Origin of the sequence: Staphylococcus sp. LKG3-1 (genome assembly GCF_048568385.1) — a bacterium.
GTDB classification, from domain to species: Bacteria; Bacillota; Bacilli; order Staphylococcales; family Staphylococcaceae; genus Staphylococcus; species Staphylococcus saprophyticus.
The window spans coordinates 173,015-230,685 of record NZ_CP183796.1; the positions used below are offsets into that span (position 1 = coordinate 173,015).

The following is a 57,671-nucleotide window of genomic DNA, read 5'->3' on the forward strand; positions in this document are numbered from 1 at the left end:
AAAAGAAGTACGAAAAAAATTAAAAGATCATTATGCTGAAGATAAAGAAATATTAAATGTATTTAGTTATACGGGTGCATTTTCTGTTATAGCTGCCGAAAACGCAACAATGACAACAAGCGTAGATTTAGCAAACCGATCACGTGCACTTACAGAAGAAAATTTTGGCTTGAATGGTATTGATCCTAAGTCACAATATATTTATGTAATGGACACTTTTGATTATTTTAATTATGCGCGTCGTCATGACTTGTTTTACGATACGATTGTTATTGATCCACCAAGTTTTGCTAGAAACAAGAAAAAAACTTTTTCGGTATTAAAAGATTACGATAAATTAATTAAAGGTGCACTTGAAATATTAGGGCCTGACGGTACATTACTGTTATGCACAAATAATAGTACGTTTTCTTTGAAATCATTCAAAAATGTAATCAATCAAACATTAACAGAAGAAGAAGTAGATTATGAAATTGTAGATGTAATGGGCTTGCCAAAAGATTTCAAAACACATCCACACTATAAACCTTCTAAATATTTAAAGGCTGTTTTTGTAAAAATAAAGTAAAATTATGAAAAAAGGGTATTCTTTTTAATACGAAGTAATTTACTAAGGAGTGAATAAAATGGGTTTTAAAAATAAAATCACAAATAATGTTACACAAAAAGTTGGTAATAAAGTATTAAAAATTGAAGATATCAAACAAAAAAGTAATATACCTACCACAAATATAGAAATTGAAGAACGACGTAAACGTGCACAGGCACTAGTTAGAAAAAAATCTGTTTTATCATCAAGTATCAGTATTGTGCCAATACCTGGTTTAGATTTTGGTGTCGATATTAAATTGATGAGAGATATTATTGAAGATGTTAATAAAATTTATGGCTTAGATCATAAACAAGTGAATAACATGGGCGACGATATGAAAGAGCGTGTCTTAGCTGCCGCGGCGATTCAAGGTAGTCAATTTATCGGTAAAAAAATATCGAATGCGATATTAAAAGTTGTCGTTAGAGATGTTGCAAAACGTGTAGCTGCGAAACAAACGAAATGGTTCCCGGTTGTGGGGCAGGCTATTTCAGCATCAATTAGTTATTACTTTATGAAAAAAATTGGAGATGAACATATTCAAAAATGTGAAAAAGTTGTGAAAGAACTTGTTTAAAACTATAGCGTTTTCACAAATTAGCTAAAATTCTCTGAATATTGTCATGTCGTGGGTGCAACGAATTGAATTTATAATAATAATTTGGTAATGTTATTATATAAAACTATGCTAGGTTTTATAATAAACTAACGATTCTAACTATACGAAGGAGAAATCATTTTATGGAACAAAAATCATATGTAATTATCGACGAAACAGGTATTCACGCTCGTCCAGCGACAATGCTTGTTCAAACTGCCTCAAAATTTGATTCTGATATTCAATTAGAATATAACGGTAAAAAAGTTAACTTGAAATCAATCATGGGTGTTATGAGTTTAGGTGTAGGTAAAGATGCTGAAATTACAATCTACGCTGATGGTAGCGATGAAAAAGATGCAATTGAAGCAATCACTGACATTTTATCTAAAGAAGGATTAACTAAATAATTATGTCTAATTATATAAATGGTATAGCTGCATCTGACGGTGTAGCTATAGCTAAAGCATACTTATTAGTTGAACCAGATTTATCATTTGATAGCGAAAAAGTGTCAGATGTAGATGCTGAGATTGCAAAGTTCAATAATGCTATTCAAACATCCAAAGTTGAATTAACTAAAATTAGAAATAATGCTGAACAAAATTTAGGTGCTGATAAAGCAGCAATTTTTGATGCGCATTTACTTGTTTTAGATGATCCTGAATTAATTCAACCAATCGAAGAAAAAATTAAGAATGAACAAGTTAACGCACCAACTGCATTATCTGATGTAACTGGACAATTCATTACTATTTTTGAATCAATGGATAATGAATATATGAAAGAACGTGCTGCCGATATCCGCGATGTTTCAAAACGTGTGTTAGCACATATTTTAGGTGTAGAATTACCAAATCCTAGTATGATTGATGAAAGCGTTGTTATAATCGGTAACGATTTAACACCTTCAGATACTGCTCAATTAAATAAAGAATTTGTACAAGGATTTGTAACTAATATAGGTGGTAGAACTTCACATTCAGCAATTATGAGTCGCTCATTAGAAATTGCTGCAGTTGTAGGTACTAAATCTATTACTCAAGAAGTTAAACAAGGTGACATGATTATTGTTGACGGTTTAACAGGTGAAGTCATCATTGATCCTACTGAAGATGAAGTCATTGCTTATCAAAACAAGCGTGAACGTTTCTTTGAAGACAAGCAAGAATTACAAAAATTACGCGATGAAGAGACAACTACAATTGATGGTAGACACGCTGAACTTGCTGCCAATATCGGTACACCGAATGATTTAAAAGGTGTAATTGAAAATGGTGCAGAGGGCATTGGATTATACCGTACTGAATTTTTATATATGGGTAGAGACGAAATGCCAACTGAAGATGAGCAGTTCGAAGCTTATAAAAAAGTATTAGAAACGATGGAAGATAAACGCGTTGTTGTACGTACTTTAGATATTGGTGGAGATAAAGAACTACCTTATCTGAATTTACCTGAAGAAATGAATCCTTTCTTAGGTTACCGCGCTATCCGTTTATGCTTAGATCAACCTGATATTTTCAGACCGCAGTTGCGTGCATTATTACGTGCATCTGCTTTTGGTAAATTGAATATCATGTTCCCTATGGTAGCTACAATCCAAGAGTTCCGTGATGCTAAAGCATTGTTACTTGAAGAAAAAGATAACTTAACAAATGAAGGCATTGAAGTTTCTGATGATATCGAACTTGGTATTATGGTAGAAATTCCTTCTACTGCTGCTTTAGCAGATGTATTTGCTAAAGAAGTTGATTTCTTCAGTATAGGAACGAATGATTTAATTCAATATACAATGGCTGCTGATAGAATGTCAGAACGTGTTTCTTACTTGTATCAACCATATAATCCTTCAATATTACGTTTAGTAAAACAAGTAATAGAAGCTTCTCATAAAGAAGGTAAATGGACTGGTATGTGTGGAGAAATGGCTGGCGATGAAATTGCAATTCCATTGTTATTAGGCTTAGGATTAGATGAGTTCTCAATGAGTGCTACCTCAGTACTTAAAGCACGTCGTCAAATCAAAGGTTTAAGTCAAAATGAAATGGAAGAATTAGCTCAAAGAGCAATTGATTGTGCTACTTCTGAAGAAGTTCAAGATTTAGTAAATCAATACGCTAAATAAAATGAGTACTTATTAAAAAATAAAGATATGTCTTGGATATAAACATCTGAGATTAACTAAAAACGCCGATTTCTATTGTAATTAAATAGAAATTGGCGTTTTTTATGTTTGGAAAGTGAATTTAAAGGCTGGAGGGTTTGCATAGAGTGTTTAATATTAATAAATTTTATTTAGAAATGGCTAAAGAAACACGAATGATTAATTTTTAATTTTGTAAAAAGTTACAAAATACGTTACTTTATAATTAGTACTTAATTAACTTTACAACATAATTAAATTGTTAACTTTGAGAATGCATCGCTTATTTATTATTTAATGTGCTATTTATTTTATCCATGTCAATTTGGTGCATTGGTTCACCATTTAATAAAATAAAAGGTGTTGCAAATGCATCATAATCAATCATTTCATTTCTATATTGTGTATTACTGATATTTTTTTCACGATATGCGACATCATTGTCAGCTAAGTAGTTTTTGATGAAAGTACAAGGTGGACAATCATTTTGTGTGTATATGATAATCTCGTTCATAATCGGTTTATCCTTTCTTTATTCAATTTACTATAATATAAGAGACTTTAAAATATATTTCAAGTCTTTTAAATTGTATGAAATTAGACATTAATTTGTCACTTTATTTTGAGAGAAATAAATTTAAAAAATATGTACACCGGTTTATAATGGAAAGACGTTGTGATTTTTGTCACAAATAAATAAAAAAGGTGATATTATGGATTCAGTTGAATTAGCACGGTTTTTAACTGCGATGACACTCGCAGTGCATATAATTTTTGCAACAATTGGTGTGGGGATGCCAGTCATGTTCGCTATTGCCGAATTTATTGGTATTAAGAAAAATAATCCACTATACACAACATTAGCCAAAAGATGGTCCAAAGGTTATACGATAACAGTAGCTGTAGGTGTCGTGACAGGTACAATTATAGGTCTACAGTTGTCATTACTATGGCCAACATTTATGCAAATGGGTGGACATGTTATAGCATTACCATTATTTATGGAAACATTTGCTTTCTTCTTTGAAGCGATATTCTTGAGTATATATCTGTATACATGGGATCGTTTTAAAGGAAAATGGACGCACTTTTTAATTAGTATACCAGTTATCCTTGGTGGATCATTCTCGGCGTTCTTTATTACTGCCGTTAACTCATTTATGAATACACCTGCTGGATTTGAAATGAAAAATGGCAAAATGGTTAATGTAGAACCATTAGCAGCAATGTTTAATGATTCGTTTTTAATTAGATCATTCCATGTGGTTGCAACTGCACTTATGACAATGGCGTTTGTATTAGCGGCTATCGCTGCTTTCAAATTACTCAAAAATAAATTTAAAAAAGATACAGAATATCATAAAAAAGCACTAAAACTAACTATGATCTTAGGTGTTGTTTTTACATTAGGATCTATGTTAGCAGGTGACTTATCTGCTAAGTTCTTACATCAAGAGCAACCAGAGAAATTAGCAGCTTATGAATGGCACTTTGATACGGAATCACATGCAGATTTAGTTTTATTTGGTTCCTTAGATGAAAAAACGCAAGAAGTAAATGGCGCAATTAAAATTCCTGGTCTCCTTAGCTTTTTAGCTGATAATAATACTAATACAGAAGTTAAAGGTCTGGATGAATTTCCAAAAGATTTACAACCACCAATGATTGTACATTATTACTTTGATCTCATGGTTTCGATGGGGGTATTTTGTTTAGTCGTTTCCGGTGCATATGTACTTACACTTATATTTAAAAAACTGCGGAAATTTACACATTCAAAACCTATGTTATATGGTGCACTATTGACTGGTCCAGCGGCTATGCTAGCAATCGAGTTTGGTTGGTTCTTAACAGAGCAAGGTCGTCAGCCATGGATTGTTCGTGGTTATCTTAAAGTAGCAGATGCTGCGACACAAGCAGGAGGATTAACCCTAGTTACAATTCTATTCGGCTTGTTATACCTTGTGTTAATAGTTACCTCTGCTTATGTATTAATTCGTATGTTTAAAGAGAAACCAGCTTATAAAGAAGTTGAAGCACTAGCTTCAGAAAGAGGTGATGCATAATGATATTCGCATATATTGGCATTTCCGTACTTTGGATTTTCTTATTCTGTTACATCATTATTGCATCCATAGATTTTGGTGCAGGTTTCTTTACATTACATGCCAAAATTACAAAGCAGGATAAGAAAATAAATCATTTAATAGCACGTTATTTAAACCCAGTTTGGGAAGTGACAAATGTTTTCTTTGTATTCTTCTTTGTTGGTATGGTAGGTTTTTTCCCTGACACTGCAATGTATTTTGGAACAGTGTTACTATTGCCAGCCTCTATCGCTTTAATATTACTGTCTATTAGAGGTGCATTTTATGCCTTTGAAAATTATGGCCCAGATAGTAAATTAGTTTGGTTAGCAATGTATGGTATCGCTGGTTTATTAATACCAGCATCACTTGCTACGACATTAACGATTTCAGAAGGTGGATATATCACTGGAACAGAAAATAATTTGGATTTAAATTGGACAGAGTTATTATTAAGTCCATACTCTTGGTCAGTCGTATTCTTAGCGATTATCTCAGTTCTGTATATATCTTCAGGGTTCTTAACATATTATGCTTCGAAAGCAAAAGATAAACCAGCGTATAACTTATTAAGATATTGGTTCTTAATTTGGGGCCCACCAATGATAGCAATTTCATTATTTGTATTTTTATCATTGCGTTTACAAAATGAAGCACACTTCATCAATGCAGTATCTAATTATTGGTGGATATTCTTGTTAAGCTTTATTTGTTTTATTGGTGCAATGGTCTTAACATTAATGAAAAAAGGACATGGTTACGCATTTATATTAGTCATTTTACAAATGGGATTTGCATTTTTCGGATATGGTGCAAGTAAATTACCATATTTACTTTATCCGTTCATTCGTATAAATGAACACGTAGTAAATAGTAGTATGGCAATTGCGTTAATCATTGCCTTTATTTTAGGTTTACTTTTACTGATTCCATCGTTAATATTAATATTAAGATTATTTGTTTTCGACAAAAAATATGTGGAAGGCAAAAAATAGAAGATTTTCAAATGTGGTTATGATTGTTCTAAATAATACTTATGTGGTGTTGTTTAGAATGGTCATGCCACGATTTTTAAATTGGAGGACACACATGGATAAAGAGTATGTTGTAATTGGTTTAGGCCGATTTGGCGGTAGTATTGTAAGAGAATTAAATGCGCTTGATATGGATGTAATGGCAATTGATATGAATGAAGCACGTGTGAATGAATATAGTGATATTGCAACACATGCTGTAGTTGCTGACACTACAGACGAGGCAGTTATGAAGAGTCTGGGCATGAGAAATTTTGATCATGTGATCGTTGCAATTGGTGAAAATATTCAATCGAGTACCTTAACAACATTAATCTTAAAAGAATTAGGTGTGAAAAAAGTTACAGCCAAGGCTCAAAATGATTATCACGCTAAAATTTTAAATAAAATTGGTGCTGACACGGTAGTACACCCAGAAAGAGATATGGGGAGAAGAATCGCACATAATGTAGCGAGTGCCAGTGTTCTTGATTATTTAGAACTTGCAGATGAGCATTCTATAGTAGAAATTAAAGCGAGTGAAAAAATGGCTGGTCAAACTATAATTCAATTAGATATTCGTGCGCAATTTGGAATAAGTATCATAGCGATTAAAAGAGGTAGAGACATTTTAGTATCTCCAGATCCTAATATTAGTATTGAAATAGGAGATATTTTAATCATGATTGGACACGATAATGATTTAAATCGTTTTGAGAAAAAAGTAGTAAGATAACTTATTTAAAAATGAGGCAGTAATATTAATATTTTTGATTAAAAATAAACGTCAATTTCTATTGAGATAGTATAGAAATTGACGTTTTTTTGCATTTATGAAAGGTGGTAAATTAGCGAGAAACTATCTTATTTTGTTAATCACAATTTGTTGTTAAAGTTATTGTTACTATTGTACTTTTTTACATTAGTAATTAAAACATATAACCCAATGGTTAACATCAGTATTGGAAGAACTATTATTAAATATATAGATAATGCACCAAATAAATTAGTAATCATCGCTAGTATCAGAATGATGAGCATAATTAAGATGACTAAATTCAGACTCAAAGTTTTCGACATGATAATCCTCCTATATACATAAAGTGATTCATATACTCAATTTTATATAATTATGATTATTAAAGGTAGTAGAGAAGAAATAACAACTGATAAATTACATATGGTATGACAATAGATGTTAAAATGGCCCAAATAATTAATACGATAAGTATATAACTTATCTTTGTAAATCAAATACTTCTCTTTAAATTAATGTCACATCACAGCTAATATATCATAGCATAAATGCTGTTCGTATATTGTAAGTTGTATTAATGCTTGTTTTTACAGTTGTGTTGAATAATAAAATGAGTAAATATAAAGCAGCCTAATCCTTAATGAGGATTAGGCCGCTTACTGTGACAATGAAGATTTAAGTCCATTCCCGTACTTTTTTAAGATTCTGAATTTTGGTTTTGATTCGATTGATTTGGTTTTTCAACGGATTGATTGGCTTTATTTGAGCCATTTTTATTACTTGATTTTTCTACATTTTGTTGATTTTTTGATGGTGATTTTGTGTTGTTTTTCTTCGGTTTCGTATTTTTGTTACTTGGTTTTTTAGTGGATGTTTGATTATTATCTTCATTCACTTTCATGATAACTGGTAATATCATTGGTTTACGTGCAGTTTTTTCAAATAAATAGGGTTGTAATGTTTCGATAATTGAAGATTTGATTTGGTGCCATTGAATATCTTGATTCTGATTCAACTTACCAATTACATCCGTTTTGATTCTACGTTGTGCATCATAAATCAATTGACCAGATTCACGCATATATACGAAACCTCGTGAAATAATATCTGGTCCTGAAAGAAGTTTATTCGTTTTAAAGTCAATGCTTACTACTACTATGACTAAACCTTCTTCAGATAAAAGCTTTCTATCACGAATAACGACGTTACCAATATCACCAATACCACTACCATCAACTAAAACATTGCCAGAAGGAATTCTGCCGGCTTTTCTAGCTGAATCATGTGTTAATGCTAAAACATCACCAATATCAAAGATAAAGACATTGTCAGGATCAACACCACATTCGATACCTGATTGACCGTGTGCTTTTAGCATACGATACTCACCATGAATTGGTAAGAAAAATTTAGGACGTAGTAGGCGAAGCATTAATTGTTGATCGCCTTTAGAACCATGACCAGAAGTATGAATGTTAGATACTTTATTATGAATAACCTCGGCACCTGCACGGTAAAGGGAATTAATCGTACGATTAATACTCTTTGTATTTCCTGGAATAGGTGAAGAGCTAAATACGACTGTATCTTCTGGAATAATTTTGATTTGTTTATGTGTACCATTGGCAATTCTTGATAAAGCTGCCATTGGCTCACCTTGTGAACCAGTACATAAAATTAATAATTCATGTTTTGGAACAGTGTTTATTTTGTTAGGTTCCACAAATGTTTCTGGTGGTGCTTTGATGTAACCTAATTCCATACCAATTTTAATATTGTTTTCCATTGAACGACCGAATGTAACGATTTTACGATTATGTTTAATTGCAGCTTCAACAGCTTGTTGAACTCTGTAAATGTTTGAAGCAAATGTCGCGAAAATAATACGTCCACTGCAATTGCGGAAGATTTTTTCAACATTTTGTCCAACTTCACGTTCACTTAAAGTAAAATCTGGAACGAGTGAATTTGTTGAATCTGAAAGTAAACAAAGTACGCCTTCTTCACCAAGCTTTGCCATTTTTGCAATGTTTGCTGGTTCTCCAACTGGTGTGAAGTCAAATTTGAAATCTCCAGTATGCACAATATTACCTTCTGGTGTATTTACGATAACACCATAGGCTTCTGGAATACTGTGTGTTGTTAGATAGAAAGATACTTCAAAATGCTTCGATTTAATAACGCTACTTTCATCAATTTCAATTAATTCTGTAGTTCTTAATAAATGATGTTCTTCTAATTTGTTTCTAATCAAACCTAAAGCTAATGGACCGCCATATATAGGTACATTAATTTGCTTTAATAGGTAGGGCACACCACCTATATGGTCTTCATGTCCGTGAGTAATAAACAGACCTACAATTTTATCTTGGTTTTGTTCTAGGTATGTGATATCAGGAATAACATAATCGATACCTAATAAATTATCGTCAGGAAATTTAATACCTGCATCAATAATAACGATTTCATCCTGATACTCAACAGCGTAGGTATTTTTACCGATTTCACCTAAACCACCAAGTGCGTATACCGCAACTTCATTTTTGTGGATTTGTTTCATTATTCAGCTTGCTCCACGTTGAAGTGATCAGATTGTTTTTCATATTCTAAATGTGCGCCCTCTAATTTAGTAATAAATTCAATATTAAAATTACGATCCTTCAAATATCTTCTAACTTGTTCTTCAGTTTGTGCTTCAACATAAATAGTTTGTGTGTGTTCACGTACGATTACTTCTTCTTTATTATGTTGATAAAATACTTTAAATACTGCCATTTTATATATTTCCTCCTAAAAATCATGTGTTGATTTTATAATTATTTTTATTGTAATACCCTAGCACTTTGTATATATGAAAAAGATGAGACTACTTTTATAAAACGAGCTCTGTTTTTCATAAAAAGTGTTATTACTACCATCTATAATTAGAACATACTAGTATTGTCTGGTAAGTTTTTAGGGTGATCTTCAGTTCGTTCGAATAGAAAAACACAAATACTTTAATTTGTATGTTTTCAGTTATTTCTCATTTTACATGATGTAGTGGAATAAATAAAGCAGTTTTATCACAAGAGAAAACTATTTAATAGTACAAGTTACTTCTTATTTAAATTACATATTAAAAATTACTGAAATTAAATACAGAAAATTTTGAAAAAACAACATAAAAACTTGAGTAGTATATAAAAATTAATTAAGATAAAGAAGTATCTTAAAGGGAAAGTTAAGTACAATATATTAAGTATGATACATAAGTAAATATTTGAGGTGGACCATTTGAACAATGTAAAGAGAATAGTAGAAGATGTAAAAAAAGAAAAAGTGCGTACGGATAAAATATTTAAGGATATCACTTTTGAAGTACGTGCTGAGCAAGTTATCATGTTTTTTAATTATAATGAAATTATTGATACAGTGAATGAGGATCAAAATTATGTTAAACATAACCACGATCCAGAGTTTATTGATATTCAGCAATTAACTGAATTAAAGGCTGAGTTTAAAGAGCTAGATATTCCATTTCATGAGCGAAGAGATGATTTCATGTAATTCATAGATATAACAATGAAAGAATATGATATTGTTGATAATTTATTTGTAAAATGTTTGATAACCAAGTTTAATACGATGTTAAGTATACATTGCCAAAGTTAAAAAGTTTAAAAATAAAAAGAGCTAATCCGACTGCGGATTAGCTCTTTTAGTTTGAGCATGGTTATTTATGAACCAAACTCTTGTTTATAATATGTTTTAATCAAATAGATTAAACTTCTACAGCATCATTATGTGGCTGAAGTGGATTATTTGGATCTATATGATCATAGAACATGATGCCGTTGATATGGTCAATTTCATGTTGAACCACAACAGCAGGGTAACCTTTCAAGCGCAATTTAACTTCTTTTCCATCGATATCTGTAGCTTTAACAGTAATTCTATTTTTACGATGAACTAATCCTGGAATGTTTTCATCTACGCTTAGGCAACCTTCACCTGTAGGAAGATACGCTTCTTGAATACTGTGGCTCATGATTTTTGGATTAACTAACATCAAATCATATGACTTGCCATTTCCGTCATCAGGGAGATAAACGGCAATCATTTTTTTTGAAATATTAATTTGTGGCGCGGCAAGACCCACGCCTGAGCGCAAACCATATTTAGTAGCAATTTCATCATCTTGACTATTAATTAAAAATTCACGCATAGCCAATAACGTATTACGATCTTCTTCAGAAAGCGGTAAAGTAACATCTTTTGCTTTTTCACGAAGAGTAGGATGTCCATCACGGATAATATCTTTCATAGTTAACATTTGTTCATACACCTTCCTTAATATAAAATATACCAAAGTTTCATAGATAAAATACAGTAGTTAGATTTGATTTGTTATAAAATATTATATAACATTACAAGCACATAAAGGAGGATTTTTCAAAATGAAATTAAAATATGGCATCGGTGCAGTCATTGCTTCTACAGTATTAGTTGCAGGTTGTACAACAGATAAAGGTGAAATCAAAGATTACAACGAACAAGTTCAAAAAGCTTTTGATGAAGAAAAGCCTGTATCATCTGTAGGGAAGAAATTAAATAGTTTAGAACAAGACAAACAAAAATTAGTGAAAAAAATCAACGGTAAAGACCAACAAGAAGTACAAGAAACTTCTAAAAAAGTTGTAGATAATGTAGAACAAAGAGAAAAAGAATTCGGAAAAGAAGAAAAAGCCATAAATAATTCTGAAGAAAAATTCAAAAAAGCGGAAAAACATTTAGATAATATTAGCGACAAAGCGAAGAAAAAAGAAGTTAAACAACTAAATGATGCACTTAAAGAAAAATATAAGGCACATGATGAATATGCAAAAGCCTATAAGAATATCATGAATAAAGAAAAAGATATGTTTGAATATACTGCTGGCGATCAAGTAGAACAATCTCAAATTGATAAAAAATCTGAGGCAGTATCAAAATCATATAAAGATATGAATAAAGCCTTCAAAAAGTATTCAGATACAATGAATAAAGTGAATAAAGAAAAAGAAGATGTAGATAGCCTAGCTTAATTCAAAAAAGCGAGTCATTTGAAATTATAATATGGAAGATATAGTATAAGTATTGGTTGCGCTTACATTCAAATGGAAATGCTCAACGATAGACATACAATGACTGGTAATACAGTTGTAATAATTTTATTAGTACAGTTGCGGAACTGTACCTGTTTTAACTACTACAGAACTTTTTCAAATTGTTTAAAAGCGAAACAGTTTTGTGGTACAATGTTTAAGAATAAAATGAATTTCTATTATACGGGAAAGGTTTGGTGAATTGAATGGCTCCGAAATTAAAAGCCCAATTCGATGCAGAGAAAGTATTGAATGATACTCAATCTCAATTTGAAATGATTCAAATTTTGGATGAAGATGGTAACGTCGTTAACGAAGATTTATTACCAGATTTGTCAGACGAGCAGTTAGTTGAATTAATGGAGAGAATGGTTTGGACACGTATCCTTGATCAACGTTCTATTTCATTAAATAGACAAGGTAGATTAGGTTTCTACGCTCCAACAGCAGGACAAGAAGCTTCACAATTAGCTTCTCAATACGCTTTAGAACAAGAAGATTTTATTTTACCAGGTTACCGTGATGTACCACAATTAATCTGGCAAGGATTACCTTTAACTGAAGCTTTCTTATTCTCAAGAGGTCACTTTAAAGGTAACAGAATGCCTGAAGGCGTTAATGCGTTAAGCCCACAAATTATTATTGGCGCACAGTATGTACAAACTGCTGGTGTAGCATTAGGTATTAAAAAACGTGGTAAGCAAGCTGTAGCAATTACTTATACTGGTGATGGTGGTTCTTCACAAGGTGATTTCTACGAAGGTATTAACTTTGCTTCTGCTTATAAAGCACCTGCAATTTTTGTAATCCAAAATAACAACTATGCTATCTCTACACCTCGTAGTAAACAAACAGCGGCAACTACTTTAGCTCAAAAAGCAATTGCTTGTGGTATCCCAGGTTTACAAGTTGATGGTATGGATGCATTAGCTGTATACCAAGCGACAAAAGAAGCGCGTGACCGTGCTGTTAATGGTGATGGTCCAACATTAATTGAAACAATTACTTACCGTTATGGTCCTCATACTATGGCTGGTGACGATCCAACTAAATACAGAACTTCAGATGAAGATTCTGAATGGGAGAAAAAGGATCCATTAGTTCGTTATAGAAAATTCCTTGAAGCTAAAGGTCTATGGACTGAAGAAAAAGAAAACGAAGTAATCGAACGTGCGAAAAATGATATTAAAGCTGCTATCAAAGAAGCAGATAATACAGAAAAACAAACTGTTATTGACTTGATGGAAAATATGTACGAAGAAATGCCTCAAAATTTAGCAGAGCAATATGAAATTTATAAAGAGAAGGAGTCGAAGTAACCGATGGCACAAATGACAATGGTACAAGCGATTAACAACGCGCTTAAAACCGAATTACAAAACGATGAAAATGTTTTACTTTTCGGTGAAGACGTCGGTGTTAACGGTGGTGTTTTCCGTGTAACTGAAGGTTTACAAAAAGAATTCGGTGAAGATCGTGTATTCGATACACCTTTAGCGGAATCTGGTATTGGTGGTTTAGCTTTAGGTTTAACTACTCAAGGATACCGTCCAGTTATGGAAATACAATTCTTAGGATTCGTATTTGAAGTATTCGACTCTGTAGCAGGACAATTAGCGCGTACGCGTTTCCGTTCTGGTAACTCTAAACAAGCACCAGTAACAATTCGTGCTCCATTTGGTGGCGGTGTACATACACCTGAATTACACGCTGATAACTTAGAAGGTATCTTAGCGCAATCACCTGGTCTAAGTGTTGTAATTCCTTCTAATCCTTACGATGCTAAAGGTTTATTAATTTCTGCAATCAGAAGTAACGACCCAGTTGTTTACTTAGAGCATATGAAATTATATCGTTCATTCCGTGACGAAGTACCTGAAGAAGAGTATACAATCGAAATTGGTAAAGCGAACGTTAAACAAGAAGGTAATGATATTACACTAATTGCTTATGGTGCGATGGTACAAGAATCATTAAAAGCAGCAGAAGAATTAGAAAAAGAAGGTTATTCAGTAGAAGTCATTGACTTACGTACTGTACAACCAATCGACATTGAAACACTTGTTGCTTCAGTTGAAAAAACTGGACGTGCTGTAGTAGTTCAAGAAGCGCAACGTCAAGCTGGTGTTGGTGCAGCAGTTGCTTCTGAATTAGCAGAACGTGCAATTCTTTCATTAGATGCTCCAATCGCTCGTGTTGCAGCAGCAGACACGGTTTATCCGTTTACGCAAGCTGAAAATGTTTGGTTACCAAACAAAAACGATATTGTTGAAAAAGCAAAAGCAACATTAGAATTTTAATAATCACTGATAAGAAGTAGCGTATACGATAAGTCGATATACCTACTTCATTCAGGTTTATATATAAGCATGAGATTTGAGTTGTTTAGCGCATTCTCAATTTCTAATTTTTGACTTAATATGAATTTTTAGGAGGATAATAACGTGGCATTTGAATTTAAATTACCCGACATTGGTGAAGGTATCCACGAAGGTGAAATTGTAAAGTGGTTTGTTAAAGCTGGAGATACAATTGAAGAAGATGATGTATTAGCTGAAGTTCAAAACGACAAATCAGTTGTTGAAATTCCATCACCTGTTTCAGGTACTATCGAAGAAGTACTAGTAGATGAAGGTACTGTAGCAGTTGTTGGTGATACAATTGTTAAAATTGATGCACCTGATGCAGAAGACATGCAATTTAAAGGTAGCGAAAGTGACGAGGCTTCAAGCGAGTCAACAGAAGCTCCTGTTGAAGAAAGCACTAAAGAAGAAGCATCAGCACCTGCTCAATCTTCAAATGATGAAGAAGTAGATGAAAGTAAACGTGTTAAAGCAATGCCGTCAGTTCGTAAATACGCACGTGAAAATGGCGTTAACATTAAAGCTGTTTCAGGTTCAGGTAAAAACGGACGTACGACTAAAGAAGACGTTGATGCTTACTTAAATGGTGGACAAGCAACAGGTTCAAATGAAAGTGCAGCAGCAACTAGCGAAGAAACTACAAGTTCTGCACAATCAGCAGCAGTTTCTACAGAAGGGGAATACCCAGAAACTACTGAAAAAATACCTGCAATGCGTAAAGCAATTGCTAAAGCAATGGTTAACTCAAAACATACTGCACCTCACGTAACATTGATGGATGAAATTGATGTGCAAGAATTATGGGATCACCGTAAAAAATTCAAAGAAGTTGCAGCTGAACAAGGTACTAAATTAACTTTCTTACCTTACGTTGTCAAAGCACTTGTGTCTGCACTTAAAAAATACCCAGCACTTAATACTTCATTTAATGAAGAAGCTGGTGAAATCGTGCATAAACATTACTGGAATATCGGTATTGCAGCTGACACTGACAGAGGTTTACTCGTACCAGTAGTTAAAAATGCTGATCGCAAATCTATGTTTGCAATTTCAGACGAAATTAATGAACTTGCTGTCAAAGCACGTGATGGTAAATTATCAGCTGATGAAATGAAAGGTGCTACTTGTACAATTAGTAACATCGGTTCAGCAGGTGGACAATGGTTCACACCAGTTATCAATCACCCAGAAGTTGCTATCTTAGGTATTGGTCGTATTGCGCAAAAACCTATCGTAAAAGATGGAGAAATTGTTGCGGCACCAGTATTATCATTATCACTAAGCTTTGACCATAGACAAATTGATGGTGCAACTGGTCAAAACGCTATGAATCATATTAAACGTTTATTAAATAATCCAGAATTATTATTAATGGAGGGGTAAAACATGGTAGTTGGAGATTTCCCAATTGAAACAGATACTATTGTAATTGGAGCAGGACCTGGGGGCTATGTTGCAGCAATACGTGCAGCACAGTTAGGTCAAAAAGTAACAATCGTAGAAAAAGGCGAACTTGGTGGCGTATGTCTTAATGTAGGATGTATTCCTTCAAAAGCGTTATTACACGCTTCGCATCGTTATGATGAAACTAAAAACTCTGAAAATTTAGGTGTTATTGCTGAAAGTGTTTCACTTAAATTTGATAAAGTTCAAGAATTCAAACAATCAGTTGTTAAAAAATTAACTGGTGGTGTTGAAGGACTATTAAAAGGTAATAAAGTTGAAATCGTAAAAGGCGAAGCTTACTTTGTTGATAATAATAGCCTACGTGTTATGGACGAGAAAAGTGCTCAAACTTACAACTTCAAACACGCGATTATTGCAACTGGTTCTAGACCAATTGAAATCCCTAACTTCAAGTTTGGTGACCGTGTAATTGATTCAACTGGCGCTTTAAATTTACAAGATGTACCTGGTAAATTAGTTGTCGTTGGTGGCGGTTATATTGGTTCTGAATTAGGTACTGCATTTGCTAACTTTGGTTCTGAAGTAACTATTTTAGAAGGTGCTAAAGATATCTTAGGCGGTTTCGAAAAACAAATGACGCAACCTGTTAAAAAAGGTATGAAAGAAAAAGGCGTTGAAATTGTTACTGAAGCAATGGCGAAATCAGCTGAAGAAACAGACAATGGTGTTAAAGTGACTTATGAAGTAAAAGGTGAAGAACAAACAATCGACGCTGATTACGTATTAGTTACTGTTGGACGTCGTCCAAACACTGACGAATTAGGCTTAGAAGAATTAGGTCTTAAATTCGCAGATCGCGGTTTATTAGAAGTAGATAAACAAAGCCGTACATCAGTTGAAAACATCTTTGCAATTGGCGATATCGTACCAGGTTTACCACTTGCACATAAAGCAAGTTATGAAGCTAAAGTAGCTGCAGAAGTTATTGCTGGAGAAGCATCAGAAGTAGACTACATTGGTATGCCTGCTGTATGTTTCACTGAACCAGAATTAGCGACAGTTGGTTATACAGAAGCTCAAGCTAAAGAAGAAGGTTTAGCAGTTACTGCTTCTAAATTCCCTTATGCAGCTAATGGTCGTGCGTTATCATTAGATGATACAACTGGATTTGTTAAATTGTTAACACTTAAAGAAGATAATACATTAGTAGGTGCTCAAGTAGTAGGTACTGGGGCTTCTGATATTATTTCTGAATTAGGTTTAGCAATTGAATCAGGTATGAATGCTGAAGATTTAGCATTAACTATTCATGCTCACCCAACATTAGGTGAAATGTCTATGGAAGCTGCTGAAAAAGCATTAGGATTACCTATCCACACTATGTAATTATAAGTAATTTCAAATAAATTTAATTGGGACTGGGACATCGATGAATGTCTCAGTCTCATTTGCTTTTATAGATATAGATAGCAATATCGAGTAGTTAATAAAATAATAGAATAGTATGATTACAGGTTTATTAAGTAAAGTCTTTTACTGTTACATTTTATTTATACATAAAGCATAGCAAACATAAATTGAGGTTTATCATAATTTGAATGAAAGGGTGTTAAAATCTATGGAGTACCAATATCCCATTGATTTAGATTGGTCAAATGATGAAATGATGCAAGTTGTTTCTTTCTTTAATGCAGTAGAATCCTATTATGAATCAAGTGTAGAAGGAGAAAAATTGTTAGATCGCTACAAACAATTTAAAAAAATCGTTCCAGGTAAAGCCGAGGAAAAACAAATTTTTAAAGAATTTGAAAATAGTAGTGGCTATAGCAGTTATCATGCAGTGAAAGCAGTTCAATCATCACCAGATCAAAAATTATTTTCAGCAAAAAGTAAATAAGTATTGTCTTCATCGTTATATTTTGATATTTTTATTAAGCATTAAACAAAATGTTTGATAAATATAAACAGCATATAACGATTTTTTAATTTTACATAATAGCATTAGATTCAATTTTGAAAATTACAAAAAGGTGACAATATGGAAATTGGAAAGAAAATTAAAAATTTAAGAAATATAAAAAAGTTAACGCAAGAAGAATTGGCAGAAAGAACAGATCTTTCAAAAGGTTATATTTCACAAATTGAAAGTCAATATGCATCACCAAGTATGGAAACATTTTTGAATATATTAGAAGTACTTGGCACAAGTCCGAGTGATTTTTTCAAAGAACCTAAATCTGAAAAAGTATTATATAAAAAAGCAACACAAATCACATATGATGAATATGATAAAGGTTATATTTTGAACTGGCCAGTTAGCCAATCAAACGAATTTGATATGGAACCATTGATATTAACTTTAAGAGCGAATGCATCATATAAAAATTTTGGACCATCTGAATCTGATACCTTCATATATTGCTTAAAAGGTGAAGTAGTACTCATGTTGGGTAATCAAAATTATTATGCAACAACTGGTGACGCGCTTTATTTTAAAGCGAACCAAATACATAGACTAGAAAATCAAACAGCGGATGAAGTACAAGTAATGATTGTTGTTACAGCTTCATATCTATAGGAGGACACGCGTATGGAACCATTATTATCATTTAAATCTGTAAGTAAGCAGTATGATGATATGCAGATATTAGACAAAATAGATATAGATATTGAATCAGGATATTTTTATACATTATTAGGGCCATCAGGTTGTGGTAAGACAACGATATTAAAATTAATTGCAGGTTTTGAAGAAGCTGATAATGGTGACATTATTTATCAAGGTAAATCAATTAATCATTTATCAGCGAATAAAAGAAAAGTTAATACTGTGTTCCAAGATTATGCGTTATTCCCTCACTTAAATGTCTATGACAATATCGCTTTTGGGCTAAAATTAAAAAAATTAGCCAAATCAGAAATCAAACGAAAAGTACATGAAGCATTGAAGTTAGTGAAACTGGAAGGTTATGAATCAAGAACGATAGAGGGCATTAGTGGTGGACAAAAACAACGTATTGCAATAGCAAGAGCAATTGTCAATGAGCCTGAAATTTTATTGTTAGATGAATCTCTATCTGCTTTGGATTTAAAATTAAGAACTGAAATGCAGTATGAACTTAGAGAAATACAATCTCGATTAGGCATTACATTTATTTTTGTTACACATGATCAAGAAGAAGCATTAGCGCTTAGTGATTATATATTTGTGATGAAAGATGGTAAAATCCAACAATTTGGTACGCCAATTGATATTTATGATGAACCAGTCAATCGTTTTGTTGCTGATTTTATCGGTGAATCAAATATCGTAGAAGGTAAGATGGTTAAAGATTACTTAGTGAATATCTATGGGCAAGATTTTGAATGTGTAGATATGGGTATACCTGAGCAAAAGAAAGTTGAAATTGTGATTTGTCCTGAAGATATTTCATTGATAGATGCAAAAAGTGGACTGTTTGAAGTTACTGTAGATTCTATGTTATTTCGAGGCGTGCATTATGAAATAAATTGTATTGATAGAAAAGGCTATGAATGGATGATTCATTCAACTAAAAAAGCAGAAGTAGGTAGTAAAGTAGGTTTATACTTCGATCCTGAAGCAATTCATATTATGGTTCCTGGTGAGACAGAAGAAGAATTTGATAAACGAATTGAAAGTTACGAGGAATAAGACAATGCGTAAACTGAATCGATTTCTCTTTATCCCATATGTATTATGGATGATATTATTTATTATTGTACCTGTGTTATTACTTGTTTATTTTTCACTATTTGATATTCAGGGTCATTTCAGTTTTGAAAATTATAAACAAATGTTTTCGTGGAAATATTTTAGCATGATTTGGGATTCAGTTATTTTTGCAGCTGTCATTACTATCATTACATTGTTCATTAGTTATCCAGCTGCTTATTTTATACGAAATTCAAAATATCAAAATTTATGGTTAATGATACTCATTATTCCAACTTGGATTAATTTACTTCTAAAGACCTATGCATTTATAGGGTTATTGAGTCATGATGGTGTTATCAATCAAATGTTAAATTTATTACATTTACCTAAAATGGATTTATTATTTACTGTACCTGCATTTATACTTGTTGCCAGTTATATTTATATACCATTTATGATTTTACCCATTTTCAATAGTATGAAAGACATCCCTAATAACATTTTACAAGCCTCTAGTGATTTAGGTGCTAGTCCGTTTACGACTTTCCGAAAAATCATCTTACCACTTACAAAACAAGGTGTGTTAACAGGGGTTCAAGTGACATTTATTCCAGCATTATCGTTATTTATGATAACAAGGTTAATTGCTGGAAATAAAGTGATTAACATAGGAACTGCGATAGAGGAACAATTTCTAGTGATTCAAAACTACGGCATGGGTTCCACTATAGCATTATGTTTGATTCTCTTTATGGCGTTAGTGTTAATCATTACGAATACTAAATCTACAAATGGAAAAGGGTGAGTCATATGAAATGGTACGGTAAATTATACCTTGGTATATTAATTGCAATATTGTATATTCCAATTTTATTTTTAATGGTATATTCATTTAATTCTGCTGGGAATATGATTCATTTTGAGCATTTCACTTTGGAACATTATCAATCCTTGTTTAGTAATAATCGTCTAATGTCAGTTATATTTAATACGATTGCTGTTGCCTTGTTAGCGGCGGCTTTTGCTACTGTGATCGGTACAATGGGAGCAATTGGTTTATACCATTTGAGAAATAAAAAATTAAAAGTTTCATTGTTGACGCTCAATAATGTATTAATGGTATCTTCTGATGTAGTGATTGGTGCTTCGTTTTTGATTATGTTTACAGTCATTGGCCATTTTACTGGTTTAGGTTTAGGATTTTTAACGGTGCTCATTTCCCACATTGCATTTTGTATACCAATTGTTGTGATTATTGTATTGCCTAAATTATATGAAATGAATGATCATACATTAAATGCAGCACGTGATCTTGGAGCGACTGAATTGCAAGTATTAAACAAAGTCATGTTACCTCATTTAATGCCCGCAGTTATTGGTGGTTTTTTTATGGCGCTTACCTATTCACTTGATGACTTCACAGTAAGTTTCTTTGTTACTGGTAATGGTTTTAGTGTACTATCTGTAGAAGTATACGCCATGGCAAGAAAAGGAATAAGTATGGAAATTAATGCGATTTCTACTATATTATTCTTAGTTATCATGCTGGGTATATTAGCTTATTATTTAATTCAGAACACGCTAAAACACAAAAAACATAGCAAAAGAGGTGTGCAACAATGAAACGATTTTTACAATTAATTATAATTTCAATTGTTGTTGGCGTGATTTGTTTACTTATAAGTCAAAAGTTCACATCTAAAGACCATTCTGCGAGTGGTGAAAAAATATATGTCTATAACTGGGGAGAGTATATCGATCCTAGTTTGATAAAAAAATTCCAAAAAGAAACGGGTATTGAAGTAGTTTATGAAACATTTGATTCTAATGAAGCAATGGAAGCAAAAATACGGAATGGTGGCACAAATTATGATGTTGCTTTTCCAAGTGAATATACTGTTCAAAAATTAAAAAAAGAGAATTTGTTATTGCCGCTAAATCATGAGAAAATACCAAATATGAAGAATTTAGATTCAGATTATATGAATATGTCATTTGATCAAGGTAATCGATACTCTGTTCCTTATTTCTTTGGCACAGTAGGAATTCTTTATAATAAAAAAGCTTATCCGAATGATCATTTCGATTCTTGGAAGCAACTATATGATAAAAAGTATAACAATGATGTACTCTTGGTTGATGGTGCTAGAGAAGTCATAGGTTTAGCCTTGAATAAATTAGGCTACAGTTTAAATGATACAAATTCACAACATTTAGCAGAAGCTGAAAAAACATTATCACACCTAGGACCCAATGTTAAAGGTGTTGTAGGTGATGAAATAACGATGATGTTAGAGCAACATGAAGCAAATGTTGCGGTTGTATGGAGTGGCGTAGCAGCACCTATGGTACAAGGTAGTGATGAATTTAACTATGTTGTACCGAAAGAAGGATCTAATCTTTGGTTCGATAATATGGTGATGCCTAAGACAGCACAAAATAAAGCGGGCGCCTATAAATTTATGAACTTTCTATTAGACGAAGAAATTAGCAAGCAAAATACTGAATGGGTTGGTTATGCGACACCTAATAAAGCAGCAAGAGAGAAATTACCAGATGAAGTTAAAAATGATAAACGTTTTTATCCTACACAGCAAGACCAAAAAAGACTGGAAGTTTATAAAGATTTAGGTAAAGAAACATTAAGCGAATATAATGAGCGATTTTTAAATTTTAAAATCTCCTTGAAATAAGGCGTAGTTAGTAGTTATTTTGCCATTAATTCGCTATAATAGTTTGACAAGCAATATAAGGAGTTGTAAAAATATGTCAGGAGAGCAATATACTCAAGTTAGACGACCAGTGAGTCGACTAGCAGAAAAAGTATTAGGTTGGTTAAGTTGGGTATTCTTATTACTACTAACCGTAATTACGATGTTTATTGCACTAGTATCTTTTAGTAGTGAAACATCAATACAAAATTTAGAAACAACGCTAAATGGTAATGACTTTGTTCAACAAATTCTAGCAAATAATAGTTTGAATACGACACAATTTGTTATTTGGCTACAAAATGGTGTATGGGCAGTCATTGTATACTTTATCGTATGTTTACTGTTATCATTCTTAGCACTGATATCTATGAATATTAGAATCTTATCAGGGTTCTTATTTTTATTGGCTACGGTTATAACATTACCGCTCGTATTATTATTTGTACCACTTATCATACCAATTCTATTTTTAATCGTTGCAATCATGATGTTTGCTCGAAAAGACAAAGTAGAAACAGTACCTGCATATTATACAGAAGGTTATAGAGGTCATTATTCTGATTATGATCAACCGTCAGAACCAGAACCACAACCACAATCTCAATATTATGAGAAACAACAAACTGCTGATGTTGAACAACCTACTAATGATGATTCGTTAAGAAGAGGGGGCTATTCATCTGAAGTTGCTAATAAAGTAAATGGTAAAAATGATGCGACTGAAGAGGAACCTCAAGTTCTATCAAGACAAGCAAAATACAACTATAAGCAGAAAAAACAAAATGAGACGCAAGCAGATGCGCAAAATGTGGAAGATGATTTTGGTAATGTGAGTGATGTGTATGATGAATCTGGTGAATACGTATCTAAGCATAACCAAGAAGATGAAGCAGCTGCAGCACAACGCAGGCAAGAAGAACATGAAGCGGAGCAACGTCGTCAACAAGCTGAGGCCGAAGAAGCGGCGCGATTAAAACAAGAAAAAGCTGAAGAAAAAATGCGTGTTAAGCAAGAGAAGAAAGAACGTAAGAAGCGCGAAAAAGAAAGACGCAAACAACAGCCGAGCGCAGTTAGTCTACGCAGACAAAATTTTGAAGAACGCAAAAAGATGACGTCTCATGAAACTGAAACACCTAATGATTCAGTTCAAGAAACTGAAAAAGATCAACAAGATAAATCGTAATAAGAGACGATGCTTAATAAAAAAGATGAGCGAGGACATAAAGTGTACCTCGCTCATCTTTTTTATGTTTATCTTTTACATAAAATATTCATTTTAGTTATATACAATAATGCTATATATTATAACTCTTGGAATGTTTGAATAATTAGGTAAATATTTAGAATGCTAAGTATAATGATTAAACACCATGATATGATATTGACCCATAATTTATTTTTAAATTGTCCCATCAAACGTTTGTCATTCGTTGATAATTGAAGTGGAATGAGTGAAAATGGTAAAGCTAAACTTAAAAATACTTGTGAAAATACTAATAATTGTTCCATTTTTGCTTCATTACTATTAAAGACGATTAAACAGATAATGATAGGTAATATCGCAATTAAACGTGTAATCAATCTTCGTAACCAATTTGGTATTTTTAAATTTATAAAACCTTCCATGACGATTTGACCTGCCATTGTTCCAGTTATTGTAGAATTTTGACCTGACGCAAGCAGTGCGATTGCAAATAAAGTACTCATAATTGCACCTAACGACGCACCTAATAATGGTTGATTCTGTAATGCATTATATAAATCATAGAATCCACCTAATTGCTCTGTATTTACACCAAAGAAAAGCGCTGCGCCTAATAATAGTAATAAACAATTCACGATGAATGCAATTGATAATTGTATATTTGAGTCCATTGTTGCATATTTGATTGCGTGTGCTTTTGATTGTGTGCTATTGCGATCATACATACGTGATTGAACGATTGATGAATGTAAATATAAGTTGTGCGGCATAATTGTCGCTCCGATAATACCTAATGCAATAAAGAGTGCACCATTATCTGTAATAATTGTTGAACTCGGAACAAAACCATTTAATACTTCAGTAACGTGAGGTGATGCAATAAATACCTCGAAAACAAAAATAACAAGTACTGTGAATATAAGTGTTCCCACAATGGCTTCGATTTTTCTAAAACCAAAGCGCATAATAAATAGTAATAAGAAAACATCAAATACTGTGATTAACGCGCCTACAAGAAGCGGAATACCAAATAATAAATCTAAGGCAATGGCACTACCTATAACTTCTGCTATATCTGTCGCGATAATTGCTAACTCAGCAATGATCCAAAATACAAATGCAACGGGTTTATTTAAATAGTGTTTAGTAGCCTGAGCTAAGTCCATACTTGTTGCTATTCCTAACCTTACTGTCATACTTTGTAATAACATTGCTGACAGACTAGAAAGTAAAATCACGAATAGCAAAATGTATCCAAACTGCGCGCCACCTTGCATAGAAGTAATCCAATTACCTGGGTCCATATAGCCAACAGCGACTAATAAACCTGGCCCTAAAAATGAAAATAATTTTTGGCTAAATTTGCCATGAGTATTGATGGAAACCGTATTATTAATTTCATCTAAACTCTTATTATGGGTTTGAACATGATTTTTCAATACCCCCACCTCCATATTCATTTATTAACACTTTATAGATTACTCCAAAATAATTATTAGGTCAACCTAAAAAATACATAGAGAATAAATTTCTTGGCTACATTAAAATTTGAATAGGGGCTATTGATTAATTAGTTTGATCATTATACGAGATGATTTTTAATTAAATGCAATTTTGATATGATAGAGGAAAGTATAATCTAAGGAGGAAGTCGATGAATAGGAAACCTGAACGTATCATGGCGTGGATTGCAAATGGTCTTAGTATACTGTTTCTATTATTAATGGTTCTAGTCTTTTCATTTATGAATGTACCAGAATTTAAAGAGGCATTTCATCAAATGAATCAGCAACAAGGACTAGAAATGTCGATGGAAACATTTAAAACATCTATTATGTTTCAAGGCGTTTTATTAATTATTTCTACGATACTTGGTATATTGGGAACTTTTATTATCAAAGGAAATCGTGTGTTGGCTGCTTGTGTTTTTATAATTGCAGCAATCACTAGTATATTTTCCGGGAATTTTGTTGCGCTCATTTTGTGGTTTATTGTTGGTATCATGTTATTCGTCAAAAAGGATAAGCGCTTTGATCATCACAAAGGTATTGTTTCAAACGATAACGCTAATGATACGCATAATGCCAATCGAACTGAGGACATGGATCCAGATCGTGAAATGAAACAGAAGAAAGATAATGACCCTTATATTTATTAAGTATCATTAGGCAACATACAAAATATCATGATTTAAATCTGTGTTAATAAATAGCGTGATAACGCAAAAAAACAACTGACCTCATACATTGTCGTACCTTCATAAATGAGTTATATAACTCATTTATGAAGGTGACATTAGAATCGTATAGGTCAGTTGTTTTTATTTATAAAATTTTAACAGTTGTTCAAACGTTTCTTCTAAGAAAGATAGGAAAGCTTTATCATTTTTAAGGTGTTCTGAATTTGGTGACAAAGTACGAGCAACGAAAAATTCACCTTTTTTCACTTCTTTAACGCGCTTAAACGCTTTGAATAAATCTTCGTCAGTCATATTGTGGATATACGTTTTTTCTTGACTCATATGGTCTAAACTCACGCTATAATCTGAGGGTAAATTTCTCAATGCATCGAATTGATCTACAAAAGCTTGTACTTGTTGCGCTTTATCCTTGGCTTCATGCATCACACCATACATAACGAACAATTGATTTTCAAAAAGGCCTATTTGAAAATGTGGTTGCATTTTATAACCACGATTATTTGTTGCAAAAGCGACCCAAGTATCTTTGGGTGGATTGACACTTCTACGTGCATGTTTAGCAACATGTGGATAGAAAATTTCGCCAGTAGCAGTTTCCAAGTATTGTGCGAAGTAGTCACCCAAATGATTTAATTGTGGTCTAACGCGTTCGTTGAGTGCTTCCATTCTTGCATCAAGACCATCAACAGTGAATGCTTTAAAATTCTTAGGTTTAAATGTATATTTAGTCATTTGGTCCTCCTATAATCATTCTATACGTTTGTATTGTAGCATAATATAAACATTGAAACATTTGCTTTGCTCTATACCCTTATGATACTGAATAAGTGATATCTAGTGCGTGTATACAACGAGTAAAAAGGGTAATTATAATAGATAAATCATACTTAGATGAAATTTAATGCTTGATTATTGAAGTATTTAATAAATTGTTGGCTAATATCTTTTTAAGTATTAACTAATGTATAATAAATAGTGAACAAGGAGCTGATACAATGACTGTTTATGAATTTGCAAAAGGCCTTATATTAGAAGCAGGAATCAATGTAAAAAAAATAATGAAACAAGACATTAAGATTGAGACAAAATCAAATCCTAATGATCTAGTGACGAATGTGGATAAAGCTACGGAGAAATATCTTTTTGATAACATCAAGCAAACATACCCGAATCATTTAGTTATAGGTGAAGAAGGACATGGACATGAGCTGAAAGACGAGGCAGGGGTAGTTTGGGTTATCGATCCAATTGATGGTACGTTGAATTTTGTACATCAGCAAGAAAATTTTGCAATTTCAATCGGTATCTATAATGATGGGAAACCATATGCTGGCTTTGTTTATGACGTTATGAACGATGTATTATATCATGCTAAAACGGGTGAAGGCGCATATGAAAACGGTAATTTGTTACCAGCAATTTCTTCCACACAACTAAAAACGAGTATTATTGGTATTAATCCCAATTGGCTAACTAAACCACGCTTAGGTGAAATGTTTAAACCCATCGTAAATGAAGCAAGGAGCGCGCGTGCCTATGGTTCTGCAGCGTTAGAAATCATACACGTGGCAACTGGTAAATTAGGTGCATATATGACACCTAGATTACAACCATGGGATTTTGCAGGTGGTTTGATTATCTTAAATGAAGTGGGGGGCGTCGGCACAAACTTATTAGGAGAACCCTTATCCATATATGAACCGAGTTCGATTATAATGGCAAATAAGGATTTACATTCAGAGTTAATAGATAACCATTTCAAAAAAAATTATGAAATAGTTCAATTATTACAGCAAAAATTAAAAGCTAAAAATGATTAGCTAAATCGATTTTTAAAAATAAAAAAGCGTCTCACTCATACTTAGAAGAGTGAGACGTATTTATGAATATATGTTAAATCAACATGAAATTATAGCCAATCATTTTCACGATATTTCTTTTTCAACGTGAAACCGTAACCAAATGTTGCAATGAATAATATAAATGTTAAAATCATGAATGGAACATTTGTAGCAGCTAAACTGAAGCTAAATAAAAGTAAAAATACTATAGCAACCACAGCGAGTACCCAAAATATTGCTTTTGATTTTTTTTGTTGCATCCCTACCACACCTTTATAGTTTTCTTTAACCAATTATATGATATAATAAAAAAGTTGCAAAGAAAAGTGGGAATTTACTCGAGAAAGGAAATTGTATAAAAATGACTAAAATAAGAGAAGATGTTCGTAATATAGCTATCATTGCTCACGTTGACCATGGTAAAACGACACTTGTAGACGAATTGTTAAAACAATCAGGAATTTTCCGTGAGAATGAGCACGTAGACGAAAGAGCAATGGATTCAAATGATATTGAAAGAGAACGTGGTATCACTATCCTTGCGAAAAATACAGCAGTAAATTACAAAGATAATCGAATTAATATATTAGATACACCAGGACATGCTGACTTCGGTGGAGAAGTAGAACGTATCATGAAAATGGTTGATGGTGTTGTCTTAGTAGTAGATGCATATGAAGGTACAATGCCTCAAACACGCTTTGTTTTGAAAAAAGCATTAGAACAAAACTTGAAACCAGTTGTAGTTGTAAATAAAATTGACAAACCAGAAGCTAGACCTGAAGGTGTAGTTGATGAAGTTTTAGACTTATTTATTGAATTAGAAGCAAACGATGAACAACTTGATTTCCCAGTTGTATATGCTTCAGCAGTGAATGGTACTGCAAGTTTAGATCCAGAAAAACAAGATGAAAACATGCAATCATTGTATGAAACAATCATTGATTATGTACCAGCTCCTGTAGATAATAGAGATGAGCCACTTCAATTCCAAACAGCACTATTAGACTATAGTGACTATTTAGGACGTATTGGTGTTGGTCGTGTATTTAGAGGAACAATGCGTGTCGGTGACAATGTATCATTGATTAAATTAGACGGATCAATTAAAAACTTCCGTGTAACAAAAATCTTTGGTTTCTTCGGTTTGAAACGTGAAGAAGTTAATGAAGCATATGCCGGGGACCTAATTGCTGTATCAGGAATGGAAGATATTAACGTTGGTGAAACAGTAACGCCAACTGATAACCAAGAGGCATTACCAGTATTAAGAATTGATGAACCAACACTAGAAATGACTTTCAGAGTAAACAATTCTCCATTCGCAGGTCGTGAAGGTGATTACGTGACTTCACGTCAAATTCAAGAACGTTTAGATCAACAATTAGAAACAGACGTTTCTTTAAAAGTTACACAAACTGAATCTCCAGATAAATGGATTGTTGCAGGTCGTGGTGAATTACACTTATCTATATTAATTGAAAATATGAGACGTGAAGGTTTCGAATTACAAGTTTCTAAACCACAAGTTATCTTAAGAGAAATTGATGGCGTACAATGTGAGCCATTTGAACGTGTACAATGTGAAGTACCACAAGAATATACAGGTGCTGTGATTGAATCATTAGGACAACGTAAAGGTGAAATGTTAGACATGGTCACTACAGACAATGGCTTAACACGTATTATCTTTATGGTACCAGCGCGTGGATTAATCGGTTATACTACTGAATTTATGTCTCAAACACGTGGTTATGGTATTATTAACCATACATTTGAAGAATTTAAACCACGTGTTAAAGGCCGTATCGGTGGTAGAAGAAATGGCGCATTAGTATCATTAGATCAAGGTAAAGCAAGTTCATATGCACTTATGGGCTTAGAAGACCGTGGTGTAAACTTTATGGAACCAGGTACTGAAGTTTATGAAGGTATGGTTGTTGGTGAACATAACCGTGAAAATGACTTAACAGTTAATGTAACGAAAGAGAAAAACCAAACTAACGTACGTTCTTCTAATAAAGACCAAACAGTTACAATGAAACGTCCAAGAACGTTAACACTTGAAGAAGCTTTACAATTTATTAATGACGATGAACTTGTAGAAGCTACGCCAGAAAACATCCGTATTAGAAAAACAGTATTAGAGAAAAATGCACGTGAAAAAGAAGCGAAACGTATTAAACAATTAATGCAAGAAGATGAATAATAAAACGTTTTTTTTCTAAAACATTTTAATTTCAATATAAGAGGACTCATTCGTATTAAGGATGAGTCTTCTTTATATTTAAAATATTATTATTTTAACCATCTCAGGCTTGTAAGATAGACGAGCTTATAGTCTCACACGCTTACTATTGCTCTGGGCGTCAGCAAGTTATGTTATGATTCAAAATACGCATATTAATATTAAAAAAATAAAGGCACCTCATTTTAAAATTACCATTAAATAATTTAAAAATGAGGTGCCTTATTAATTAGAGACATTTATGTCACGGATGCTTTATTGGGTTGTTAGTATATTATTATCATATTTTAAGAAACGTTTTATTACATATTTAACTGTTTAACGATGATTATACGTTGTATCTTGATTACGTTGTTTTGGTGTATCAAGTCTACTTTTACATTCATCACACATAAACGTATGCATTGGATCGTTACGTAATCTTTTGGCTTCTAATGTATTTTGATCTATGAACACTTCCGTATCACAAATGATACATTTCACTTTCTTCATAACTAGATCACCTCTATACCAGTAACATATTGAAACTGATAAGAATATCCTTCTTCAGGAATATAAACAAAGCTATCAACAGAATAATCCTCATATAATCTTTTACCATCTTTGGCGAATTGGAAAAAGAGGTAAGGTAACAAGTCGATTGGTATTTCAATTGACTCATTATCATTAAACAAACGTATTGTGGTTGCATTATCATGAGGTTCAGCATTTTTGAAAAATGGTGTCATATTGATAACAAAAGATTTTTCTAATACTGCGCGTCTTTTATATTTAATTTCTGAATTTAGAGTTGGCGGATTCGTTTGACCTTCTAGAATGGCCCTATTCCATTCGCGATTATCGTCAAAATTGATTGGCTTTGTGCCGTCAAAAACGCCTTGTTCTAAATCTTCAATTTGTACTTTTCTGTCATCAAAAATCCAAGTCGTACTATCTAGCGTAATTGGAAATTTAACTTCACCCTTAATTTGAATCATAATCCCACTCCTATTGGCATAAATTACAAATATCTATAATCATTTTATTGAAAAAATTTTAGTGATAAAAATGACTTTTTTGTGAACAAAACACTTATCTATGTTACATTTAATTCAAGTTTAGCAGAGCTAAAAAATAAAAATCATTAAACCGTTTTCAAGTAATGGCCTGTATAAAGGCACATTGATTATAAATAAGAGTAAATTAAATTATCGTTACTATTAATATTATCACAAATTAGACAGTAACGTATATTCTTGAATTCACTTGCTTTTTACTATTTAGTATGATACACTCTTCTTATAAAGTTACAATTGATAGGGGGAGTATGTCTTGGAAAAAAATCAAAAAATTAACAATGCGGCATATGACCAATTGAATAAAGATGCTGATAGGATTCTCCAACTTATTAAAGTACAAATGGATAATCTTACATTACCTCAATGCCCATTATATGAAGAAGTACTTGATACACAAATGTTTGGATTACAAAAAGAAGTGGATTTTGCTGTACAACTTGGTTTAGTTGACAGAGAAGTGGGCAAAGATTTAATGCTTCGTTTAGAAAAAGAACTTTCTAAATTGCATGATGCATTTACTAATGTTTAATTTGGTTACAGTAGGTAGATTTATTTCTGGAAACATAAGATTCCAAAATTGATATATAAACTTATATAGGAATTTATTATTTAAAACTACATAAGTATTGTGAAAGTGGCTGGGACATCAATCATTTGTTGATCATTTCTTAGCCACTTTTGTCGTGCTTTAAAAAAATAACTCAACAATAAAATAAAATAATGATTATTAGTGTTATATTTGCTCGAGAAATTGTTACAATGTTTGATATAATGTTAAAAGTAAAATTTATTTTTATCAAACGATTACCGTAAAAGGATTACGGATGATTCAAATCACTTTTATTAAATACAGTTATCGAATTAACAAATAGAATATTAAAAATTAGAATTGGATGATATGTCATATGAATAACATAAAACGGTTTTTTCGATATATAAGTAAAAATGCCAAATATATCGATTATCCACTCGTAGTTACATATTTATTATTATGTCTAATTGGTTTGGTTATGGTATATAGTGCAAGTATGGTTGCTGCTACAAAAGGATCGTTGACAGGTGGCATATCCGTATCAGGTACGTACTTTTATACAAGACAATTAATGTACGTGATAATGAGTTTAGTTATAGTATTTTTCATGGCATTCTTCATGAATGTTAAATTATTAGAAACAATTAGATTTCAAAAATGGATGATGATTGGCATCATTATTTTACTTGCTGCAACACTAGTTGTTGGTAGTAATATCAATGGTTCAAAAAGTTGGATTAATTTAGGTTTTATGAATTTACAAGCTTCTGAATTGTTGAAAATTGCAATCATCTTATATATTCCTTATATGATTGAAAAGAAACGACCAAAAGTATTTAAACAGCCAAAATTAATGACTTCACCAATTATTTTAGCAGGATTGTGTATCGCATTAGTGCTGTTACAGCGCGATGTTGGACAAACATTATTGATCATGATTATATTCGTTTCAATACTTTTCTATGCTGGTATTGGTGTCCAAAAATCCATTAAATACGGTCTGTTAATTATAGTAGGTGTCGTTATTATTGGCTCGCTCTTCTTAATTATTGGTTTAGTACCAGATTACTTAACAGCAAGATTTAGTACGTTAACAAATCCATTTAGCCAAGAATCAGGTACGGGGTATCATATTTCTAATTCCCTAATTGCCATCGGAAATGGTGGCTTGCTAGGTAGAGGCCTAGGCAATAGTATCATGAAATTAGGTTATTTGCCTGAACCACATACAGATTTTATTTTTTCTATTATATGTGAAGAATTAGGTTTAGTAGGTGGCCTTGTAGTCATTTGTTTACTATTCTTTATCGTCTATAGAGCCTTTGAGTTAGCTAATAAGACAAATTCTTATTTTTATAAACTCGTATGTGTTGGTGTAGCTAGTTATATAGGAAGTCAAACTTTCGTTAATTTAGGTGGTATTTCAGGTACAATTCCTTTAACAGGGGTGCCATTACCATTTATCAGTTTTGGTGGTTCATCTATGATTAGTTTAAGTATCGCTTTAGGTTTATTACTTATTACCGGTAAACAAATAAGAATAGAAGCTTATAGAAAAAAACAAGCGAATAAGAAAAAGACTCATATTGGAATGACTAGACGGTATTAATAAAAAACTAAATTCAATGTTTAATAATCAGTAAAAGGATTTAAAGGCAAACATTTTAACTTTTAATAGTTGAAATGTTTGTCTATTTTTTTACAATTTAAACCTAATTTTGAAATACTTTTTACAGATAGATATAATGATAATAAAAAGTTATCAATAGTAATAACTTTTTATTAATGTTAATACGTGATATAATTTTCTTCTAAGCTTGTTATAGTAAGGCTTTCGATTTATTCGGAAGAAGTACATTTAAATTATAAAAATTTTAAAATTTAACATCTTATAAATAGTTTCAAGATAAAACTTAATAATTTATTACTGTATACATTGTTCGTATTTTGCTATAATGAAAATCATATCTAACTTTTTAGAAAATTCAAAATTTAAGGGGGACCATGATGTGAAACAAATAAACAAGCTTTTGGTAGCCAATCGTGGTGAAATAGCAATAAGAATTTTTAGGGCAGCGACAGAATTAGATATTAAAACAGTTGCAATTTATTCAAATGAAGATAAAGGGTCTTTACATAGATATAAAGCAGATGAATCTTATTTAGTAGGCAAAGGTTTAGGACCTGCTGAATCTTATTTAGATATAGAAAGAATCATTGATGTTGCTAAGCGTGCAGATGTAGATGCGATACATCCTGGTTATGGCTTTTTAAGTGAAAATGAAACATTTGCTCGTAGATGTCAAGAAGAAGGAATTAAATTTATTGGTCCACGTGTTGAACATTTAGACATGTTTGGCGATAAAGTTAAGGCAAGAACAACAGCAATTAATGCGGATTTAAGAGTCATTCCAGGTACGGATGGTCCTATTGATAATCAAGAGGATGCGATTGCATTTGCTAATGAAGCAGGTTACCCATTGATGATTAAAGCGACAAGTGGTGGCGGCGGTAAAGGTATGCGTATCGTACAATCGGAAGATGAATTAGAAGACGCATTCCATCGAGCTAAATCTGAAGCGGAAAAATCATTTGGTAATAGTGAAGTATATATTGAAAAATATATAGACAATCCGAAACATATTGAAGTACAAGTTATCGGTGATGAACATGGTAATATCGTACATTTATATGAACGTGATTGTTCTGTACAAAGACGACACCAAAAGGTAGTAGAAGTGGCACCTTCAGTTGCATTGTCAGATGATTTAAGGGAACGTATCTGTGAAGCAGCAATCCAATTAATGGAAAATATTGAATATGTCAATGCGGGTACGGTGGAATTCCTTGTATCGGGCGAAGAATTCTACTTCATTGAAGTTAATCCGCGTGTTCAAGTGGAACATACGATTACTGAGATGATTACAGGTGTTGATATCGTTAAAACACAAATACTTGTTGCTGATGGTGAAAATCTATTTGACGAAGAAATAAGTATGCCAAGTCAAGCAGATATTAAAACATTAGGATATGCGATTCAATGTCGTATTACTACTGAAGATCCAACAAATGATTTTATGCCAGATACTGGACGTATCATAGCTTATCGTTCAAGCGGTGGTTTTGGAGTGAGATTAGATGCTGGTGATGGATTCCAAGGTGCAGAAATTTCACCTTATTATGATTCGTTATTGGTAAAATTATCTACACACGCTATGTCTTATAAACAAGCAAATGAAAAAATGGATCGTTCATTACAAGAAATGCGAATCCGTGGTGTGAAAACCAATGTTCCGTTTTTAATTAATGTTATGAGAAATGAGCAATTTAAAACAGGTGATTATACTACTAAATTCATTGAGCAGACACCTGAGTTATTTGATATTGAACCGACATTAGATAGAGGTACAAAAACGTTAGAATATATTGGTAATGTTTCGATTAATGGATTTCCAAATGTAGAAAAACGACCTAAACCGATCTATGAAACATCGCCAATTCCACAAATCCCTAGAAAAGAAATAGCAAAATTAGAGGGAACGAAACAAATACTGGATACTAAAGGACCTAAGGCAGTAGCAGAATGGTTAAAAGAGCAAGACGATGTATTAATCACCGACACTACATTTAGAGATGCGCATCAGTCATTATTAGCTACACGTGTGAGAACAAAAGACATGATGAATATTGCTTCTAAAACAGCTCAAGTAATGAAAGACAGCTTTTCATTAGAGATGTGGGGCGGTGCAACTTTTGATGTTGCGTATAATTTCTTGAAAGAAAATCCATGGGAACGCTTAGAAAGATTAAGAAAAGAAATTCCAAATGTTTTATTCCAAATGTTATTACGCGCCTCAAATGCTGTTGGATATAAAAATTATCCAGACAATGTTATAAAAAAATTCGTTAAAGAAAGTTCAGAAGCTGGCATAGACGTGTTCCGTATCTTTGACTCTTTAAATTGGGTTGATCAAATGAAAGTGGCCAATGAAGCTGTACAAGAAGCGGGTAAAATTTCGGAAGGGACGATTTGTTATACAGGAGACATATTAAATCCAAATCGTTCGGATATTTACACTTTACAATACTATGTTGATATGGCGAAAACACTTGAACGTGAAGGATTCCATATATTAGCGATTAAAGATATGGCGGGATTATTGAAACCTAAAGCTGCCAATGAACTAATTGGAGAATTGAAAGCTGCGGTTGATTTACCAATTCACTTACACACACATGACACAAGTGGAAATGGTTTATTAGTGTATAAACAAGCTATAGATGCAGGTGTAGACGTCATTGATACTGCAGTAGCTTCTATGAGTGGTTTAACAAGCCAACCAAGTGGCAACTCTTTATATTATGCATTAAATGGATTTGATAGAAATATGCGTGCAGATGTAGATGGTATGGAAGAGTTATCACACTATTGGGGTACAGTACGTCAATATTACAGTGATTTTGAAAGTGATATTAAATCACCTAATACTGAAATTTATAAACACGAAATGCCTGGTGGTCAATATTCGAACCTAAGCCAACAAGCTAAAAGTTTAGGATTAGGCAATCGATTTAATGAAGTAAAAGAAATGTATAGACGTGTGAACTTCTTATTTGGTGATATTGTTAAAGTAACGCCGTCATCTAAAGTTGTAGGTGACATGGCATTGTACATGGTACAAAATGATTTAGATGAAGATACTATTATAAAAGATGGCTATAAATTGGATTTCCCTGAATCAGTTGTGTCATTCTTTAAAGGTGATATTGGACAGCCAGTTAATGGTTTCAATAAAACGTTACAAAAAGTTATTCTCAAAGGGCAATCTGCCATTACAGATCGACCAGGGGAACATTTAGATCCTGTTGATTTTGAAGCAGTAAGAAAAGAATTAGAAGAAAAACAAGAGAGAGAAGTAACAGAACAAGACATCATAAGTTATGTGCTATATCCTAAAGTTTACGAACAATTTATAGCAACACAAGAACAATTTGGAAATGTGTCTCTTTTAGATACGCCAACATTCTTCTTTGGTATGCGTTCAAATGAAACGGTTGAGATTGAAATTGATACAGGTAAACGTTTAATCATTACACTTAAGACAATTACGGAACCAGATGAAAAAGGTATACGTACAATCTTTTATGATATGAATGGTCAAGCGCGACGTATCTTTATTCAAGATGAAAATGTTAAGGCGAATGAAAGTGTTAAGCCAAAAGCAGATAAATTAAACCCAAATCATATTGGTGCACAAATGCCAGGTTCAGTTACGGAAGTGAAGATTGCTGAAGGAGAATCTGTAACGAGTGGTCAAGCGTTATTGATTACTGAAGCTATGAAGATGGAAACAACGATTCAAGCACCGTTTGATGGCGTTGTTAAAAAAGTTACAGTACAAAGTGGTGAAGCAATTGAAACAGGCGACTTATTGATTGAAATTGAAAAAGAACCTGTTGATTAGTTTAAAAATAAAAAGCAAGCTCAGTTTTCTTAAAAACTGAGCTTGCTTTTTATGTGATTATATACCCAAACCGTTAATTATCCGCCACTTCGAATTGTACGTAACATTAATATGATAAAGTATGCGATTAATCCGAAGAGTAATGTAATAAACAATGCATGTAACAATGCGATGAATAAATTAACTTCAGTAATAATGGATAATGCGCCTGTTGTTACTTGTAAGATAACTAAAATAAATGCCGCTGTATAACCGTAACGAATTGTACGATTTTCTCTATAATTGTTTACGGCGTGGATAAATGTAATTAAAATCCAAATAAAGGCAATGAGTGCCATACCTCTATGTGTTAAATTTACCCAATCCTGAACATTATGTGGCATTAAATCATTAAACGGTAATGGCCATTGACCATACGCTAAACTTGCTTCTTTATGTCTTACTAAAGCACCTGTATATATCGTCATATAAACAATGAGTGCCATAATCCATGTATAAATTCTCAATGGTTTTCTAATAAACAATTCATCAGCTTCATATTTACGGTCAACTTCATATATAATTAAAGTTAATACAAATACAGATGAAAAGGAAATTAAAGAGATACCAAAGTGAAGTGCTAATACATATGCATTTTGTTGCCACATTACTGCTGCCGCACCAACTAAAGCCTGAATTAGTAAGAAACCAACACTAATACAAGATAATGGTTTAACTTCTTTGATATAACCAATATGTTTCCAAGCAACAATAACCAACCATAAAACGACAATTAATGATAAGCCAGATACTGCACGATGACTTAATTCAATTAATGTTTGAATTGGTAAATTTTGAGGTAAGAACGCGCCATGACAAAGTGGCCAGTCAGATCCACAACCATCTGCTGAACCTGTTTTTGTTACTAACGCGCCACCAAGTTGAACAAAAGCCATTATGACTGTTGCTAACACAGATAACCATTTAAGGTTTTTTTTGCTAAACAAGAATTAACCCCCCACTTTAAAAATATAATAATGAAAATATTTAATTACGCCCAGTAGTGCTAAAAGCAACTTAGGTATACATAATGATACATCTCATTCATATATTTTTATATGTTCATAAATCTTAAATTTTATTATAACAATAAATAGCAAATAAAATGTGTCACAAAAATGACTTTTTGCTAATGTCGATAAAGTGTCACAAATATCTTTACATTAATGTAGTCAATCGAACAAAATTAATATATCATTGTATTATATGAAAAAAATAGGAGGGAAATTATGAACAAAGAACAAACTTTGGCGCATAATTCTAGCCGTGTAACTTTTAAAGAGTTACAGCAAATCATCAAAATGGGCTTGGTTCAAGGGAATTTAATTCCTGCATTTGCTGGATCATGGTTAGCGATTGTGTTGGCAAATCATTCCTTCCTCTCGTCAATACCACAAATCTTAATGATGTTAGTGGGCTCTACGTTAATTATGGGGGGCGCATGTGCTTTAAATAATTACTACGATCAAGATATTGACAGTATCATGCCAAGTAAACAACAGAGACCTACAGTTAATGAAAGAATTTCAAATAGAAATTTATTAATTCTCAGCTTTGGAATGATGCTCATAGGGGAAGCATTACTATTTGCACTCAATATACCTTCAGGCGTTATTGGTCTATTGGGCATTGTTGGTTATGTATCATTTTATTCAATTTGGTCTAAAAGACATACGGTTTGGAATACAGTCATAGGCAGTTTTCCAGGAGCAGTTCCACCGCTAATTGGTTGGACAGCGATAGAAGGAAATATAAGCTTAGTAGCCGTTGCACTATTCTTAGTTATCTTCTGTTGGCAACCGATTCATTTTTATGCTTTAGCAATTAAACGTAAGGATGAATATTCATTAGCAAATATACCAATGTTACCATCAGTTAAAGGATTTAATCGTACGAGAGTAAGTATGTTTTTCTGGTTAGTTGTCTTGTTACCACTACCATTCTTATTAAGTAGCTTAGGTGTTACATTTATTGTGTTAGCTACTTTATTAAATTTAGGATGGCTGTACTTAGGATTAACAAGCTTCAAAAAAGATACAGATCAAACAAAATGGGCAACAAAAATGTTTATATATTCACTAAACTATTTAGTCGTTTTCTTCGTACTCGTTGTTGTCATCTCGCTCATTCAAATGTTTTAATAACTTATGATAAGGATGTATTATATGAACTTACCAATTTTACCCACAATCAGTACAAGCTTTATTGTAATTAGTGCAATCCTTATTGCAATAGGTTGGCGTCAAATATGGAAAAGAAAAATTGAAAGTCATAAAAAGGTAATGTTGGCTGCAGCATTTTTTGCACTAGCATTCTTTATCATTTATGCTTCAAGAACAATTTTTATAGGTAATACTGCATTTGGTGGTCCAGATTCTATCAAAATTTATTATACAATTTTCTTGATTTTCCACATTAATTTGGCAACAATCGGGGGCATTTTAGGACTTGTACAAATCATTACCGCCTTTAAAGATAAATTTAAGGTACATAGATTTGTTGGACCTATAGCATCGATTGTCTGGTTCTGTACAGCTATTACAGGTGTAGCTGTATACCTATTGCTTTACGTATTATATCCAGGTGGCGAGACAACATCGCTACTTAAAGCAACGTTTGGATTATAATAATCATAAATAAAGCGTTAGTTTTTTAAAAGGCATATAAGAGGAGTCATCTCAATGAGATGACTCCTCTTTGTTTTGAATAGCTAACAAGACAATTAGCGTTCTGTATATCTTTTTAAGTGCTTGGCTGTAAGCGACGCATTTATTTGAAGTAAACCTTGAGGTTCCCCTTGATAAAGTAATTGGCCTCCTTTTTCACCTGCAAATGGTCCGATATCAATAATCCAATCAGCATAAGTCATCATCGTTAAATTATGTTCTATAATAACAACTGTATTGTGTTCATCGATGAGTCGTTTAAAGCAATCTATTAATATGGGGATATCATCTTCATGTAAACCAGTCGTTGGTTCATCAAAAACAAAGATATGTTGGTGGACAGTCTTTGTTAAGTATTTACTTAATTTGACTCTTTGTACTTCGCCACCAGACAATGTATCAAGTGTTTGTCCCAATGTCATATAGTTTAAACCAGTTGATTTTAAAGCTTGGAGTGGTTGAGCGATATCCTTATTTTTATTGAAAAAGGTGATTGCTTCATCAACCGTTAATGCTAAAATATCAGCAATATTATACCCCTCCACTTTAGCATCTAACACTTCTGGTTTGTATCGTTTACCATGACAAACATCACATGTTTGTGTGAAATCTGGCATAAAGGCTAGCTCTGTTTTGATAATGCCTCTACCGTGGCATTCAGGACAAGCACCTGCAGAATTATAGCTAAACAACGATTTCTTTAAACCGGTTGCTTCACAAAAATATGAGCGCACATCATCAAATATATTTAAATAAGTCAATAAATTGGAGCGACTCGAAGCATGCGCTGGTTTTTGGTCTATAAAAATGGTATCTGCTAGCGCTTCTAAACCTGCATGGATTAACGAACTTTTACCAGAACCCGCAACACCAGTTACGACAGTCATAGCTTGTTCAGGCAGTGTCACAGTCATATTCTTAATATTGTTACGAGAAACATTCTTTAAATTTATGAAATTTGAAGCGCTTAAATTCGGTGATTTTAATTGGTGCGTTCTGCGTAAAGCATCACCAGTATGTGTTGTTGAATTGAGTAACTCATGATAACTACCTGTAAAAGTAATGTCACCACCATATTTGCCAGCTAAAGGACCTAAATCAATAATATGATCGGCTATTTTTATAACATCTGGGTCATGTTCGACTACTAAAACTGTATTCCCTTTATTTTTCAAGGACAGAATAATTTCATTAATACGCTGAATATCTTCTGGATGAAGTCCAATACTCGGCTCATCAATAATATATACTAAATCACTCAACGCACTGTTTAAATGTCTAATGAGTTTAATTCTTTGTGATTCTCCACCTGATAAAGAGGTGGTTTCTCTAGATAAAGTTAAATAATTTAAGCCGATATAACTCAATGATTCTAACTGCTGTTGCAATGGTTCAATAATGACATTTGCTTTTGGTGAATCAATTTTTTTGATGAATTTTAAAGCATCATCAATTGATAAATTTGTAAAATCAGCAATATCTAAGTTATTGATTTTACACTTTAAAACTGAAGTGCTCAGTCTTTTTCCGTGACAAGTAGGGCATTTTTTAGAAGTAACCACTCTATCAATCGCTTCTTTAAATTTATTTTTTTCAAAGTTGTCATTCAATAAAAATGAACGTCTAAATCTATGGATGAGACCTTCAAATTTTGCAGTCTTAGGCCAGTTTTCTGGTGGGTGTTTAATTTTCATTGGCTTAGCGTACAAGAAGGTATCTAGTTCTTCTTTGGTAAAATGTTTTAATTTTTTATCGTTGTCAAACAAACCAGAATATAAATAGCGTTTTCCTCGCCAACTATCTGGTCTGAAAGAAGGGAAACGTATCGCATCTTCATTGAGCGATTTATTAAAATCTAATAATTCATGTAAATCAATGTCCTCAACGTAACCAAGCCCTGAACAAGTTTCACACATACCTTTAGGATTATTAAATGAAAAGATATCTGAGTAACCAACAAACGGTTTGCCAATTCGTGACCAAAGTAATCTCACAGATGCATAGATGTCCGAGATTGTACCGACTGTAGAGCGAGAATTTCCACCTAATCTTTTTTGATTTATAATCATTGCCACTGGTAAATGTTCGATTAAGTCGACCTTTGGTTTTGAAAATTGAGCTAGTTGATGTTGTATGTATGTTGAGTAAGTTTCGTTTAAAAGCCGTTCTGATTCTGCGGCAATTGTATTAAGCACTAAAGAAGATTTTCCTGAACCCGAACGCCCAGTAAAAACAGTTATTTGATGTTTAGGTATATCAACAGAAATATTTTTTAAATTATTTTGCTTTGCGCCATGTATGCGTATCATTGACATGCATTTTCACCTCTTATTTCATAGTATACCCAAAGTTGAGTTGTGTATTACCTTAATTTGTAATAGAGCGTAATATGTTGAAAATCTGTCGTATTTTACAATATACTTCTAATATTACGACGGCATGCCTTGTTTGTGATATATTGAAACAGGTACAATAAATGAAAGAGAAGTATAGGTGGGTGAGCGATGAAAAAATTAATAATTAAAATTATTGGTGTACTGTTATTAATATGTTTCTTGATTTACCTTTTTTACTCACCACGTTTAAAGTTTGATGTTTTGGAGAATCCTAATAAAGATTCAACGAAGACTACTCAAAATGAAAATATTAATAAAAATGAGGAATCAGTTGAAAATCCGATGCCAAAAGAAGGTATCGGTACGTGGGTAGGTCAAAACCTAAAAAAACTTACAAATACATATGGGCAAGCTGAACGGGTTTATTCATATAAAGGTGATTTTAAAAATTATATATTTAAAGAGCATAATCAATATTATCTTGTTACAACAAAGCATAATATTATTAAATCTGTGTACGCAACTGGTAAAGATGCAAAAGTTGATCCATTAAAGATTTCCGATAATGCATCACATGTTTTTGAGAAATACAGTATTAATCCTGAACCAACGATTAAAGTTGATGGTAAAGAATATGAACTTGAATTATCTGATTTAGATATGAAGACGCAAACACTTATAAAGTTTAAAAATATTTATGCACAAATTTATATTGACCAACAATCAAATGAGATTGTAGCTGTTAGATATTTAGATAGCGAAGCCTTAGCAGCCTTTAAACCATATCAAATGTTAAGTTCTCAAGAAGATAAAGAAGTTCAAAGTGAGCATGATGATTTGCCCTATGAGCAAAATTCAAATCAATTGATGACATTATATGAAATTACAAATGAAATGAGAAAGTTAAAAGATGCCAAGCCACTTAAAATTAACAATGATATAGCTCATATTGCATCATTTAACTTGTATGAAGCTACAGGGACTGATAGTGTTGAATTTACAGAAGATGCTTTAAAACAACAGTTGAATGAACAAAAAATATCATTTGTCTCCACGAGTCAAAACGTAGGATATGATTTTAATGAAGTACCTACGTTGATTCATAGTTGGTTAAATTCGGATATCCATAGATCAAGGATGTTAAATTCAAAATATAATGAAATGGGTGGCGAAGTAACAAATGGTTATTACACACTTATTTTCGTAGAGGATAAATAGAAAGGAGATGGACGACGATGATTACAGAAGAAACTTTAACAGTGCTAGATGAAATAGAAATGCTCAGTGATAAAATATTACAATCTCGATTATATAAAGCATACAAAACAGCTGAACAGACATTAGCCAATGATGATGAAGCGCATCTACTTTATCAAGCTTTCTTAAAATCTAAAGAAAAATATGATGAAATTATGCGGTTTGGTAAATATCATCCAGATTATCAAAGTGTCATGTTAGAAACACGTAAACGTAAACGTGCATATGAAATGCTTGATGTAGTGATGGATTATAAACAAAAAGAAGTTGCTTTGCAGGAATTGATAGATCAAGTTATTGTGAAAATTGCTTACGCAGTTTCTGAGAATGTGAAGATTGAAGCGGGCAATCCATTTTTCCAAAAAGAATCAGGTGGTTGTGCCACTGGCGGTTCATGTGGTTGTTCATTATAAAAGATAGATTGGAATTTTTAAGAAAATAGTAAAGGAGGCAGAGCGCTAACAGGACTCTGCCTCCTTTTTTGTGAATTTAATCAGATATTGAAATCATTGTAAATAGCACTTGTCGTTTATTTTATAATATTTATTTGGGATACGTATTTTTAAATCTTTCTGCTAAATCAGGTCGATCAGTGACTAAGGTATGTGCACCATAAAAGATTAAATCATTCATCATATCTAAATTGTTAACACCATAGTAGCCTGGAACAATATTTCGTTCGTTTAACCATTGTATAAACTTGGGCGATGTTAGCTTAATCCCGTTAAAAGAAACAGGCATTTGAAACGTATTCGCACGAGGTTGGAAAGTATTGCCAAGACCTGTGAAGAATTTCAATACGCCTTCAGCTACTTCATTTTGACTTGCACCAATCGCCACAGTACCATGGCTAATTATATTAAATCTTTCAATTTGTTGACTGTGAAAACTTGTCACTAAAACGCGTTTTTGTGCATGGTGTGCAACGATGACTTCATAAATGATTTCTGGCGCTAATTCACCTTCTTTACTTTTGGGGTCATCTTTTAAATCCACATTAATTAATTGATTTGGATAATGTTTTAATAATTCATCAAATGATAATATTTTGGCATCTTCATGTCCACGATAAACTTTAGTACCATTAATATCGGTGAATCGATAACCTGCATCTAGTTGTTTTAATTCTGCTAAAGTATGTTCAGATACTTTACCTGATCCATTTGTAGTACGATCAACAGTAGCATCATGAAATACTACAAGTTTATGGTCTTTCGTAAGTCTGACATCTGTTTCAAAACCATCTATATCATGTGCGACTGCATTATCAAAAGCAAGCTTAGTTTGCTCTGGTCTGACAGCCATACCACCTCGATGTGCAAAAATATATGGTGCAGTTCTAGAAAAGAAAGGTGGTATACTTTGATTATGCGGTTTTGTTTTATATTTATTAATAAAAATTAAACTTCCTACCAAACCGACTGTGCCTAAAAATCCAGCTTTAATTATGTTATTAATTTTTGTCACGAGCCTTCCTCCTCAAATTTGGGTATATAGAGTAATATAGCAAAAGTTCATGCTACATCAAAATAATTATTATTTATAAAATGGAAAAGCCATGATATTATATAATAGCTAATAAATGGAGTGATGAATAAATGAATATTGTACCAAGAACAAGTATAATTATATATCTAAAACATATGAAGCATGAAAGACAAGTACGTAAATTCGGGCATATTGTCAGTACTAATAGACAAGAGAGATTTGTTGTCATGTACATTAATGAAGACGAAGCGGATCAAATTGTTGATAAATTAATGAGATTAAAATACGTGAAGCATGTTGAAGGTTCACCTTATAAATATTTGAAGAAAGTTTATGAGAAAGAACAGCATGAAGTTTTATAATATGAACTTAACGATACTGCTGCATACTGACTGAAGCAGTTGCTATATCAGCGTTAACAATAGGGAAGCCACAATAGTATATGCAATAGCTATAGTGGCTTTTTGTTATATTATTGCAAAGGTGGAATCCATCTTTGTAAGCGCAAGACACTTGTTAAATAATTAAAATATAATTCAGTGTCGTGAAATCGTTCGGTGGGCTGGACGTCAACAGCTTTTATATTGACGTGATATTTTTCAGCCTGGTTATTTATCAGTTCAAATTTTTTATTGGAATCAGGGTAAGGGTATTTCACTGCGTTAAGCATAATATACATTGCTTGGAAATGTTGTTCACTGGTTGGTTGCATGATGATAGCGACAGATGAACGTGCGTGTGCACAATTTGGAGAATGAAAATAAACGATATGTGCTATACGTTGGTGGTTATATTCTATTAATGTATTAAATTCGAATAAATCTGTAAGGCCTTCTCCGAGCTTTATAAATGATTGTTTCAAAATACGATGCCTCCTTATCTGCAGTATGCATTATATAAAATATATTTTGAGAATGGAAGTGTAAATCATATGAGAGTAATTTCTGGAATACATAAGAGTAAGGCGCTTGAGAGTTTAGAAGGACGCAATACTAGACCGACAATGGATAAAGTAAAAGAAGGTATATTTAATAGTTTACACGAAGTTTCTGGCATTGGTCTTGATTTATTTGCTGGTAGTGGAGCACTTGGAATTGAAGCATTATCTCGAGGCATTGACCAAATGATATTTGTTGATCAAAATTTTAAAGCTGTAAAAGTCATTAAAGCAAATTTAAAAAACCTTAATATTGATACACAAGCAGAAGTATATAAAAACAATGCTGATCGTGCTTTAAAGGCCTTAGCCAAACGAGAAATACAATTTGATGTAATATTTTTAGATCCTCCTTATGAAAAAGGGTTAATTGATGAAGCATTGGAAGGTATTGCAAAGTTTAATTTATTAAAAGAAAATGGTATTATCGTTTGTGAGTTTAAACATCATGAAAAAATCAAAACGGAGCCATTCCATGAGATAAAACGTTATCATTATGGTTTGACAGACACTTTGTTATTAAAAAAAGGAGATTAATATGTCTACAACTAAAGCAGTCATTCCAGGAAGTTTCGATCCGATTACATATGGTCATATCGATATCATAGATAGAAGTGCGGATCGCTTTGATGAACTACATATTTGTGTATTGAAAAATAGTGGTAAGTCAGGCACATTTTCAATAGAAGAACGTATCGCGCTGATTGAAGAATCAGTGAAACATTTGAATAACGTAACAGTTCATCATTTCAATGGTTTATTAGTCAATTTTTGTGACAAAATTGGAGCAGAAACGATTATAAGAGGATTAAGAGCTGTGAGTGATTTTGAATATGAATTAAGACTTACATCAATGAATAAAAAATTAAACAGCAATGTAGAGACAATGTATATGATGACGAGTACAAATTATTCATTCATCAGTTCTAGCGTTGTGAAAGAAGTTGCAGCATATAAAGCAAACGTTTCAGACTTTGTACCTGTACATGTTGAAAAAGCGTTAAACGAAAAGTTTAAAAAATGATAAAGAACCACTTACCAACTTGTTGGTTAGTGGTTCTTATGCAATTGCAAGGCAATTGTAAACCAAAGTAGCTTACCAACTTGTTGGTTAGTGGTTCTTATGCAATTGCAAGGCAATTGTAAACCAAAGTAGCTTACCAACTTGTTGGTTAGTGGTTCTTATGCAATTGCAAGGCAATTGTAAACCAAAGTAGCTTACCAACTTGTTGGTTAGTGGTTCTTATGCAATTGCAAGGCAATTGTAAACCAAAGTAGCTTACCAACTTGTTGGTTAGTGGTTCTTATGCAATTGCAAGGCAATTGTAAACCAAAGTAGCTTACCAACTTGTTGGTTAGTGGTTCTTATGCAATTGCAAGGCAATTGTAAACCAAAGTAGCTTACCAACTTGTTGGTTAGTGTTACACAGTAGCTGACTGAAGCTAAATGCACACAAGCATGTTTTTTAGCATTCTAGTCAGCCTTGTGGGGGCGGGACAATGAAATCATTATTAAAAAGCTGATTTCTGTCCCACTCCCTTATGCAATTGCAAAGCTAAATGACCATGCTTGGTATTTTAATCCGTATCAAATCCGTATCACTGGTGTATTAAAGTCGTTTGCAGTTTGACCTGAAATAAGGTTGTAAATTTTAGTAGCATGTATCTCATTAGTAAATAAATTTGCGTTTTGTTTATTGACTTGCGTCACAAAGTTTCTTTCTGGAAACGATTTTTTAATTTGTTTTAAATACTGTTGTCCACGTTCAGACATGCCTAGGATACGCACAGCGTTAATTGACGCAGGCTCATCATATTTTTTAAAATTTAAAAGTATATTCATAAGTAAACGCTGAATGTGCGTATAGGTATAACGTTTCGTTTTTAATAGTGTCATTAAATGTTCAAAACTTGTCGCTTGTTCAATAGTTTGAAGTATGCGATTTTCAATGCCTTCACTCATGGTATAAATCTGTGCTAATGATGTGGCATCTTGGCTTAAAATTGCATATTTTAAATAATTGAATGTATCCTCAATAGAGATATGAGGTCGTTCATAGTGCTTATGTATCTCAGATGGTACGACATCTTTCCAATGATCCGTTTGATTCATTAATGATTGACGAATAGAAGTGCCGCTTGCAAATGTTTGGTGAGAGATTTCATTATCGTGATGGGCAGACTGAAATCGGGAAATCGTCCATGGTTGTATTGATGGTGCGTATGTTTGGATTGCTCTCACATAAGAAAGGCCTAATGTATTGTTGGGCGATGATAGCAAGTCATTATCAGTAATCAGTTCGCTTAAGATTCTTGGGTAGCTTTTGCCTTCTTTTAATTTTTCTAAAAATAGAGGTGATTGCTCAATTTTATCAATAGACTGTGCCAATGATAGAAAGTCATCCATATTACCCGATTCGCTTCCAAATGATAAATGAGAAACATTTAAATAATCTGCTATCTGCACAGCTGTTTTTGCGAAATATTGACCTGCAGACACTGATGCATAAGCTGGAAGCTCTACGGCAAGGTCTACGGCACGCAATGCCATTTTTGCACGAGTGAATTTATTGTAAATTGCGGGTTGGCCTCTCATCACAAAGTTTCCACTCATGATTGCTATGGAAATGTCAGAGTTGGTTATTGACTTTGATTGTTGGGCATGGTATAAGTGACCATTGTGGAAGGGATTATATTCAGTGACTAGTGCAACGCTTTTCATTTGCAATTCTTCCTTTCAGAATTCATTATAGATATTGTAACAGATGTAACTGTGTTAAGAAAAAATCTTGACAACTTATATCTATAAAGTTAAAATAAATTTTGTGCTTGTTAGAGGTGAAGCCATATGAAATGGTCAATAACACAATTAAGAAAATTCCAAGATAAACCTTTTGAATTCCATCAAACGGTTAATTTTGATCATTTAGTAAAATCATTAGATTTAATAGATTTATCAGATATTGATGTTGAAGGTGAATTAACCGTCAGATCAAGTGAAGTCATTGCAGATATGCATTTGACTGGGACGTATACGATGTCTTGTGCACGTACTTTAGTTCCTGTTGAAGTTCCTATTGATATCAAGTCTCAAGAGATTTTTGATTTAGAAGGATATGAGCAGTTTGAAAATGATGAAGATGAAGATGAACATTACCATGATGCAACAGACGGTATGATAAATCTAAAAGATATTGCTGAAGAACTAGTTATTATTGAAAAACCAATGCGCGTTTTTTCAAAAGAAAGCGATCAGATGTTACGAGAAGGTAATGGTTGGGAAGTTATTGACGAAGAACAAGCGGTTGAAATTGCGAAAGATAAAGCATCTGCTGAATCAGAGCAAATCGATCCTAGGCTTCAAAAACTACAACAATTATATGACGAAGAGCAATAGCGGATTTAGATAATCTATAGTATAATGGATTATTGAATCTGAAATTATCTATTTAGTGTTTGAATATAAGGAGGATTATCATGGCAGTACCAAAAAGAAGAACGTCTAAAACAAGAAAAAATAAACGTCGTACGCATTTTAAAATTTCAGTACCTGGTATGACTGAATGCCCAAATTGTGGAGAATACAAATTATCTCACCGTGTATGTAAGAACTGTGGTTCATACAAAGGCGAAGACGTTGTATCAAAATAATTTCATTTAATTATTAGGCTATATGATAGCCTAATCTAATCGTTCATTAATTATTCACTTGATAATTTTTGAACGATTTTTTATTTTAGAGATAGTTACTCTATATATTCAACTGATAGGTTGTGTGAATCATATGGAAACGATAAATGCACAAATAATTATAAATAAAATTGAAGATCACGATGCGCAGTGGCTTTATCATCATTTTAGTGAATCATTTCAAGAAGTTTCATCTTTTGAAGAACTTGAGAAATTACTAAGTAATTATAATGCACTTAGAGGCGAAAATAATTTATATAGACATCTCAATATTAATCGACAAGATGAGTACATTTGGTTTGATAATAAAATGGCTACAGGTGCAAGTGTCACATTAAATAAGTACCAAGAGATTGTTGGAATGTCCTTATTACCAATTGGTCATAACCATAATGCGAAACATACTAAATATAGCTATACCATTCCAATTAAAGAACCGTGCTTAGTTTATTGGGGTGGAGATAATGAATTAACGAATGACCATCATCGATTTAAACAACAACGTCATGCTTTAGATTTAGTGAGAGTTAAAGATGGTTATACATATAAAGGAAATCCAAATGAATGTGAGAATTACTATAGCTATGGAACATCAATCGTAGCGCCAGCAAATGGGGTAGTAGAGGCGATTGTAGATGGTATACCAGATAACTTACCCGGTGATAGTAATACTGTCCATCCAGAAGGTAATTATATTATTATTAAACATGGGCGTAATGAATATAGTATGATTGCACATATTAAACCATATTCTTTTAAGATTGAAAAAGGTGATATGCTATTGCGAGGACAACACATAGCAGAAGTTGGTAATTCAGGTAATACACCAGAGCCACATATACACTTTCAAGTTATGAAAGATAAGCATATTCAAGCGACACAAACATTAAAAATTCAATTTCAAAATGTTACAGCGCCTGTCAAAGGTGATATAGTAACATATAAAGGTGATAGTATTGTGGTAAAAGAAAAACACGAATTGTCTAAATTAGCAAAAGGCATACGTTCGAACATTACACACCTATTCAAAAGTTGAAAATAAATATATAAAGAGGCTATGTTATGGAAATAATAACTTCAGCACAAAATAATAAAATAAAAAATGCAAATAAATTAAAGAAAAAGCGTGAGCGAGATAAGACTGGCCTTGCGCTTATAGAAGGTTATCATCTTATAGAAGAAGCTTATAAGAGTAATATCAAGATTCAACAGCTCTATGTTGTTGATGCAGATAGAATACAAGATGATATGATAAGTTATGCAGAAGAAGTATTTGAAATTAATTTAAAAGTTGCAGAAGTATTATCGGGAACTGTGACACCGCAAGGATTCTTTGCTGTTATTGAGAAACCTATCTACGAAACTACTAATGCGAAGCAAGTGTTATTAATAGATTGTATTCAGGACCCAGGTAACTTAGGTACGTTAATCCGTACAGCTGATGCTGTAGGTTTAGATTTAATCGTGTTAGAAAAAGGAACTGCAGATCCGTATCAAGATAAAGTAATGCGTGCAAGTCAAGGTAGTGTATTTCACATACCTATTTTAACGACAGAGTTAAGTGGTTTTATTGCTGATTTTGAGGGCGATGTTTATGGGACTGCGTTAGAAGATGCAGTTGTATATAATCAAATACCTAGTCAAGAGACATTTGCTTTACTTTTAGGTAATGAAGGTGAAGGCGTTAATGACAAATTACTCAGTCAAACAACGCAAAATCTAACAATTCCAATTTATGGTAAAGCAGAAAGTTTAAATGTTGCAATAGCAGGTAGTATTGTGATGTATCATTTGAAAGGTTGACCCTATCATAAATCATCGTATATAATAAATGTAATGATATTTAAATATGAACCCATAAAAAGACGTAAACTAAATAGATACAGAAGTAAAAGGGAGATTATCCACGACTGAAAGATAATCCGATGTAGTTAGTTTTTTTCACCTTTTTGGTTACTTAAAGAAATTTAAGTCGGAAATCATTTCCGTTATCAATGACAACAAGTGTATGCTACGGCATAAATTTGGGTGGTACCACGGAAGACTTCGTCCCAGTTTTAAGGGATGGAAGTCTTTTTTTATGCAATTTTAAAATATAAATATAACAACTTAAAATTCAAGTAGGAGGGCTAAGTATGGCACAAACAGAAGCTATGGCTGAAATCAAGCAGCAGGCATTAGTCGATATTAATGAAGCTCAAAATGAAAAAGCGTTACAGGATGTAAAGGTTAAGTATTTAGGAAAAAAAGGTTCAGTTACTGGATTGATGAAACATATGAAAGATTTACCGAATGAAGAGAAACCTGCATATGGTCAACAAGTAAATGAAGTTAGACAAACGATTGAAAAGGAAATTCAAGCACGTCATGAATTACTGGGTAATGAGCAGTTAGAGCAACAATTGAAAGAAGAAAAAATAGATGTAACATTACCAAGTCGTAAAATTGCGATTGGTGCTAAACATCCGCTCACAAGAACCATCGAAGAAATTGAAGATTTATTTTTAGGTTTAGGTTATGAAATTGTTGATGGTTTTGAAGTTGAACAAGATTATTATAACTTTGAAGCGTTAAACTTACCAAAATCACATCCTGCCAGAGATATGCAAGATAGTTTTTATATAACGGATGAAATTTTAATGCGTACACACACATCTCCAGTACAGGCTAGAACAATGGAAAAACGCAATGGTGAAGGCCCAGTTAAAATTTTATGTCCTGGTAAGGTTTATCGTCGTGATTCTGATGATGCGACACATAGTCACCAATTCACTCAAATTGAAGGGTTAGTTGTTGATGAAAATATTAAAATGAGCGATTTGAAAGGTACTTTAGAATTATTAGCTAAACAACTATTTGGTGAAGATAGAGAAATACGTTTACGACCTAGCTATTTCCCATTTACAGAACCTTCTGTTGAAGTTGATGTATCTTGTTTCAAATGTAAAGGTGAAGGTTGTAACGTATGTAAGCATACGGGTTGGATAGAAATATTAGGTGCTGGTATGGTTCATCCTAACGTTCTTGAAATGGCAGGCTTTGATTCAAATAAATATACTGGTTTCGCTTTTGGTATGGGACCAGATCGAATCGCTATGTTGAAATATGGTATTGAAGATATACGTCATTTCTATACAAATGATGTACGTTTCTTAAGTCAATTTAAAGCAGTAGAAGACAGAGGTGAAAAATAATGTTTATTTCTAAAGAATGGTTAGAGTCATATGTAGAAATTAATGAACCAGTTAATGTACTTGCAGAACGTATTACACGTACTGGAATTGAAGTTGACGATATTATTGATTATACAAAAGAGATTAAAAACCTTGTAGTAGGCTATGTACAATCCATAGCTGCACATCCAGATGCCGATAAACTTAATATATGCCAAGTTGATATTGGTGAAGCGGAACCAGTACAAATCGTTTGTGGTGCGCCGAATGTAGATGCAGGCCAAACAGTGATCGTTGCAAGTGTTGGTGGCAGATTACCTGGTGGTGTGAAAATCAAACGTGCGAAATTACGTGGCGAACGTTCTGAAGGTATGATTTGTTCATTACAAGAAGTTGGGGTGCCTAGTAATTTAGTACCGAAACAATTTGAAGATGGTATATTTGTATTTTCAACTGAAGTTAAACCGGGAACAGATGCATTAGATGCATTATATTTAAATGATCAAGTGATGGAATTTGATTTAACACCAAATAGAGCAGATGCATTAAGTATGATTGGTACAGCCTATGAGACTGCTGCACTATATAATGTTCCAATGACGAAACCTGAAACACAAAGTACAGAAACAAGTGATCAAACAAATGATGAAATTAGTGTCAACATTCAAAATGAAGATAAAGTACCATATTACAGTGCACGCGTAGTGAAAAATGTAACAATTGCACCTTCTCCAGAGTGGATGCAAATGCGTTTAATCAAAGCTGGTATTCGCCCAATAAATAATGTTGTAGATATCTCTAATTATGTATTAATTGAATACGGTCAACCGTTGCACATGTTTGATCAAGACCAAATTGGTTCCAAACATATAGAAGTGAGACAAGCTAAAGCTGATGAAGAGATGACAACTTTAGACAACCAGGAACGTCAACTAAAAGAAAATGACATTGTTATAACAAATGGAGAAACACCTATTGCGATTGCAGGTGTAATGGGCGGAGATTTCTCTGAAGTTACAGAAGCAACGAAGCACGTTGTAATAGAAGGCGCTATTTTTGATCCAGTATCCATAAGACATACATCACGTCGATTGAACTTAAGAAGTGAAGCATCTAGTCGCTTCGAAAAAGGTATTGCAACTGAATTTGTAGATGAGGCCGTTGATAGAGCTTGTTACTTATTACAAACCTATGCTGGCGGTTCAGTAGCACAAGGACGTGTTTCTCAAGGTGAACTTGGATCTTTCGTTACACCAATTGATATTTCAGTTTCAAAAGTGAATCAAACAATCGGTTTTGAACTCAGTGCTGAAGATATTGAATCTATATTTGTTCAATTAGGTTTTGAAACAACTAAAAATAAAGATGTACTCACTGTCATGGTGCCTTCACGTCGTAAAGATATTTCAATTAAGGAAGATTTAATTGAAGAAATCGCACGTATCTATGGTTATGATGAAATCCCTTCAACATTACCTGTATTTGATCAAGTAACACATGGCGCGTTAACAGATAGACAATCTAAATCAAGAATAATTAAAGCGACATTAGAAGGTGCTGGATTAAACCAAGCAATTAATTATTCACTTGTAGATAAAGACAGAGCAAAAGATTTTGCATTACAAGAACGTGAAACAATTGACTTACTCATGCCTATGAGTGAAGCTCACTCAACTTTACGTCAAAGTTTAATCCCGCATTTAATTGATGCAGTTGCTTATAATGTGGCACGTAAAAATAGCGATGTGCGATTATATGAATTAGGTAGCGTATTTTTTGCGAATGGTGAGGATGAACTTCCTGATGAAGTAGAATATTTAAGCGGTATTTTAACAGGTGATTATACAGTTAATCACTGGCAAAGTAAAAAAGAAACGATTGATTTCTTCGTTGCTAAAGGTATCGTTGATAGAATCGCTGAAAAGCTAGATATCCAATTTGAATATGAAGCTGGAGAAATAAATGGACTGCATCCAGGTAGAACAGCTTATGTGAAATTAAATGGCGAAATTGTTGGTTTCGTAGGTGAACTACATCCTAAAACTGAAAAGGACTATGACCTAAAACGCACGTATGTCTTTGAATTAAACTTTGATAAATTAATGTCAGTATCCGTTGGTTATATTAATTATCAAGCAATTCCAAGATTCCCAGGCGTATCAAGAGATATCGCATTAGTGGTTAATCGTGCAACACCATCAGCCAAATTAGTAAACATCATTCATGAACATGGTGGCAATATTTTACAAGAAGCAGAAGTTTTCGATGTCTATGAAGGTGAACATATGGCAGAAGATGAAAAATCAATCGCAATCCGTTTAGCTTATTTAGACACTGAACAAACATTAACGGATGATAAAGTGAACGCTGTACATGAAGCCATATTAGAGGCATTAAAATCAGAGGGTGCAACGATTAGATAATGATTCACAAACATATATTTTAGATTTGATTTTGTAATATAAGATAAGGGAGTAGGATAGAAATCAAATTTTCTAATAGAAATTTCGAAGTCTCACCTATGCAATCAAGGCAAGGATGACTCGGATAAAGGTTTATTTGAGCTAAAGCGCATGCATAAGTCTAACTAGACTTTTTACGTGGCATACTGATGCTTTTGCATAAGAAGTGAGACATTACAATTTCAATTCAGTCATCTACTCCCCAATTGAAAAAAGCGCCTTAGACATCTATTTATGTCTAAGGCGCTTTTCTATTTAATCATTATATTTTTTTTGAACTAAATTTTCAGCTTTTTTGCGATTGGCAAAATGTTTCTTGGAAATAGAATCAAGGTAAGCTATGCCTTTGCGTTCAATTATTTTAGCTGCAGTTAAATCTACTTTATTACTCGCTCCTTTAGGAATGTCTGTTTTAACTGATTGAGTTAAACGATCCATATGTTTAACGAATGCATACCTTGAAATAATACTTGCAGCTGCAATTGCAATGGATTTTGATTCACCTTTAGTCTCAAATTTCGTTTTATCACTGAATGGTAAGTCACTTAAGGCATAACGTTTATAAACACCTGCTTCGGCAAATTGGTCAATAACGATATAATCTAATTCAGTGGTATCAATTTTTTGAGTGACATTTTTAATCGCTTCATTATGCAATACAGCCTTCATCTTAACTTGAGACCAGCCCGCCTTTTGCTTTTCATTATATTTCTCATTATTCATGACCAATAATGAGTGGGGGATAAAGGTAACGAGCTGTTCGGCTAATTCAACAATTTTTGTATCTGTTAATTTCTTCGAATCATCGACGCCTAGCGCTTTCAGGATTTGAACATTTTTATGTGAGACATAGGCAGCACATACGGTCAATGGTCCGAAATAATCGCCACTTCCTGCCTCATCACTACCAATACATTGAAATTGGTTATATGAAATCGTTTGTTTGGTTGTTGAAGCTTTCTTATTGGATGGTTGTGATTTAGTAACATTAGGCAACAACTGTGCAGCGATACGTTCTGCATCCTTGCCTTGAAACATCACTTTGTTTGAATTATATATTGAAATAGAAGTTCCCTTGTATTTTGTTTTTGCTTTCATACCTCGGGATAGCTTTGATGTTTCAAAGGGTATTTTTGACATTAATTGCTGTATATCTGAATTGGTTAATTTATGTACAATATTTGTCATGTACGGTACCTCACTTTTTATATGAATAACTTATGTATTTAGACATTGAACATCATATCATATGTATGTAAGTGGTGTTAGGTGATAAATATATGATATTTTAATTATTGAAAGAAAATTTTAATTGTTATCGATAAAAAATAGCATTAATAACAAATATTTCTTATATAACAATTCTCACCTCTTACAAAATAATATTATGTCGTGTATAATGGTTCGTGAATATTCTAAAATACTAAATTACATACTTAATTGAAACAAATAGGAAAATAAGTTCGGAAATATATTAAAAAGTCAGGAGTTATGATATGGGCGAGTTTAAAAATCGGATTAACGTAACTATAAATGATCAACATTATACTATTGTCGGTGAGGACAATCCCGAGCATATCCGTTACGTTGCGCATTTAGTAGACGAAAGACTCAAAATGTTAGCTAGTAAAAGTGCTGGATTAGATACGACGAGAAAGGCGATACTTACAGCTGTCAATATTATGCATGAAAAAGTTCAATTAGAAGAAGAAAACCTTCGTCTGCAACAAGAAATAAAACAGTTGAAAAATAGTGAAGACAAATGATTTTAGATTTGATTGTTCTAATTATTTTTCTTTATATTGGAATGATTGGTTTTAGAAGAGGTGCTTGGTTAAGTGCTTTGCATTTAACTTCTACTTTGTTTTCATTATGGATTGCACAAAGATTTTATCATCAAATTGCTCAGCGATTAGAATTATTTATACCATTTCCCAAGACAAGTGCATTTGATTTGAATTATGCCATTCAATTTGATAATATACACCAACGATTTGATCATATCATCGCATTTTTAATTATTGCGATCCTTACTAAAATCATATGTTATGGTATTATAGTGATTTTCGATAATGTGTTAAAATTTAAGCGTCCTAATGTCATAAGTCGAGTGATTGGTGTGATAATGAGTCTGATTTCTTCAATCATTATCAGTGCTACATTGCTTTACACTATTTCGTTGTATCCATTAAAAATAGTGCAACAACAGCTTATAAGTGGGAAAATCTCAGAATTTTTAATTTTACATATCCCCTATATATCCAACTATGTTGTGAATATATAGCGTGTTATAGATTAGAATGGTCTTATAAAATATAGGAGGTCAGGACACAATTAATTTACTGAATGCGTGCTACAGTAATCTGTCTTGACCTTTTTTTATGGAGTGAAAATAATGACAAAAAAAGATATTATTCAATTACTAGAAAAAATAGCGACTTATATGGAATTAAAAGGTGAAAATACGTTTAAAGTATCTGCATATAGAAAAGCTGCACAAAGTCTTGAAATGGACGAACGTACGTTAGATGAAATTGAAGATGTGACTGAATTAAAAGGGATTGGTAAAGGTGTAGGAGAAGTGATTGATGAATAT

General features: G+C 32.8%; 58 protein-coding genes (2 of these 58 running past the window's edge). 42 read left to right on the plus strand and 16 right to left on the minus strand.

Annotated elements, in window-relative coordinates; all coding sequences use genetic code 11:
* The 4 genes from ACM595_RS00880 to ptsP all read left to right on the plus strand — a co-directional run.
* Nucleotides 1-568, plus strand: partial view of a class I SAM-dependent rRNA methyltransferase gene (locus ACM595_RS00880; RefSeq protein ID WP_041079055.1) — the end only. The gene continues 602 nt to the left of window position 1, outside the view; the window shows 568 of its 1,170 coding nt (coding positions 603-1,170); its start codon lies beyond the left edge, outside the window; its stop codon occupies nt 566-568.
* A 58-nt stretch (nt 569-626) separates the two neighbouring features.
* Complete coding sequence (locus tag ACM595_RS00885; protein WP_002483689.1) at nt 627-1,169, plus strand: hypothetical protein; 543 nt, start codon at nt 627-629, stop codon at nt 1,167-1,169.
* Nucleotides 1,170-1,333: 164 nt separating this feature from the next.
* Nucleotides 1,334-1,600: a phosphocarrier protein HPr gene (locus ACM595_RS00890; RefSeq protein ID WP_002483688.1), complete on the plus strand. Its 267-nt coding sequence runs from the start codon at nt 1,334-1,336 to the stop codon at nt 1,598-1,600.
* A gap of 2 nt (nt 1,601-1,602) precedes the next feature.
* Nucleotides 1,603-3,318, plus strand: coding sequence for a phosphoenolpyruvate--protein phosphotransferase (ptsP, locus tag ACM595_RS00895; protein ID WP_041079056.1), 1,716 nt, complete (start codon nt 1,603-1,605; stop codon nt 3,316-3,318).
* A 301-nt stretch (nt 3,319-3,619) separates the two neighbouring features.
* Here ptsP and ACM595_RS00900 read toward each other — a convergent pair whose 3' ends face one another.
* Nucleotides 3,620-3,850 (minus strand): glutaredoxin family protein, encoded by a 231-nt coding sequence (locus ACM595_RS00900; RefSeq protein WP_115338591.1) that lies wholly within the window; start codon nt 3,848-3,850, stop codon nt 3,620-3,622.
* 199 nt (nt 3,851-4,049) lie between these two features.
* Between ACM595_RS00900 and ACM595_RS00905 the strand changes: the two genes are divergently transcribed.
* The 3 genes from ACM595_RS00905 to ACM595_RS00915 all read left to right on the plus strand — a co-directional run bounded on the left by ACM595_RS00905 (nt 4,050) and on the right by ACM595_RS00915 (nt 7,172).
* Complete coding sequence (locus tag ACM595_RS00905) at nt 4,050-5,402, plus strand: cytochrome ubiquinol oxidase subunit I (protein WP_069821864.1); 1,353 nt, start codon at nt 4,050-4,052, stop codon at nt 5,400-5,402.
* Nucleotides 5,402-6,418, plus strand: a complete 1,017-nt coding sequence (locus ACM595_RS00910) for a cytochrome d ubiquinol oxidase subunit II (protein WP_002483684.1) — start codon at nt 5,402-5,404, stop codon at nt 6,416-6,418. Before ACM595_RS00905 ends, ACM595_RS00910 begins: the two co-directional genes overlap by 1 nt.
* A 94-nt stretch (nt 6,419-6,512) precedes the next feature.
* Nucleotides 6,513-7,172 carry a potassium channel family protein gene (locus ACM595_RS00915; RefSeq protein WP_002483683.1) on the plus strand — a complete coding sequence of 220 codons (660 nt, stop codon included), beginning with the start codon at nt 6,513-6,515 and terminating at the stop codon, nt 7,170-7,172.
* A 140-nt stretch (nt 7,173-7,312) separates the two neighbouring features.
* Here ACM595_RS00915 and ACM595_RS00920 read toward each other — a convergent pair whose 3' ends face one another.
* The 3 genes from ACM595_RS00920 to ACM595_RS00930 all read right to left on the minus strand — a co-directional run bounded on the left by ACM595_RS00920 (nt 7,313) and on the right by ACM595_RS00930 (nt 9,968).
* Complete coding sequence (locus tag ACM595_RS00920) at nt 7,313-7,516, minus strand: hypothetical protein (protein WP_069821866.1); 204 nt, start codon at nt 7,514-7,516, stop codon at nt 7,313-7,315.
* Nucleotides 7,517-7,890: 374 nt separating this feature from the next.
* On the minus strand, nt 7,891-9,753 hold the full coding sequence (gene rnjA / locus ACM595_RS00925) for a ribonuclease J1 (RefSeq protein WP_041079060.1): 1,863 nt from the start codon (nt 9,751-9,753) through the stop codon (nt 7,891-7,893).
* Entirely contained in the window at nt 9,753-9,968 is a 216-nt protein-coding gene (locus ACM595_RS00930) for a DNA-dependent RNA polymerase subunit epsilon (RefSeq protein WP_002483681.1), read from the minus strand. The genes rnjA and ACM595_RS00930 overlap by 1 nt, the downstream gene beginning before the upstream one ends.
* 501 nt (nt 9,969-10,469) lie before the next feature.
* Here ACM595_RS00930 and ACM595_RS00935 point away from each other — a divergent pair.
* Complete coding sequence (locus ACM595_RS00935) at nt 10,470-10,742, plus strand: hypothetical protein (RefSeq protein ID WP_011303418.1); 273 nt, start codon at nt 10,470-10,472, stop codon at nt 10,740-10,742.
* Between the two features lie 214 nt (nt 10,743-10,956).
* On the opposite strand, the gene def is transcribed toward ACM595_RS00935, so the two are convergent.
* Entirely contained in the window at nt 10,957-11,508 is a 552-nt protein-coding gene (gene def / locus ACM595_RS00940) for a peptide deformylase (RefSeq protein ID WP_011303417.1), read from the minus strand.
* A 124-nt stretch (nt 11,509-11,632) separates the two neighbouring features.
* On the opposite strand from def, the gene ACM595_RS00945 reads away from it, so the two are divergent.
* The 12 genes from ACM595_RS00945 (at nt 11,633) to auxB (ending at nt 23,662) form a co-directional block, all read left to right on the plus strand.
* Nucleotides 11,633-12,259 carry a YkyA family protein gene (locus ACM595_RS00945; RefSeq protein ID WP_002483678.1) on the plus strand — a complete coding sequence of 209 codons (627 nt, stop codon included), beginning with the start codon at nt 11,633-11,635 and terminating at the stop codon, nt 12,257-12,259.
* Between the two features lie 266 nt (nt 12,260-12,525).
* Nucleotides 12,526-13,638, plus strand: a complete 1,113-nt coding sequence (pdhA, locus tag ACM595_RS00950) for a pyruvate dehydrogenase (acetyl-transferring) E1 component subunit alpha (RefSeq protein WP_069825773.1) — start codon at nt 12,526-12,528, stop codon at nt 13,636-13,638.
* A 3-nt stretch (nt 13,639-13,641) separates the two neighbouring features.
* Nucleotides 13,642-14,619 carry an alpha-ketoacid dehydrogenase subunit beta gene (locus ACM595_RS00955; RefSeq protein WP_002483676.1) on the plus strand — a complete coding sequence of 326 codons (978 nt, stop codon included), beginning with the start codon at nt 13,642-13,644 and terminating at the stop codon, nt 14,617-14,619.
* A 144-nt stretch (nt 14,620-14,763) separates the two neighbouring features.
* The gene (locus ACM595_RS00960; protein ID WP_115338590.1) at nt 14,764-16,065 is read left to right on the plus strand and encodes a dihydrolipoamide acetyltransferase family protein; all 1,302 of its coding nucleotides are present in this window, start codon (nt 14,764-14,766) and stop codon (nt 16,063-16,065) included.
* A gap of 3 nt (nt 16,066-16,068) precedes the next feature.
* Nucleotides 16,069-17,475 carry a dihydrolipoyl dehydrogenase gene (gene lpdA / locus ACM595_RS00965; RefSeq protein WP_002483674.1) on the plus strand — a complete coding sequence of 469 codons (1,407 nt, stop codon included), beginning with the start codon at nt 16,069-16,071 and terminating at the stop codon, nt 17,473-17,475.
* 232 nt (nt 17,476-17,707) lie between these two features.
* Complete coding sequence (locus ACM595_RS00970) at nt 17,708-17,986, plus strand: UPF0223 family protein (RefSeq protein ID WP_002483673.1); 279 nt, start codon at nt 17,708-17,710, stop codon at nt 17,984-17,986.
* Nucleotides 17,987-18,127: 141 nt separating this feature from the next.
* Entirely contained in the window at nt 18,128-18,667 is a 540-nt protein-coding gene (locus tag ACM595_RS00975; RefSeq protein ID WP_011303414.1) for a helix-turn-helix domain-containing protein, read from the plus strand.
* A 12-nt stretch (nt 18,668-18,679) separates the two neighbouring features.
* Nucleotides 18,680-19,762: an ABC transporter ATP-binding protein gene (locus ACM595_RS00980; protein WP_419744416.1), complete on the plus strand. Its 1,083-nt coding sequence runs from the start codon at nt 18,680-18,682 to the stop codon at nt 19,760-19,762.
* Between the two features lie 4 nt (nt 19,763-19,766).
* The gene (locus tag ACM595_RS00985) at nt 19,767-20,570 is read left to right on the plus strand and encodes an ABC transporter permease (protein WP_011303412.1); all 804 of its coding nucleotides are present in this window, start codon (nt 19,767-19,769) and stop codon (nt 20,568-20,570) included.
* A gap of 5 nt (nt 20,571-20,575) precedes the next feature.
* Nucleotides 20,576-21,388, plus strand: coding sequence for an ABC transporter permease (locus ACM595_RS00990; protein ID WP_041079068.1), 813 nt, complete (start codon nt 20,576-20,578; stop codon nt 21,386-21,388).
* Nucleotides 21,385-22,458: an ABC transporter substrate-binding protein gene (locus ACM595_RS00995; RefSeq protein ID WP_037538832.1), complete on the plus strand. Its 1,074-nt coding sequence runs from the start codon at nt 21,385-21,387 to the stop codon at nt 22,456-22,458. The genes ACM595_RS00990 and ACM595_RS00995 overlap by 4 nt, the downstream gene beginning before the upstream one ends.
* A 73-nt stretch (nt 22,459-22,531) precedes the next feature.
* The gene (gene auxB, locus ACM595_RS01000; RefSeq protein WP_419744417.1) at nt 22,532-23,662 is read left to right on the plus strand and encodes a lipoteichoic acid stability factor AuxB; all 1,131 of its coding nucleotides are present in this window, start codon (nt 22,532-22,534) and stop codon (nt 23,660-23,662) included.
* Between the two features lie 119 nt (nt 23,663-23,781).
* Here auxB and ACM595_RS01005 read toward each other — a convergent pair whose 3' ends face one another.
* A complete protein-coding gene (locus tag ACM595_RS01005) occupies nt 23,782-25,137 on the minus strand; it encodes an Nramp family divalent metal transporter (protein WP_419744486.1) in 1,356 nt (451 codons plus the stop codon).
* A gap of 200 nt (nt 25,138-25,337) precedes the next feature.
* Here ACM595_RS01005 and ACM595_RS01010 point away from each other — a divergent pair, with 200 nt between their 5' ends.
* Nucleotides 25,338-25,841 carry a DUF4064 domain-containing protein gene (locus ACM595_RS01010; RefSeq protein WP_002483665.1) on the plus strand — a complete coding sequence of 168 codons (504 nt, stop codon included), beginning with the start codon at nt 25,338-25,340 and terminating at the stop codon, nt 25,839-25,841.
* Between the two features lie 162 nt (nt 25,842-26,003).
* Here the strand turns inward: ACM595_RS01010 and ACM595_RS01015 are convergent, their stop codons facing one another.
* Nucleotides 26,004-26,615: a YktB family protein gene (locus tag ACM595_RS01015; protein WP_002483664.1), complete on the minus strand. Its 612-nt coding sequence runs from the start codon at nt 26,613-26,615 to the stop codon at nt 26,004-26,006.
* Nucleotides 26,616-26,878: 263 nt separating this feature from the next.
* Here ACM595_RS01015 and ACM595_RS01020 point away from each other — a divergent pair, with 263 nt between their 5' ends.
* Nucleotides 26,879-27,703, plus strand: coding sequence for an inositol monophosphatase family protein (locus ACM595_RS01020; RefSeq protein ID WP_002483663.1), 825 nt, complete (start codon nt 26,879-26,881; stop codon nt 27,701-27,703).
* Nucleotides 27,704-27,792: 89 nt separating this feature from the next.
* On the opposite strand, the gene ACM595_RS01025 is transcribed toward ACM595_RS01020, so the two are convergent.
* A complete protein-coding gene (locus tag ACM595_RS01025) occupies nt 27,793-27,984 on the minus strand; it encodes a DUF5325 family protein (protein WP_037538825.1) in 192 nt (63 codons plus the stop codon).
* A 101-nt stretch (nt 27,985-28,085) separates the two neighbouring features.
* Here ACM595_RS01025 and typA point away from each other — a divergent pair, with 101 nt between their 5' ends.
* Nucleotides 28,086-29,933: a translational GTPase TypA gene (gene typA / locus ACM595_RS01030; RefSeq protein ID WP_002483661.1), complete on the plus strand. Its 1,848-nt coding sequence runs from the start codon at nt 28,086-28,088 to the stop codon at nt 29,931-29,933.
* A 357-nt stretch (nt 29,934-30,290) separates the two neighbouring features.
* On the opposite strand, the gene ACM595_RS01035 is transcribed toward typA, so the two are convergent.
* Together ACM595_RS01035 and ACM595_RS01040 are read right to left on the minus strand one after the other, a co-directional pair.
* A complete protein-coding gene (locus ACM595_RS01035) occupies nt 30,291-30,464 on the minus strand; it encodes a DUF2197 domain-containing protein (protein ID WP_011303405.1) in 174 nt (57 codons plus the stop codon).
* A gap of 2 nt (nt 30,465-30,466) precedes the next feature.
* Nucleotides 30,467-30,949, minus strand: a complete 483-nt coding sequence (locus ACM595_RS01040; RefSeq protein ID WP_002483659.1) for a hypothetical protein — start codon at nt 30,947-30,949, stop codon at nt 30,467-30,469.
* Nucleotides 30,950-31,283: 334 nt separating this feature from the next.
* Between ACM595_RS01040 and ACM595_RS01045 the strand changes: the two genes are divergently transcribed.
* The 3 genes from ACM595_RS01045 (at nt 31,284) to ACM595_RS01055 (ending at nt 37,027) form a co-directional block, all read left to right on the plus strand.
* Nucleotides 31,284-31,559, plus strand: a complete 276-nt coding sequence (locus tag ACM595_RS01045) for a YlaN family protein (RefSeq protein WP_002483658.1) — start codon at nt 31,284-31,286, stop codon at nt 31,557-31,559.
* 376 nt (nt 31,560-31,935) lie between these two features.
* The gene (ftsW, locus tag ACM595_RS01050) at nt 31,936-33,171 is read left to right on the plus strand and encodes a cell division peptidoglycan polymerase FtsW (protein ID WP_115338588.1); all 1,236 of its coding nucleotides are present in this window, start codon (nt 31,936-31,938) and stop codon (nt 33,169-33,171) included.
* 400 nt (nt 33,172-33,571) lie between these two features.
* A complete protein-coding gene (locus ACM595_RS01055; RefSeq protein WP_164548947.1) occupies nt 33,572-37,027 on the plus strand; it encodes a pyruvate carboxylase in 3,456 nt (1,151 codons plus the stop codon).
* A gap of 77 nt (nt 37,028-37,104) precedes the next feature.
* On the opposite strand, the gene ACM595_RS01060 is transcribed toward ACM595_RS01055, so the two are convergent.
* Nucleotides 37,105-38,013, minus strand: coding sequence for a COX15/CtaA family protein (locus ACM595_RS01060; RefSeq protein ID WP_011303402.1), 909 nt, complete (start codon nt 38,011-38,013; stop codon nt 37,105-37,107).
* 282 nt (nt 38,014-38,295) lie between these two features.
* Here ACM595_RS01060 and cyoE point away from each other — a divergent pair, with 282 nt between their 5' ends.
* A complete protein-coding gene (cyoE, locus tag ACM595_RS01065) occupies nt 38,296-39,207 on the plus strand; it encodes a heme o synthase (RefSeq protein ID WP_002483654.1) in 912 nt (303 codons plus the stop codon).
* 24 nt (nt 39,208-39,231) lie between these two features.
* Nucleotides 39,232-39,693, plus strand: coding sequence for a DUF420 domain-containing protein (locus tag ACM595_RS01070; protein WP_011303401.1), 462 nt, complete (start codon nt 39,232-39,234; stop codon nt 39,691-39,693).
* 95 nt (nt 39,694-39,788) lie between these two features.
* Here ACM595_RS01070 and ACM595_RS01075 read toward each other — a convergent pair whose 3' ends face one another.
* Complete coding sequence (locus tag ACM595_RS01075; protein WP_069821871.1) at nt 39,789-42,047, minus strand: ATP-binding cassette domain-containing protein; 2,259 nt, start codon at nt 42,045-42,047, stop codon at nt 39,789-39,791.
* 189 nt (nt 42,048-42,236) lie between these two features.
* Here ACM595_RS01075 and ACM595_RS01080 point away from each other — a divergent pair, with 189 nt between their 5' ends.
* Nucleotides 42,237-43,286 carry a CAP-associated domain-containing protein gene (locus tag ACM595_RS01080; RefSeq protein ID WP_037538811.1) on the plus strand — a complete coding sequence of 350 codons (1,050 nt, stop codon included), beginning with the start codon at nt 42,237-42,239 and terminating at the stop codon, nt 43,284-43,286.
* Between the two features lie 17 nt (nt 43,287-43,303).
* Nucleotides 43,304-43,738, plus strand: a complete 435-nt coding sequence (locus tag ACM595_RS01085; protein ID WP_002483650.1) for a YlbF family regulator — start codon at nt 43,304-43,306, stop codon at nt 43,736-43,738.
* 130 nt (nt 43,739-43,868) lie between these two features.
* Here ACM595_RS01085 and ACM595_RS01090 read toward each other — a convergent pair whose 3' ends face one another.
* Nucleotides 43,869-44,792, minus strand: coding sequence for a glycerophosphodiester phosphodiesterase (locus ACM595_RS01090; RefSeq protein WP_115338586.1), 924 nt, complete (start codon nt 44,790-44,792; stop codon nt 43,869-43,871).
* Between the two features lie 131 nt (nt 44,793-44,923).
* Between ACM595_RS01090 and ACM595_RS01095 the strand changes: the two genes are divergently transcribed.
* Nucleotides 44,924-45,175, plus strand: coding sequence for a YlbG family protein (locus tag ACM595_RS01095; RefSeq protein ID WP_037538808.1), 252 nt, complete (start codon nt 44,924-44,926; stop codon nt 45,173-45,175).
* Between the two features lie 110 nt (nt 45,176-45,285).
* Here the strand turns inward: ACM595_RS01095 and ACM595_RS01100 are convergent, their stop codons facing one another.
* Nucleotides 45,286-45,675, minus strand: coding sequence for a DUF7147 family protein (locus tag ACM595_RS01100; protein ID WP_041079087.1), 390 nt, complete (start codon nt 45,673-45,675; stop codon nt 45,286-45,288).
* A gap of 69 nt (nt 45,676-45,744) precedes the next feature.
* On the opposite strand from ACM595_RS01100, the gene rsmD reads away from it, so the two are divergent.
* Both rsmD and coaD read left to right on the plus strand, forming a co-directional pair.
* Nucleotides 45,745-46,287: a 16S rRNA (guanine(966)-N(2))-methyltransferase RsmD gene (gene rsmD / locus ACM595_RS01105; protein WP_041079088.1), complete on the plus strand. Its 543-nt coding sequence runs from the start codon at nt 45,745-45,747 to the stop codon at nt 46,285-46,287.
* A gap of 1 nt (nt 46,288) precedes the next feature.
* Nucleotides 46,289-46,774, plus strand: a complete 486-nt coding sequence (gene coaD / locus ACM595_RS01110) for a pantetheine-phosphate adenylyltransferase (RefSeq protein ID WP_002483646.1) — start codon at nt 46,289-46,291, stop codon at nt 46,772-46,774.
* Nucleotides 46,775-47,338: 564 nt separating this feature from the next.
* Here the strand turns inward: coaD and ACM595_RS01115 are convergent.
* Nucleotides 47,339-48,472, minus strand: a complete 1,134-nt coding sequence (locus ACM595_RS01115) for a nucleotidyltransferase (protein ID WP_002483645.1) — start codon at nt 48,470-48,472, stop codon at nt 47,339-47,341.
* A gap of 126 nt (nt 48,473-48,598) precedes the next feature.
* On the opposite strand from ACM595_RS01115, the gene ACM595_RS01120 reads away from it, so the two are divergent.
* From ACM595_RS01120 to pheT, 6 genes are all read left to right on the plus strand, one after another.
* Nucleotides 48,599-49,147: a YceD family protein gene (locus ACM595_RS01120; RefSeq protein WP_002483644.1), complete on the plus strand. Its 549-nt coding sequence runs from the start codon at nt 48,599-48,601 to the stop codon at nt 49,145-49,147.
* Nucleotides 49,148-49,227: 80 nt separating this feature from the next.
* Nucleotides 49,228-49,401: a 50S ribosomal protein L32 gene (gene rpmF / locus ACM595_RS01125; RefSeq protein WP_011303391.1), complete on the plus strand. Its 174-nt coding sequence runs from the start codon at nt 49,228-49,230 to the stop codon at nt 49,399-49,401.
* 133 nt (nt 49,402-49,534) lie between these two features.
* Nucleotides 49,535-50,476 carry a M23 family metallopeptidase gene (locus tag ACM595_RS01130; RefSeq protein WP_002483643.1) on the plus strand — a complete coding sequence of 314 codons (942 nt, stop codon included), beginning with the start codon at nt 49,535-49,537 and terminating at the stop codon, nt 50,474-50,476.
* Between the two features lie 26 nt (nt 50,477-50,502).
* The gene (locus tag ACM595_RS01135) at nt 50,503-51,243 is read left to right on the plus strand and encodes a TrmH family RNA methyltransferase (RefSeq protein ID WP_002483642.1); all 741 of its coding nucleotides are present in this window, start codon (nt 50,503-50,505) and stop codon (nt 51,241-51,243) included.
* Nucleotides 51,244-51,575: 332 nt separating this feature from the next.
* Nucleotides 51,576-52,634: a phenylalanine--tRNA ligase subunit alpha gene (pheS, locus tag ACM595_RS01140; protein ID WP_002483641.1), complete on the plus strand. Its 1,059-nt coding sequence runs from the start codon at nt 51,576-51,578 to the stop codon at nt 52,632-52,634.
* Nucleotides 52,634-55,036 carry a phenylalanine--tRNA ligase subunit beta gene (gene pheT, locus ACM595_RS01145; protein ID WP_126424494.1) on the plus strand — a complete coding sequence of 801 codons (2,403 nt, stop codon included), beginning with the start codon at nt 52,634-52,636 and terminating at the stop codon, nt 55,034-55,036. Before pheS ends, pheT begins: the two co-directional genes overlap by 1 nt.
* Nucleotides 55,037-55,330: 294 nt before the next feature.
* Here the strand turns inward: pheT and rnhC are convergent, their stop codons facing one another.
* Nucleotides 55,331-56,263, minus strand: coding sequence for a ribonuclease HIII (gene rnhC, locus ACM595_RS01150; protein WP_041080343.1), 933 nt, complete (start codon nt 56,261-56,263; stop codon nt 55,331-55,333).
* A 308-nt stretch (nt 56,264-56,571) separates the two neighbouring features.
* On the opposite strand from rnhC, the gene zapA reads away from it, so the two are divergent.
* The 3 genes from zapA to polX form a co-directional block, all read left to right on the plus strand.
* Nucleotides 56,572-56,841, plus strand: coding sequence for a cell division protein ZapA (gene zapA / locus ACM595_RS01155; protein WP_002483638.1), 270 nt, complete (start codon nt 56,572-56,574; stop codon nt 56,839-56,841).
* A complete protein-coding gene (locus tag ACM595_RS01160; RefSeq protein WP_115338583.1) occupies nt 56,838-57,359 on the plus strand; it encodes a CvpA family protein in 522 nt (173 codons plus the stop codon). Before zapA ends, ACM595_RS01160 begins: the two co-directional genes overlap by 4 nt.
* A gap of 111 nt (nt 57,360-57,470) precedes the next feature.
* Nucleotides 57,471-57,671, plus strand: the beginning of a protein-coding gene (polX, locus tag ACM595_RS01165) for a DNA polymerase/3'-5' exonuclease PolX (protein ID WP_115338582.1). The gene runs 1,512 nt beyond the window's last position; only the first 201 of its 1,713 coding nucleotides appear in the window; its start codon is at nt 57,471-57,473; its stop codon lies off the right edge, out of view.

Bases quoted from the DNA above. Each gene is read 5' to 3' on its own strand.
- ACM595_RS00885 (WP_002483689.1), top strand. From the start codon at position 627: ATGGGTTTTAAAAATAAAATCACAAATAATGTTACACAAAAAGTTGGT.
- ACM595_RS00890 (WP_002483688.1), top strand. From the start codon at position 1,334: ATGGAACAAAAATCATATGTAATTATCGACGAAACAGGTATTCACGCT.
- ptsP (WP_041079056.1), top strand. From the start codon at position 1,603: ATGTCTAATTATATAAATGGTATAGCTGCATCTGACGGTGTAGCTATA.
- ACM595_RS00900 (WP_115338591.1), bottom strand. From the start codon at position 3,850: ATGAACGAGATTATCATATACACACAAAATGATTGTCCACCTTGTACT.
- ACM595_RS00905 (WP_069821864.1), top strand. From the start codon at position 4,050: ATGGATTCAGTTGAATTAGCACGGTTTTTAACTGCGATGACACTCGCA.
- ACM595_RS00910 (WP_002483684.1), top strand. From the start codon at position 5,402: ATGATATTCGCATATATTGGCATTTCCGTACTTTGGATTTTCTTATTC.
- ACM595_RS00915 (WP_002483683.1), top strand. From the start codon at position 6,513: ATGGATAAAGAGTATGTTGTAATTGGTTTAGGCCGATTTGGCGGTAGT.
- ACM595_RS00920 (WP_069821866.1), bottom strand. From the start codon at position 7,516: ATGTCGAAAACTTTGAGTCTGAATTTAGTCATCTTAATTATGCTCATC.
- rnjA (WP_041079060.1), bottom strand. From the start codon at position 9,753: ATGAAACAAATCCACAAAAATGAAGTTGCGGTATACGCACTTGGTGGT.
- ACM595_RS00930 (WP_002483681.1), bottom strand. From the start codon at position 9,968: ATGGCAGTATTTAAAGTATTTTATCAACATAATAAAGAAGAAGTAATC.
- def (WP_011303417.1), bottom strand. From the start codon at position 11,508: ATGTTAACTATGAAAGATATTATCCGTGATGGACATCCTACTCTTCGT.
- ACM595_RS00945 (WP_002483678.1), top strand. From the start codon at position 11,633: ATGAAATTAAAATATGGCATCGGTGCAGTCATTGCTTCTACAGTATTA.
- pdhA (WP_069825773.1), top strand. From the start codon at position 12,526: ATGGCTCCGAAATTAAAAGCCCAATTCGATGCAGAGAAAGTATTGAAT.
- ACM595_RS00955 (WP_002483676.1), top strand. From the start codon at position 13,642: ATGGCACAAATGACAATGGTACAAGCGATTAACAACGCGCTTAAAACC.
- lpdA (WP_002483674.1), top strand. From the start codon at position 16,069: ATGGTAGTTGGAGATTTCCCAATTGAAACAGATACTATTGTAATTGGA.
- ACM595_RS00970 (WP_002483673.1), top strand. From the start codon at position 17,708: ATGGAGTACCAATATCCCATTGATTTAGATTGGTCAAATGATGAAATG.
- ACM595_RS00975 (WP_011303414.1), top strand. From the start codon at position 18,128: ATGGAAATTGGAAAGAAAATTAAAAATTTAAGAAATATAAAAAAGTTA.
- ACM595_RS00980 (WP_419744416.1), top strand. From the start codon at position 18,680: ATGGAACCATTATTATCATTTAAATCTGTAAGTAAGCAGTATGATGAT.
- ACM595_RS00985 (WP_011303412.1), top strand. From the start codon at position 19,767: ATGCGTAAACTGAATCGATTTCTCTTTATCCCATATGTATTATGGATG.
- ACM595_RS00990 (WP_041079068.1), top strand. From the start codon at position 20,576: ATGAAATGGTACGGTAAATTATACCTTGGTATATTAATTGCAATATTG.
- ACM595_RS00995 (WP_037538832.1), top strand. From the start codon at position 21,385: ATGAAACGATTTTTACAATTAATTATAATTTCAATTGTTGTTGGCGTG.
- auxB (WP_419744417.1), top strand. From the start codon at position 22,532: ATGTCAGGAGAGCAATATACTCAAGTTAGACGACCAGTGAGTCGACTA.
- ACM595_RS01005 (WP_419744486.1), bottom strand. From the start codon at position 25,137: ATGGAGGTGGGGGTATTGAAAAATCATGTTCAAACCCATAATAAGAGT.
- ACM595_RS01010 (WP_002483665.1), top strand. From the start codon at position 25,338: ATGAATAGGAAACCTGAACGTATCATGGCGTGGATTGCAAATGGTCTT.
- ACM595_RS01015 (WP_002483664.1), bottom strand. From the start codon at position 26,615: ATGACTAAATATACATTTAAACCTAAGAATTTTAAAGCATTCACTGTT.
- ACM595_RS01020 (WP_002483663.1), top strand. From the start codon at position 26,879: ATGACTGTTTATGAATTTGCAAAAGGCCTTATATTAGAAGCAGGAATC.
- ACM595_RS01025 (WP_037538825.1), bottom strand. From the start codon at position 27,984: ATGCAACAAAAAAAATCAAAAGCAATATTTTGGGTACTCGCTGTGGTT.
- typA (WP_002483661.1), top strand. From the start codon at position 28,086: ATGACTAAAATAAGAGAAGATGTTCGTAATATAGCTATCATTGCTCAC.
- ACM595_RS01035 (WP_011303405.1), bottom strand. From the start codon at position 30,464: ATGAAGAAAGTGAAATGTATCATTTGTGATACGGAAGTGTTCATAGAT.
- ACM595_RS01040 (WP_002483659.1), bottom strand. From the start codon at position 30,949: ATGATTCAAATTAAGGGTGAAGTTAAATTTCCAATTACGCTAGATAGT.
- ftsW (WP_115338588.1), top strand. From the start codon at position 31,936: ATGAATAACATAAAACGGTTTTTTCGATATATAAGTAAAAATGCCAAA.
- cyoE (WP_002483654.1), top strand. From the start codon at position 38,296: ATGAACAAAGAACAAACTTTGGCGCATAATTCTAGCCGTGTAACTTTT.
- ACM595_RS01070 (WP_011303401.1), top strand. From the start codon at position 39,232: ATGAACTTACCAATTTTACCCACAATCAGTACAAGCTTTATTGTAATT.
- ACM595_RS01075 (WP_069821871.1), bottom strand. From the start codon at position 42,047: ATGTCAATGATACGCATACATGGCGCAAAGCAAAATAATTTAAAAAAT.
- ACM595_RS01080 (WP_037538811.1), top strand. From the start codon at position 42,237: ATGAAAAAATTAATAATTAAAATTATTGGTGTACTGTTATTAATATGT.
- ACM595_RS01085 (WP_002483650.1), top strand. From the start codon at position 43,304: ATGATTACAGAAGAAACTTTAACAGTGCTAGATGAAATAGAAATGCTC.
- ACM595_RS01095 (WP_037538808.1), top strand. From the start codon at position 44,924: ATGAATATTGTACCAAGAACAAGTATAATTATATATCTAAAACATATG.
- rsmD (WP_041079088.1), top strand. From the start codon at position 45,745: ATGAGAGTAATTTCTGGAATACATAAGAGTAAGGCGCTTGAGAGTTTA.
- coaD (WP_002483646.1), top strand. From the start codon at position 46,289: ATGTCTACAACTAAAGCAGTCATTCCAGGAAGTTTCGATCCGATTACA.
- ACM595_RS01115 (WP_002483645.1), bottom strand. From the start codon at position 48,472: ATGAAAAGCGTTGCACTAGTCACTGAATATAATCCCTTCCACAATGGT.
- ACM595_RS01120 (WP_002483644.1), top strand. From the start codon at position 48,599: ATGAAATGGTCAATAACACAATTAAGAAAATTCCAAGATAAACCTTTT.
- rpmF (WP_011303391.1), top strand. From the start codon at position 49,228: ATGGCAGTACCAAAAAGAAGAACGTCTAAAACAAGAAAAAATAAACGT.
- ACM595_RS01130 (WP_002483643.1), top strand. From the start codon at position 49,535: ATGGAAACGATAAATGCACAAATAATTATAAATAAAATTGAAGATCAC.
- ACM595_RS01135 (WP_002483642.1), top strand. From the start codon at position 50,503: ATGGAAATAATAACTTCAGCACAAAATAATAAAATAAAAAATGCAAAT.
- pheS (WP_002483641.1), top strand. From the start codon at position 51,576: ATGGCACAAACAGAAGCTATGGCTGAAATCAAGCAGCAGGCATTAGTC.
- pheT (WP_126424494.1), top strand. From the start codon at position 52,634: ATGTTTATTTCTAAAGAATGGTTAGAGTCATATGTAGAAATTAATGAA.
- rnhC (WP_041080343.1), bottom strand. From the start codon at position 56,263: ATGACAAATATTGTACATAAATTAACCAATTCAGATATACAGCAATTA.
- zapA (WP_002483638.1), top strand. From the start codon at position 56,572: ATGGGCGAGTTTAAAAATCGGATTAACGTAACTATAAATGATCAACAT.
- ACM595_RS01160 (WP_115338583.1), top strand. From the start codon at position 56,838: ATGATTTTAGATTTGATTGTTCTAATTATTTTTCTTTATATTGGAATG.